Origin of the sequence: Brevibacillus gelatini, from assembly GCF_003710935.1 — a bacterium.
Classification (GTDB): Bacteria; Bacillota; Bacilli; order Brevibacillales; family Brevibacillaceae; genus Brevibacillus; species Brevibacillus gelatini.
In genome coordinates, this window is sequence record NZ_RHHS01000049.1 from 1 (window position 1) to 57,671 (window position 57,671).

53 protein-coding genes, 2 tRNA genes and 1 riboswitch (1 of these 56 running past the window's edge) are annotated in these 57,671 nt (G+C 53.3%); of the genes, 38 read left to right on the forward strand and 17 right to left on the reverse strand.

Annotation, left to right across the window (positions count from 1 at the left end; genetic code table 11):
• Positions 1-187 precede the first annotated feature (187 nt).
• From EDM57_RS19725 to EDM57_RS19785, 13 genes are all read left to right on the forward strand, one after another.
• Positions 188-1,132, forward strand: coding sequence for a DMT family transporter (locus EDM57_RS19725; protein ID WP_122906409.1), 945 nt, complete (start codon positions 188-190; stop codon positions 1,130-1,132).
• A 155-nt stretch (positions 1,133-1,287) separates the two neighbouring features.
• Positions 1,288-2,274 (forward strand): ABC transporter ATP-binding protein, encoded by a 987-nt coding sequence (locus tag EDM57_RS19730; RefSeq protein ID WP_122906410.1) that lies wholly within the window; start codon positions 1,288-1,290, stop codon positions 2,272-2,274.
• A complete protein-coding gene (locus EDM57_RS19735; protein ID WP_122906411.1) occupies positions 2,268-3,122 on the forward strand; it encodes an ABC transporter permease in 855 nt (284 codons plus the stop codon). Before EDM57_RS19730 ends, EDM57_RS19735 begins: the two co-directional genes overlap by 7 nt.
• Positions 3,119-3,916, forward strand: coding sequence for an ABC transporter permease (locus EDM57_RS19740; protein WP_122906412.1), 798 nt, complete (start codon positions 3,119-3,121; stop codon positions 3,914-3,916). Before EDM57_RS19735 ends, EDM57_RS19740 begins: the two co-directional genes overlap by 4 nt.
• Positions 3,917-3,962: 46 nt before the next feature.
• On the forward strand, positions 3,963-5,015 hold the full coding sequence (locus tag EDM57_RS19745; RefSeq protein WP_122906413.1) for an ABC transporter substrate-binding protein: 1,053 nt from the start codon (positions 3,963-3,965) through the stop codon (positions 5,013-5,015).
• Positions 5,016-5,153: 138 nt separating this feature from the next.
• On the forward strand, positions 5,154-5,981 hold the full coding sequence (locus EDM57_RS19750) for an alpha/beta fold hydrolase (RefSeq protein WP_122906414.1): 828 nt from the start codon (positions 5,154-5,156) through the stop codon (positions 5,979-5,981).
• 208 nt (positions 5,982-6,189) lie between these two features.
• Entirely contained in the window at positions 6,190-7,473 is a 1,284-nt protein-coding gene (locus EDM57_RS19755; protein ID WP_246005858.1) for a copper resistance protein CopC, read from the forward strand.
• Positions 7,474-7,485: 12 nt separating this feature from the next.
• On the forward strand, positions 7,486-8,124 hold the full coding sequence (locus EDM57_RS19760; protein ID WP_122906416.1) for a YcnI family copper-binding membrane protein: 639 nt from the start codon (positions 7,486-7,488) through the stop codon (positions 8,122-8,124).
• Between the two features lie 161 nt (positions 8,125-8,285).
• Positions 8,286-8,543, forward strand: a complete 258-nt coding sequence (locus EDM57_RS19765) for a hypothetical protein (protein WP_122906417.1) — start codon at positions 8,286-8,288, stop codon at positions 8,541-8,543.
• A gap of 251 nt (positions 8,544-8,794) precedes the next feature.
• Positions 8,795-9,880, forward strand: coding sequence for a ribosome small subunit-dependent GTPase A (rsgA, locus tag EDM57_RS19770; protein WP_122906418.1), 1,086 nt, complete (start codon positions 8,795-8,797; stop codon positions 9,878-9,880).
• Positions 9,881-10,018: 138 nt separating this feature from the next.
• Positions 10,019-10,120: riboswitch (purine riboswitch) on the forward strand.
• Positions 10,121-10,451: 331 nt separating this feature from the next.
• A complete protein-coding gene (locus tag EDM57_RS19775) occupies positions 10,452-11,042 on the forward strand; it encodes a xanthine phosphoribosyltransferase (RefSeq protein WP_122906419.1) in 591 nt (196 codons plus the stop codon).
• A gap of 31 nt (positions 11,043-11,073) precedes the next feature.
• A complete protein-coding gene (locus tag EDM57_RS19780) occupies positions 11,074-12,381 on the forward strand; it encodes a nucleobase:cation symporter-2 family protein (RefSeq protein WP_122906420.1) in 1,308 nt (435 codons plus the stop codon).
• A gap of 161 nt (positions 12,382-12,542) precedes the next feature.
• Positions 12,543-13,577 (forward strand): chymotrypsin family serine protease, encoded by a 1,035-nt coding sequence (locus tag EDM57_RS19785; protein WP_211338279.1) that lies wholly within the window; start codon positions 12,543-12,545, stop codon positions 13,575-13,577.
• 56 nt (positions 13,578-13,633) lie between these two features.
• On the opposite strand, the gene fosB is transcribed toward EDM57_RS19785, so the two are convergent.
• Together fosB and EDM57_RS19795 are read right to left on the reverse strand one after the other, a co-directional pair.
• On the reverse strand, positions 13,634-14,059 hold the full coding sequence (fosB, locus tag EDM57_RS19790) for a metallothiol transferase FosB (RefSeq protein ID WP_122906421.1): 426 nt from the start codon (positions 14,057-14,059) through the stop codon (positions 13,634-13,636).
• Between the two features lie 154 nt (positions 14,060-14,213).
• Positions 14,214-14,441 carry a hypothetical protein gene (locus EDM57_RS19795; protein ID WP_122906422.1) on the reverse strand — a complete coding sequence of 76 codons (228 nt, stop codon included), beginning with the start codon at positions 14,439-14,441 and terminating at the stop codon, positions 14,214-14,216.
• Between the two features lie 143 nt (positions 14,442-14,584).
• Here EDM57_RS19795 and EDM57_RS19800 point away from each other — a divergent pair, with 143 nt between their 5' ends.
• From EDM57_RS19800 to EDM57_RS19820, 5 genes are all read left to right on the forward strand, one after another.
• On the forward strand, positions 14,585-15,097 hold the full coding sequence (locus EDM57_RS19800; RefSeq protein ID WP_122906423.1) for a hypothetical protein: 513 nt from the start codon (positions 14,585-14,587) through the stop codon (positions 15,095-15,097).
• 83 nt (positions 15,098-15,180) lie between these two features.
• Entirely contained in the window at positions 15,181-15,705 is a 525-nt protein-coding gene (locus tag EDM57_RS19805) for an RNA polymerase sigma factor (RefSeq protein ID WP_122906424.1), read from the forward strand.
• On the forward strand, positions 15,695-16,717 hold the full coding sequence (locus EDM57_RS19810; RefSeq protein WP_122906425.1) for an anti sigma factor C-terminal domain-containing protein: 1,023 nt from the start codon (positions 15,695-15,697) through the stop codon (positions 16,715-16,717). The genes EDM57_RS19805 and EDM57_RS19810 overlap by 11 nt, the downstream gene beginning before the upstream one ends.
• Before the next feature lie 116 nt (positions 16,718-16,833).
• Positions 16,834-16,910 (forward strand) — tRNA-Pro (locus EDM57_RS19815).
• A gap of 15 nt (positions 16,911-16,925) precedes the next feature.
• Positions 16,926-17,008, forward strand: a tRNA-Leu gene (locus EDM57_RS19820).
• A 414-nt stretch (positions 17,009-17,422) separates the two neighbouring features.
• On the opposite strand, the gene EDM57_RS23465 is transcribed toward EDM57_RS19820, so the two are convergent.
• The 4 genes from EDM57_RS23465 to EDM57_RS19835 are packed head-to-tail and all read right to left on the reverse strand — an operon-like array spanning position 17,423 to position 21,477.
• Complete coding sequence (locus tag EDM57_RS23465) at positions 17,423-17,572, reverse strand: hypothetical protein (protein WP_170163482.1); 150 nt, start codon at positions 17,570-17,572, stop codon at positions 17,423-17,425.
• A gap of 5 nt (positions 17,573-17,577) precedes the next feature.
• Complete coding sequence (locus tag EDM57_RS19825; protein ID WP_122906426.1) at positions 17,578-18,807, reverse strand: Ger(x)C family spore germination protein; 1,230 nt, start codon at positions 18,805-18,807, stop codon at positions 17,578-17,580.
• A complete protein-coding gene (locus EDM57_RS19830; protein WP_122906427.1) occupies positions 18,800-19,906 on the reverse strand; it encodes a GerAB/ArcD/ProY family transporter in 1,107 nt (368 codons plus the stop codon). Before EDM57_RS19830 ends, EDM57_RS19825 begins: the two co-directional genes overlap by 8 nt.
• On the reverse strand, positions 19,903-21,477 hold the full coding sequence (locus EDM57_RS19835; protein WP_122906428.1) for a spore germination protein: 1,575 nt from the start codon (positions 21,475-21,477) through the stop codon (positions 19,903-19,905). Before EDM57_RS19835 ends, EDM57_RS19830 begins: the two co-directional genes overlap by 4 nt.
• A gap of 194 nt (positions 21,478-21,671) precedes the next feature.
• Here EDM57_RS19835 and EDM57_RS19840 point away from each other — a divergent pair, with 194 nt between their 5' ends.
• The gene (locus tag EDM57_RS19840; protein ID WP_122906429.1) at positions 21,672-23,312 is read left to right on the forward strand and encodes a dynamin family protein; all 1,641 of its coding nucleotides are present in this window, start codon (positions 21,672-21,674) and stop codon (positions 23,310-23,312) included.
• Positions 23,313-23,317: 5 nt separating this feature from the next.
• On the forward strand, positions 23,318-25,285 hold the full coding sequence (locus EDM57_RS19845) for a dynamin family protein (protein ID WP_122906430.1): 1,968 nt from the start codon (positions 23,318-23,320) through the stop codon (positions 25,283-25,285).
• Positions 25,286-25,363: 78 nt separating this feature from the next.
• Here EDM57_RS19845 and putP read toward each other — a convergent pair whose 3' ends face one another.
• Together putP and EDM57_RS19855 are read right to left on the reverse strand one after the other, a co-directional pair.
• On the reverse strand, positions 25,364-26,827 hold the full coding sequence (gene putP, locus EDM57_RS19850) for a sodium/proline symporter PutP (RefSeq protein WP_170163483.1): 1,464 nt from the start codon (positions 26,825-26,827) through the stop codon (positions 25,364-25,366).
• A 214-nt stretch (positions 26,828-27,041) separates the two neighbouring features.
• Entirely contained in the window at positions 27,042-27,503 is a 462-nt protein-coding gene (locus EDM57_RS19855; RefSeq protein ID WP_246005859.1) for a hypothetical protein, read from the reverse strand.
• A 127-nt stretch (positions 27,504-27,630) separates the two neighbouring features.
• Here EDM57_RS19855 and EDM57_RS19860 point away from each other — a divergent pair, with 127 nt between their 5' ends.
• Positions 27,631-27,837, forward strand: a complete 207-nt coding sequence (locus EDM57_RS19860) for a cold-shock protein (protein ID WP_122906432.1) — start codon at positions 27,631-27,633, stop codon at positions 27,835-27,837.
• A 145-nt stretch (positions 27,838-27,982) separates the two neighbouring features.
• On the opposite strand, the gene EDM57_RS19865 is transcribed toward EDM57_RS19860, so the two are convergent.
• A complete protein-coding gene (locus tag EDM57_RS19865) occupies positions 27,983-28,180 on the reverse strand; it encodes a hypothetical protein (RefSeq protein ID WP_122906433.1) in 198 nt (65 codons plus the stop codon).
• A gap of 138 nt (positions 28,181-28,318) precedes the next feature.
• Entirely contained in the window at positions 28,319-29,752 is a 1,434-nt protein-coding gene (gene pdxR, locus EDM57_RS19870; RefSeq protein ID WP_122906434.1) for a MocR-like pyridoxine biosynthesis transcription factor PdxR, read from the reverse strand.
• A 135-nt stretch (positions 29,753-29,887) separates the two neighbouring features.
• Between pdxR and EDM57_RS19875 the strand changes: the two genes are divergently transcribed.
• From EDM57_RS19875 to EDM57_RS19890, 4 genes are all read left to right on the forward strand, one after another.
• The gene (locus tag EDM57_RS19875; protein ID WP_122906435.1) at positions 29,888-30,682 is read left to right on the forward strand and encodes a thymidylate synthase; all 795 of its coding nucleotides are present in this window, start codon (positions 29,888-29,890) and stop codon (positions 30,680-30,682) included.
• Positions 30,679-31,152, forward strand: coding sequence for a dihydrofolate reductase (locus tag EDM57_RS19880; protein WP_122906436.1), 474 nt, complete (start codon positions 30,679-30,681; stop codon positions 31,150-31,152). The genes EDM57_RS19875 and EDM57_RS19880 overlap by 4 nt, the downstream gene beginning before the upstream one ends.
• Before the next feature lie 423 nt (positions 31,153-31,575).
• Positions 31,576-32,769: a M20 metallopeptidase family protein gene (locus tag EDM57_RS19885; RefSeq protein ID WP_122906437.1), complete on the forward strand. Its 1,194-nt coding sequence runs from the start codon at positions 31,576-31,578 to the stop codon at positions 32,767-32,769.
• A 136-nt stretch (positions 32,770-32,905) separates the two neighbouring features.
• Positions 32,906-34,012 carry a YheC/YheD family endospore coat-associated protein gene (locus EDM57_RS19890; RefSeq protein ID WP_122906438.1) on the forward strand — a complete coding sequence of 369 codons (1,107 nt, stop codon included), beginning with the start codon at positions 32,906-32,908 and terminating at the stop codon, positions 34,010-34,012.
• 111 nt (positions 34,013-34,123) lie between these two features.
• Here the strand turns inward: EDM57_RS19890 and EDM57_RS19895 are convergent, their stop codons facing one another.
• Both EDM57_RS19895 and EDM57_RS19900 read right to left on the reverse strand, forming a co-directional pair.
• Entirely contained in the window at positions 34,124-34,348 is a 225-nt protein-coding gene (locus EDM57_RS19895; RefSeq protein ID WP_246005860.1) for an aspartyl-phosphate phosphatase Spo0E family protein, read from the reverse strand.
• Between the two features lie 439 nt (positions 34,349-34,787).
• Complete coding sequence (locus EDM57_RS19900) at positions 34,788-36,152, reverse strand: helix-turn-helix domain-containing protein (protein ID WP_122906439.1); 1,365 nt, start codon at positions 36,150-36,152, stop codon at positions 34,788-34,790.
• Positions 36,153-36,420: 268 nt separating this feature from the next.
• On the opposite strand from EDM57_RS19900, the gene EDM57_RS19905 reads away from it, so the two are divergent.
• On the forward strand, positions 36,421-37,260 hold the full coding sequence (locus tag EDM57_RS19905; protein WP_122906440.1) for an alpha/beta hydrolase: 840 nt from the start codon (positions 36,421-36,423) through the stop codon (positions 37,258-37,260).
• A 119-nt stretch (positions 37,261-37,379) separates the two neighbouring features.
• Positions 37,380-39,002 (forward strand): citramalate synthase, encoded by a 1,623-nt coding sequence (gene cimA / locus EDM57_RS19910; RefSeq protein WP_122906441.1) that lies wholly within the window; start codon positions 37,380-37,382, stop codon positions 39,000-39,002.
• A gap of 184 nt (positions 39,003-39,186) precedes the next feature.
• On the opposite strand, the gene EDM57_RS19915 is transcribed toward cimA, so the two are convergent.
• Positions 39,187-40,047 (reverse strand): helix-turn-helix transcriptional regulator, encoded by an 861-nt coding sequence (locus tag EDM57_RS19915; RefSeq protein WP_122906442.1) that lies wholly within the window; start codon positions 40,045-40,047, stop codon positions 39,187-39,189.
• A 126-nt stretch (positions 40,048-40,173) separates the two neighbouring features.
• Here EDM57_RS19915 and fabF point away from each other — a divergent pair, with 126 nt between their 5' ends.
• Positions 40,174-41,412, forward strand: a complete 1,239-nt coding sequence (gene fabF, locus EDM57_RS19920; protein ID WP_122906443.1) for a beta-ketoacyl-ACP synthase II — start codon at positions 40,174-40,176, stop codon at positions 41,410-41,412.
• A gap of 468 nt (positions 41,413-41,880) precedes the next feature.
• On the opposite strand, the gene EDM57_RS19930 is transcribed toward fabF, so the two are convergent.
• The 3 genes from EDM57_RS19930 to EDM57_RS19940 all read right to left on the reverse strand — a co-directional run bounded on the left by EDM57_RS19930 (position 41,881) and on the right by EDM57_RS19940 (position 45,339).
• Entirely contained in the window at positions 41,881-42,111 is a 231-nt protein-coding gene (locus EDM57_RS19930; protein WP_122906444.1) for a DUF1128 domain-containing protein, read from the reverse strand.
• A 25-nt stretch (positions 42,112-42,136) separates the two neighbouring features.
• Entirely contained in the window at positions 42,137-44,629 is a 2,493-nt protein-coding gene (locus EDM57_RS19935; protein WP_122906445.1) for a U32 family peptidase, read from the reverse strand.
• A 116-nt stretch (positions 44,630-44,745) separates the two neighbouring features.
• The gene (locus tag EDM57_RS19940) at positions 44,746-45,339 is read right to left on the reverse strand and encodes a TetR/AcrR family transcriptional regulator (protein WP_122906446.1); all 594 of its coding nucleotides are present in this window, start codon (positions 45,337-45,339) and stop codon (positions 44,746-44,748) included.
• A gap of 198 nt (positions 45,340-45,537) precedes the next feature.
• Between EDM57_RS19940 and EDM57_RS19945 the strand changes: the two genes are divergently transcribed.
• From EDM57_RS19945 to EDM57_RS19980, 8 genes are all read left to right on the forward strand, one after another.
• Complete coding sequence (locus tag EDM57_RS19945) at positions 45,538-46,011, forward strand: N-acetyltransferase (protein WP_122906447.1); 474 nt, start codon at positions 45,538-45,540, stop codon at positions 46,009-46,011.
• Between the two features lie 119 nt (positions 46,012-46,130).
• Complete coding sequence (locus EDM57_RS19950) at positions 46,131-48,203, forward strand: methyl-accepting chemotaxis protein (RefSeq protein WP_122906448.1); 2,073 nt, start codon at positions 46,131-46,133, stop codon at positions 48,201-48,203.
• Between the two features lie 136 nt (positions 48,204-48,339).
• Positions 48,340-49,071, forward strand: coding sequence for a GTP pyrophosphokinase (locus tag EDM57_RS19955; protein ID WP_122906449.1), 732 nt, complete (start codon positions 48,340-48,342; stop codon positions 49,069-49,071).
• A complete protein-coding gene (pepV, locus tag EDM57_RS19960; protein ID WP_122906450.1) occupies positions 49,058-50,494 on the forward strand; it encodes a dipeptidase PepV in 1,437 nt (478 codons plus the stop codon). The genes EDM57_RS19955 and pepV overlap by 14 nt, the downstream gene beginning before the upstream one ends.
• Positions 50,495-50,768: 274 nt before the next feature.
• Complete coding sequence (locus EDM57_RS19965) at positions 50,769-52,229, forward strand: DEAD/DEAH box helicase (RefSeq protein ID WP_122906451.1); 1,461 nt, start codon at positions 50,769-50,771, stop codon at positions 52,227-52,229.
• 226 nt (positions 52,230-52,455) lie between these two features.
• On the forward strand, positions 52,456-52,698 hold the full coding sequence (locus EDM57_RS19970) for a winged helix-turn-helix domain-containing protein (protein ID WP_246005861.1): 243 nt from the start codon (positions 52,456-52,458) through the stop codon (positions 52,696-52,698).
• Between the two features lie 278 nt (positions 52,699-52,976).
• A complete protein-coding gene (locus EDM57_RS19975) occupies positions 52,977-54,179 on the forward strand; it encodes an ATP-binding protein (RefSeq protein ID WP_122906453.1) in 1,203 nt (400 codons plus the stop codon).
• Between the two features lie 39 nt (positions 54,180-54,218).
• Positions 54,219-54,998: a PD-(D/E)XK nuclease domain-containing protein gene (locus EDM57_RS19980; RefSeq protein WP_122906454.1), complete on the forward strand. Its 780-nt coding sequence runs from the start codon at positions 54,219-54,221 to the stop codon at positions 54,996-54,998.
• Between the two features lie 189 nt (positions 54,999-55,187).
• Here the strand turns inward: EDM57_RS19980 and EDM57_RS19985 are convergent, their stop codons facing one another.
• A complete protein-coding gene (locus EDM57_RS19985) occupies positions 55,188-56,609 on the reverse strand; it encodes an RsmB/NOP family class I SAM-dependent RNA methyltransferase (RefSeq protein ID WP_122906455.1) in 1,422 nt (473 codons plus the stop codon).
• Positions 56,610-56,695: 86 nt separating this feature from the next.
• On the opposite strand from EDM57_RS19985, the gene EDM57_RS19990 reads away from it, so the two are divergent.
• A complete protein-coding gene (locus EDM57_RS19990; RefSeq protein ID WP_122906456.1) occupies positions 56,696-57,451 on the forward strand; it encodes a hypothetical protein in 756 nt (251 codons plus the stop codon).
• Positions 57,452-57,472: 21 nt separating this feature from the next.
• Positions 57,473-57,671, forward strand: the start of a protein-coding gene (locus EDM57_RS23945) for a methyl-accepting chemotaxis protein (protein ID WP_122906457.1). The gene runs 752 nt beyond the window's last position; only the first 199 of its 951 coding nucleotides appear in the window; its start codon is at positions 57,473-57,475; its stop codon lies beyond the right edge, outside the window.

Below are 57,671 nucleotides of genomic sequence, written 5' to 3' on the forward strand. Positions count from 1 at the left end.
GCGATCATACCTTTTTATCCACAGTCTGGAAACTGGTGATTGCAGGCTCTATTCCCGCCACAGCCCTTACAGAAATATTTGTATCTCCTTCAATCTTCCGACAAGAGCTTTAAGATGTCAAAGTTAAAAAACAGAGAATGAGCGAGAAAACAGGAGAAAACATTACTTTATAGTGGGAGAGATTTGTTTGAAAGATCAACCAAAAGCGATACTGGCAGCTCTGCTGAATGCCCTCATTATCGGCCTGTCTTTTCTTTTTGTCAAAATGGCGCTCACGGCAGCAAGTCCGTTTGATACGGTGGCGCATCGTTTTACCGTGGCGTTTGTCACAGCTTCGATTCCGCTTGTGTTCGGCTGGATTCGCTTGTCGATCAAGCCGCGGGAAATGTTGGCCATTCTGCCGCTTGCCTTGCTCTACCCGGTGCTCTTTTTCGGACTGCAAACGTTCGGGCTGGTCTACACGACATCGTCGGAGGCGGGCATTATTACGGCAACAGTGCCGATCTTTACCATGATAATGGCCGCTTTCTTCCTGAAAGAGACGTCGACCTGGCTGCAAAAGCTGTCCACACTCCTGTCTGTCGCGGGTGTCGTGTTCATTTTCGCGATGAAAGGAGCGGGGGCCTGGACGGGCGACAGCGTCGGGTCGGTTTTGATCCTGCTGTCGGCGCTTTCGATGGCCGGATACGGCGTGCTCGCCAAGAAGATGACAAAAGCCTTCCATTATATAGACGTAACATATATGGTTTCGGTTATCGGTTTTGTATCATTTAATGTGCTGGCTTTGATCCAGCACGGCTCGGAGGGGACGCTGTCCGCCTTTTTCGAGCCATTCACCCAGCCAACGTTCGTCATCGCCATTTTGTACCTGGGAATCCTGTCCTCGCTGGTGACGTCATTCATGACCAATTTTGCCCTCTCGAAAATGGAAGCGTCAAAATTAAGTGTATTCAGCAACCTGTCTACAATCGTGACGATTGCGGCTGGCGCGTTTTTCCTGCAGGAACAGATCGCCTACTACCATTTGCTCGGTGCCCTCATGATTATTCTGGGAGTCATCGGGACCAACTTTTTAGGGAAAAAACAGCGTGCAGCACAGGTTGGGCAACCGCCAAAATCGCTTTCGCGGTAGTAGGCTGCCTGACAGATAACGGAGCAGAGAAGAGTGGTTCTGCTCCGTTTTGTTATTGTCCGGTTTTTTCTGTTGAAACTGTTTACAAAAACCAGCTAACACGATATAGTTACCTAGATTGCTATGAGTTTAATGACATATGGTGAGATGACGGAATGAAAACGATTATTCATCTGGACTCAATTGAAAAAAGCTTTCACGGTTCCATTGTTGTCCCCTCCTTTTCTCTCTCCATTGAAGAAGGGGAGTTTTTGACGTTGCTCGGCCCGAGCGGCTGTGGCAAGACGACGCTTTTGCGAATGATTGCCGGATTTGAGGAGCCGACCTCCGGGGAGATTTTTCTCGACGGAAAGCCACTCACCCATGTGCCGCCTTACCAACGGGACATGAACATGGTGTTCCAGCAGTACGCCTTGTTTCCGCACATGACGGTCGAGCAAAACATTTTATTTGGATTGAAAATGAAAAAGGTCAGTGCAGCCGAGCAGAAGAAGCGGCTGGAGGAAGTGCTGCAGTACGTGCAGTTGACCGAGCTGCGGAAGCGGACGCCAAAGCAGCTTTCTGGCGGACAGCAGCAGCGGGTAGCGATTGCCCGGGCAATTATCAACAATCCGCGCGTCCTGTTGTTGGACGAGCCGCTTGGCGCCTTGGACTACCAGCTGCGCAAAAGCTTGCAGCTTGAACTGAAAAACCTGCAAAAAAATCTCGGGATTACGTTCATCTACGTCACCCATGACCAGGAAGAAGCGATGGCGATGTCCGACCGGATCGCGGTCATGAACAAGGGACTGATCGAGCAGATTGCTTCCCCGGCAGAGATTTACAACCACCCGCAAACGCTGTTTGTCGCAACGTTTATCGGAGAAAACAACATTTTCCGCGAAAACGGCACGAATACGGCGGTCCGTCCGGAAAAGATCAAGCTGTATCAGCCGCAGACGGAGCCTGAGAAGCACAGGAAGCAGGGAACGATTACCGATGCGGTATTCCTTGGCAACCTGCGCAAAGTGTATATTCGCCTGGATGGCCAGGACATGACAGTGATGGCGCATCAGTATGCGGGCGACGGTCTGGACTGGAAGGTGGGAGATCGGGTCGCTCTTGGTTGGGCGCAGACGGACGAGGTGATCCTGACTTGTTGAACAAAAAGCCGGTAAAACTGCTCGCCGTCCCCGCCCTTCTGTGGTTGGGCTTGCTTTTCGTCCTGCCGATGTTGCTGATTGCGCTCTTGTCCTTTTTTAAAAGAGGCACATACGGGCAAGTTGTCTACGAGTTTACGCTGAACAACTACATTCGCATCTGGGACCCGCTGTACGGGCAAATTTTCGGAGACACGCTGGTGGTGGCCATCCTGACGACGCTTTTGTCCATCGTCTGCGGCTATCCGCTCGCGTACTACATCTCCCGCCTGGAAAAGTCTTCGCAGCAAATCTGGCTGCTTCTGGTGATGATTCCGTTCTGGATCAACTTCCTCGTTCGGTCCTACGCCTGGGTTATCATCCTGCGCTCGCAAGGGGTCGTCAATACGATCTTGCAGTCGCTCGGGCTGATTACAGAGCCGTTGCCGCTGCTTTACAATTCCGGCTCGGTGCTGCTCGGCATGGTGTACACGCTGTTGCCGTTCATGGTGCTGCCGATTTACGTGTCGCTGGAGCAGATGGACCGCCGCAAGCTGGAGGCTGCGTACGACCTTGGGGCGACTCCGTGGAAAGCGTTCTGGCACGTGACCTTGCCGATGACCAAAACAGGTGTCGTCACCGGATCGATTCTCGTGTTTGTTTCCTCCATCGGGATGTTCGTCGTCCCGGATGTGATGGGCGGGGCAAAGTCCGCCCTGATCGGAAACGTCATCCAGAACCAGTTCCTTTCGGCGCGTGACTGGCCGTTTGGTTCGGCGCTGTCCATTGTGCTGATGCTTCTGTCGATGCTTCTTATCCTTCTCTACTTCCGCGCGGTCAAAGCGGGCGAAGCGAAGGAGGGAGCAGCATGAAAACATGGCGCAGACATACGCTGACCGGCTACTCCTGGCTGATGCTCGTCTTTTTGTACTTGCCGATCTCGATTCTCATGCTCTACTCGTTCAATGATTCGCGGATCAATGCGACGTGGAGCGGCTTCACCTGGAAGTGGTACGTGTCGCTGTTTGACAACCGACAGGTGATGCAGGCCTTGATGAACAGCCTGTCGATCGGCGTTATCAGCAGCGTGCTGGCGACCGTTCTCGGCACGGCTGCATCGCTTGCCATCAAGCATTATTCCTTGCGCTGGCGCACGATTGTCAACGGGCTGATCTACTTGCCGATCGTCATTCCCGAGATCATGATGGGACTGGCCCTGTTGGTCTTGTTCAGCCAGGCGCACATCGAGCTTGGGAAATGGACCCTGATTATGGCACACGTCACATTTTCCATGCCGTACGTGATGGTCATTATCTCCGGCCGCCTCGCCGATATGGGCAAGGAACTGGAGGAGGCCGCACAGGATTTGGGCGCGACCCCGTGGGGGACGCTGCGCCATGTGACGCTGCCCTTGATTATGCCGGGAATCATCGCCGGATTTTTGATGTCGTTTACGCTATCGCTGGATGATTTCATTATTTCGTTCTTCGTGGCGGGTCCCAATTCGACCACTTTGCCGCTGTACATTTACGGTTTGGTGAAGCGAGGCGTGTCGCCGGAAGTCAATGCGCTTTCGACGCTGTTGATCGTAAGCACAGTGCTTTTGGTCATCATCGCCGAACTGTTCCGCCGCAAGGATTCCAAAAACGGTCAGATTCACTTTTAATCGACCAAAAAACATCAATTACTGATTTGGAGGTTGAGAAGAAAAAATGAAACGTTTCAAGTCCATGATGATCGGCGCCCTGACCGCCGTTCTCGCATTGACAGCAGTCGGCTGTTCATCGTCCGAGCAAGAACAGCAAGTATTGAACATCTACTCCTGGGCCGACAACTTCGACCCCGAGGTCATTAAAGATTTTGAGCAGAAGTACAACGTCAAGGTCAACTACGACATCTACGGCAGCAACGAGGAAATGCTGGCGAAAATCCAGGCGGGCGCATCGGGCTACGACCTGATCCAGCCGTCCGATTACATGGTCGCTACGATGATTCAGCTCGGCCTGTTGGAAGAGCTGAACAAAGAGAACATCCCGAACATGAAAAACATCGTGTCCACGTTCAAGACGCCGCCTTTTGACAAGGAAAACAAATACTCGCTCGTCTACACGTGGGGCATTACCGGGATTGCCTACAACAAGAAATATGTCAAGGAAGCCCCGACAAGCTGGAGCGATCTGTGGAACGAAGAGTACAAAGGCCGCGTCATCCTGCTGAACGACCCGCGTGAAGTCATGGGGATGGCCCTGATTAAAAACGGCTATTCCAACAGCACAACCAACAAGGAAGAGCTGGAAAAATCGTTTGCGGACCTGAAAAAAATGCTGCCGGGCGTCATGGCTTTTGATACGGACAACATCAAGCAAAAAATGATCGCGGAGGAAGCGTGGATCGGTACGGTCTGGTCCGGTGACGCGGCGATCATCAACGGTCAAAACCCGGATGTGGAGTACGTCATTCCAAAAGAGGGCGCGACGATCTGGGCAGACACACTGGCGATTCCAAAAGGAGCCAAGCACAAAGATTTGGCTGAGAAGTTCATCAACTACCTCATGGATCCCGAGGTCAGCGTGAAAAACTACGAATCGATCGGCTACAGCAACCCGAACGAGCAGGCATACTCCCTGCACAGCGAAGAATACCGCTCCAACAAGATGATCTTCCTGGACAAAGCAGACATTGATCGCGCCGAGTGGCTCGTCGATGTCGGCGATACGCTGCAAGAATACGACCGCTACTGGACAGAGATGAAGAGCGGCAGGTAACAAAGAAGACCGAGGCTGGGAGAATCCCGTCTCGGTTTTTTGTTACGAGCGTATGGCTAGCGAATGTTGTGCCTGTGTAAACATTAGCTTTACTAGCAAAATATGGAATAAGATAATGAAGGAAAGGGGGAGTAAAAAATGGGAATTGGACAAGCGGTCGACTCAGGCTTTATCGAAGCGAATGGAACACGGTTTTACTATGAAATGGCAGGCGAAGGTGAGCCGCTTCTGCTGATTCACGGGTTCAATCTGGACTGCAGGATGTGGGACGAGCAAGCAGCGGCTCTCGCGGAATCGTACAAGGTGATTCGTTTTGACCTTCGCGGCTTTGGCAAAACCCCGGCAACAACAGTGCCTTTTACGCTATACGATGATGTCCGTGCCGTATTGGATGGATTGGGCATCGAAAAAGCACATGTGGCAGGTCTTTCCTTTGGGGGAATGGCAGCCCAGGAGTTTGTCCTAGTTTACCCGAAAATGGTGAAGAGTCTGGTTTTGATCTCGTCGGGTTTGGTGGGACATCCAAAGAGTGAGCAGAGGGTGCGGGATGTAGAACAGTTTTCTCAACTACTGGAAGCGAAAAAGATAGAGGAAGCAGTGGAGCAATATACGCGGATGTGGTTTGACGGACCTGGCTGTGCGGCGGATCGCAAGCGGGCAAAAGCGCGTGAGCTGTATAAGACCATGAGTCGCAATGCCTTTTCCTTGCCTGAATACGGAGAAGGACTCGTTGTCCTTACCCCCTCACCACAAGAGCGTCTGGAGGAAATCAAGGCTCCTGCCTTAGTCATTGCAGGAGCGCGAGATTACGTCGACTTTTTGCAAATCGCTGACGAGCTGGCCGAGCGGATCGAGCGTGCGGAGAAGGTCATTTTGCCAGATTCCGCCCATATCCCGCCGATGGACGAGCCAGAGGCGGTAAACGAGCTCATTCTGCGTTTCCTCAAGCAGCATAGCGGCGAGTAACGTAATGAATATCTGTGCCGCAAAAGAAGCGTATCCAAGACACCGCGCGGGAAAAACGACCCGTCGGTGTCTTTTTTGTTCGGATTTTCGGCTGCTTCAAAAATTCGTCACAGCAGATAGCCCGATGTAGCCATACAGATTGACAGACGCATTTGATAGGATTAGTAGCGAAAAGGCGAAGGAAGTAGGTGATTGGCTGATGCACAGCATGAAGCGACTATGGACCGTGCTTTCGCTGGCCTTTTTTCTCGTGCTTGCGATTGGAAATCATTCGGCCTATGCCCATGCAGGCATGATGGGCAGCACTCCGAAAGACGGCGAGGTGCTGCAGGCGAATCCGGGACAAATTTCTGTGCGCTTTACCGAGACGTTGGAGCCGGATCTCGTCATGGTTCGCCTGTTTGACTGGAACGGCAAGGAAATACCGCTGCAGCGTCCGACCTTGCAGCCGGGAGATGCTTCGCAGGTGAATGCGCAGTTGCCGCCAGATTTGGCGGAGGGGACGTATTCCGTGATCGTATCGGTCGTATCGGAGGACGGCCATCCGGTGGAGGAGCGCCTGACTTTTTCCATCGGGCAAAAAAGTGCGTTCGTGGTGCCGCCCGGTGAACAGCAGACGGATACGAAGTATATGATCGTCTATCGTTATCTTGCGCAAGGGATTATTCTTCTCGGCGGCGGGCTGTATCTGATTGCCGCTCGGGGACAGCGCTACGGCTTGCCGACGCTGGAGTCGCTGATCGGGATCGGCAGGCAGATCGGCTGGGCGCTCGCGCTCGTGGGACTTGTTTTTCTCTGGTTTTTGTACGACGAATCGTTGCCGGCTGTATCCTTGACGCAAGCTCTGTGGCAGTTTGACAGCGACTTGCTCTTGCAGTCTCCATTTGCGGTCATGCTGATCGTCTCCTTTTTGCTCCTGCTGTTATTGGCGATTCCGAACATGGTATCGGGCTGGTACGCGGGAGTTTGGGTGCTGCTGATTGGTGCGCAAGCTTTTGGCGGGCATGCCTGGGGGATTGCACCTGTCTGGCTGTCGATCGTGCTGCGGCTGCTGCACGTTCTGACCGTGGCGTTATGGCTCGGTGCGCTCGTCTACCTGCTTTTGGTGGCAAAAGAAACAGAGCGGGGCAATGAGTCGTTCAAAGCGTTCTTTTTGCGTCTGGTTGCTGCGGCGGCCGCGCTTGCCGTCGTGACGGGAGCGCTTATGCTGATCGTGCAGACCGATCTGACGCTTATCTGGCAAAGCTCCTTTGCCTGGAGTTATCTGCTCTACGTCAAAATCGTCAGCGTCTGCATCATGCTCGCGCTCGCCTATCGGCAAACGAAGCGCTGGCGGGCGAACAACAGCCTGCGCATGAACCTGTTGCGCTGGGAAATCATGTTCGGGATCGTCGCTGTGCTGGCAGGGCTATGGATGAGCCAGACCAACTATCCGACTGAGATGAATGACACGACAAACACGCAAGCCGCAACCCAAACGGCGGCTGACTAGGAGGTTTTTTGCATGAAGATGAAAAAATGGCTGAGCAGTGTACTGGTGGCAGGAGCAGTCTTGACGCTCGCAACAGCAGCGCAAGCGCACGTCAATGTCTATCCGAAAGAAACCACTACCGGCTCTTATGAAAAATATACCGTTCGCGTCCCTGTAGAAAAGGACGTCAATACGGTAAAAGTGAAGCTGGAATTTCCGGCGGGCGTGAAAGTGAACACCGTGCAGCCAGTTCCAGGCTGGAGCTACGAGTTTGAAAAAGACAAGGACGGTGTAAACACAGCACTCGTCTGGACCGCGACAGACGGCGGCATCAAGGCGCATGAGTTCATGGAGTTCGCTTTCGTGGGCGCGAACCCGAAAGAGGAAGGCACACTGGCGTGGAAAGCGTACCAGACATACGCGGACGGCGAAGTAGTGGAGTGGACAGGAGACAAGGATTCCAAGACGCCGGCGTCTGTCACCACGGTGAAAGCAGGTGCTGGTGAAGCAGGTCACGATCACGGCCACGATGCTGCTGCGCCAGCGGCAGCACAAGCTCAAGCCCAGGAGCAGGCGGCGGCAAGTGCAGGTGGCAGCAACACGTTGCCACTGGTGCTCTCCGGACTGGCGCTTCTGCTCTCGATTGTAAGCCTGTTCAGAAAAAAAGCGTAAGCACAGCAGAAAAACCGTGCAGCGAATCAGCAAGCTGCACGGTTCTTTATTTTTTCGTCGCAGTCTCTTTATTCAGCCTGTCCCAAAAGGGGAGCCGGATCATGGTATAATGTGAGTGAACACTGTATGGTCTCATACGGACAGAGAGGACGTGGACGCTCATGGATTTTGCTTTTATCTTCATCATTTTACTCGTGATTGCCGTATTTTTCTTTTCGAGCAAGGTCGCAAAAGGCAGAAAATACAGAAAAGTAAGAAAAGACAGACGTTCTCGTTCTCGCTATGCCGCTTCCTCGAATAGCAACTGGTTTTACATGGACAGCAGCGATTATCACGACGACCATCATCACCACCACGACTCGGATGGACATGATTGCAGCCACGACAGTGACAGCGGAGATTGCGGAGGTGATGACTGAAGCTTTTTTCCACGCCCCCTGATATGTTACAATGATGGGGTAAAAAGTTGATTCCCAACCAGGAATGGTGCGGGCTTGAAAAAGGAGAGATGTATTATGGCAAACATCAAATTTGCAGAGATTGTAGGAACGTCCGTCGCAGGAATCCTCCTTTCAAGCGAACAGTAGCACCGTTCAAAAAAATGAGGATTCGACTGCGACTGGTTTTGGCGTAGGGCCAATCAAACAACCATTTGCAGGAGGAATCCGTTTTGAATCACACAACCAATCAAGCAGTTTTGCAATCATTGGGCTGGAATGAGCATTTTGCCAATCTTTTTGTTCCTTATGCCGAGCAAGGCTACAGCGTGGGCAGAATCACGCTGGAACATAAACGCATCTATCGTCTGTTGAGCGAGCACGGCGAGCTTCTGGGCGAAGTCACGGGCAAGCTGCGCTATGAGGCGACAGGCCGCGAGGATTATCCGGCGGTAGGAGACTGGGTCGTCATCACGGCGCGTCCCGAAGAAAGGAAAGCTTCGATCCATGCGGTGTTGCCGCGCAAAAGCAAGTTTTCCCGCAAGGTTGCGGGAGACAGCATCGAAGAGCAGATTGTGGCTGCCAACGTCGATACCGTATTTTTGGTGAATGCTTTAAACAACGATTTTAATATACGCAGGATGGAGCGCTACCTCATCCTCGCCTGGGAAAGCGGAGCCAATCCGGTGATCGTGCTCTCCAAAGCGGACTTGTGCGACAATCTGGAGCAGCGCATCGCGGAGGTGGAAAGCGTCGCGATTGGCGTGCCTGTGCACGTAGTCAGCGCTGAGCGGGGAGAAGGGCTGGAGCAGCTTGCTCCGTACCTGGGGCGCGGCCAGACAGTGGCGCTCATGGGCTCCTCTGGTGTCGGCAAGTCTACCTTAATCAACAAGCTGAGCAAAGAAGAGCGGCAGCGTGTAAGCGGAGTGCGCGAGGGAGACGATCGCGGCCGCCATACGACTACCCACCGCGAGCTGTTTCAGCTTCCGGACGGCGCTCTCATGATTGACACGCCGGGCATGCGCGAACTGCAGCTGTGGGAAGCGGATGAGGGATTCCGCGGAGCTTTTGACGACATCGAGCAGCTGGCAGCAGCATGCCGTTTCAACGATTGCCAGCATGGACGGGAGCCAGGGTGCGCCGTTTTGGCGGCGATTGAAGACGGTTCGCTGGAAAAGGCTCGCTTCGACAGCTATTTGAAGCTTCAGCGCGAACTGGCTCACCTGGCCCGCAAGGAAAATGCGCGGCTGGCAGCAGCAGAGAAGGACAAGTGGAAAAAAATCAACATGCAAATGCGAAGCAAAAAACCGAAGCGATAAAACGCAAGAGCCCTTGGACAACCAAGGGCTCTTTTCATTTGGAGGCAGGCAAGCGTGCACCGCGACTTTCATAAAATTACGCTTGATTCCAGCAAGCCAGTTGTGATAGATTGGGTCAAGACCCGGCAATCGTGCCGGATAAAGTGCATACGGAGTGCTCGTATAATTTTGGGAATAAGGCCCAACAGTTTCTACCAGGTGACCGTAAATCACCTGACTACGAGTGAAATTGCGTTCGATTGACTGCGCTGTCCGCTGTTCCCTGTTTTTCGTGGCAGGAAGCGGATGGTCTGCTCACAAGAACACTGACACGCTTTTTTGGCGTGTGATTCCCAAGGGAGAAAAGCCCCAAGGGACAGTTTCACTTGGCGTTGGTTTTATGACATGAGCCTGCCTGTGATCTGTCCGTTCGGGGCTTTATTTTTTTTCGTCGATGCCATTCATCCCCATGGCTGTCGACAAAAAGAACAACGCAGGCTCGCCAAGCAAATAGACGATGCGAAGTGTTCTCATACGGTTGGACTAGCGTCGTCTTTTGGCAGCGCTAGAGTTGATGGAGGAGGAAGAAACGATGAAAGAATTGCAGGAGCGCATCGTACAGGACGGGAAGGTGCTGTCGGAATCCGTGTTGAAGGTGGATGCGTTTTTGAACCATCAGGTAGACCCGCAATTGACGATGAAGATCGGCGAGCGTTTTGCCCAGCTTTTTGCCGACGAGAAAATTACGAAAGTCTTGACGATCGAGGCGAGCGGCATTCATTTTGCACTGGCGACAGCGGTTGCATTGGGAGTGCCTTTTGTCTACGCGAAAAAGAAAAAGGCAGTGACGCTGTCGGAAGAGGTGTACTCGGCTCCTGTCCACTCTTTTACCCGTCAGGAAACGTATCAGATCAGCGTGTCCAAGCAGTATTTGTCGCCGGATGACCGCGTGCTGATCGTGGACGATTTTCTCGCGACCGGAGCGGCGCTGATCGGATTGACCCAGATTATCAAAGACGCGAATGCGCACCTGGTCGGCATTGGAGCCGTTATTGAGAAAAGCTTCCAGGAAGGCCGTGGACTGCTGGAACAGGCGGGAGTCCGCATTGAGTCGCTGGCCCGCATCGCGTCCATGTCTCCGGAAGGCATTCAGTTTATTCAAGCGGAATCGGTCCGTGTCTAAATACTATGACTAGAGGAGAGTAGAATACTTCATGCTATCCAAACAGAAAATCGTTACGTTAGGTTTGCAGCACGTTCTTGCGATGTATGCGGGTGCTGTCGTCGTGCCGCTTATCATTGGCGGGGCCCTGAACCTGACTCCGGCGCAGATTGCCTACCTGATCGCGGCCGATTTGTTTACGTGCGGGATCGCTACCTTGCTGCAAGTCATCGGGACGCGCTACACAGGGATTCGGCTCCCGGTGGTGCTGGGCTGTACGTTTACGGCTGTAGGTCCGATTATCGCGATTGCTTCTACCAGCAATCTGGCGACGGCCTACGGTGCGATTATCGTCTCCGGTGTGTTTGTCGTATTGGCAGCGCCGTTGTTTGGCAAGCTGCTGCGCTTTTTCCCGACCGTGGTGCAAGGCTCTGTCGTGACCATCATCGGTCTGTCACTCATTCCGGTGGCGATGAACAATGCCGCTGGCGGCCAGGGAATGCCGGACTTCGGTTCGCCGCGCAACCTGCTGCTCGCTCTCGGAACATTGGCGATCATTTTGTTTATCAATCGCTTCTTTAGCGGATTTATTCGCGCGATCTCCGTCTTGCTCGGCCTTGTCGCGGGAACAGTGATCGCCTACATGATGGGGATGGTCAGCTTCGCCAACGTGGCGGAAGCTTCCTGGTTCAGCGTAGTCGAGCCGTTTTACTTCGGCACGCCGCAATTTTCCATCGTGGCCATCGTGACCATGATTTTGGTCAACATCATTAGTATGGCGGAGTCGACTGGCGTTTATTTTGCCCTCGGCAAAGTAACCGAGACAAAAGTAACGGACAAAGATGTGGTCAAAGGCTTGCGCGGCGAAGGCGTTGCGATTGTCCTGGGAGGCATTTTCAATGCGTTCCCGTATACGGCCTTTTCGCAAAACGTAGGGCTGGTTTCCCTGACAGGCATCAAAACCCGCGACGTCATGATCGGCGCTGGCGGTCTGCTGGTTGTCCTTGGCCTTTTGCCCAAGCTGGCGGCGCTGACGACAGTGATTCCCAACGCCGTATTGGGTGGCGCGATGATCGCCATGTTCGGGATGGTTGTCGCATCCGGGATCAACATTTTGTCGCAGGTCGACCTTCGCCAAAATGAAAATCTGTTGATCGCCGCTTGCAGTATCGCCGTTGGCCTTGGCTCTGCGGCTGTGCCCAGCATGTTTGACCAGTTGCCGACCATGGTGAAAATGCTGCTGCAAAACGGCATCGTGACAGGCTCGCTGACAGCGGTCGTTCTGAACATTTTGCTGGTGCATACGAATAAAAAAGTTAACCAGGCTGCCGTTCCAAGCCCGATTTCGGAAGCATCCTGATTGACCTGAAAACCGCCATTCTCTCGCGAAATGCAGAGGGTGGCGGTTTTTTCCTTGCTGATAAAAAAGGCTCGCCCAAGGTTGGCAAGCGTCCAGTGGTCTTGGCCAAGTCGGACATAGGATGCTATGTACGAAATCACTTGGGGAGGACAGATGAGTGTATGGCTACCTTTCAAGAAGCGTTGCGAGCCAAGAATCACCTGGTGAAGCGCTGGAAGCGCATGCCCGGCGTCATGGGAATCGGGGTTGGATATGTAAACGGCAAGAACAACAAAAAAGGGGCCTGTGTCGTATTGTACACGCTGGATGCCAGTGCGGCCGCGAAAAAAGGCTGTCCGAGCTGCGTTGCGTTAAAACGCAAAAAAGGCGGGAAAAATCCCAAAATCACCTCGCGCGTCGCCGTTCCCGTGAGGACGATCACCTCCGGCAGATGCAGCAGCCATCAAAAGCTGCAGTCAGCTGCCAACTATCGCCGGAGAATCCGTCCGGTCGTAGCGGGCGTAAGTGTCGGATACCCCGGGGCTTCGGGGACGGCGGGCCTGATCGTTACAGGAGCGATCCGCCGCGCCCAGCGCTTTTTGTTGAGCAACAACCACGTCCTGAACCGGAACAACTCTGCTGGCTACTCCGAAACGATCCAGCCGGGAGGGGCGGACGGCGGGCGTTCCGGGCGCGATCGGATTGGACAACTATACCGATTCGTCCGGCTGCGAAAAAATGCACTGAATGAGATGGATGCCGCGCTCAGCATTCCTACTTCGAATGATTTGCTCGCTCCGCGCTATGCGAAAATCGGTACCATTCCGGGTTACGTCCGTTCCTACGCGATCGGGAGCAGGATGAAGAAGGTCGGTCGCACGACAGGCTTTGTCACGGGGGTCGTGGAATCGACACACACGGACATCAAGGTAGATTACGGCGACTACGGCGGTCTGGGAACGATCCGCTTCCGCAACCAGACGGTCATCCGCAGCGACACCCCGATTTCGTTGCCGGGCGACTCCGGCTCTGTCTGGCTGACTGCAAACAATTACGCTGCCGCCGTCAATTTTGCAGGCTCCGCCGACGGCAAGCTGTCGATTGCGTTTCCGATCCACCGGGCGATGCGCGCCTTTGGGGTGCGTGTAGCACAGCCGACCGCGTCCCTGTCCAAAAAACGGGGCAAGCGCCGTAGACGGCGAAACGCCAGGAAGTGATCGGCAGCTCGGAAGCGAGGGCGTCCAGACAGGCGAGCACTACCTCCGCTGCGTTCTCAATCGAAAAACGTCATATGTGTTTTCTCTTCCCGGTAGTAAGCCAGGCGATCCTCCAGTGTTCCCGTGTGCAGCTCGAACTTGTGCCCGTCAGGGTCTGTAAAATAGATTGAGCGTTTGTCCCGCTCGTCGCGCTCGCGGCCGGGGAGGATGTGAACGCCGTGCTGCTCCAGATGGCGCTTCCAGTCGTCAAAGTCCTCTTCGGCAACGGAGAAGGCGAGGTGCGTGTAGGACAAGGCGATTTCGTTGCGGGGGATGTCGCGCTCTTCGTTCAAGGCCAGCCAATAGCCGTTCCAGTCGAAGTAGGCCAGCTTTCTGCCGCGAACCAGCGGCTTTGCGCCGAGTACATCCCGGTAAAAACAAAAAGAACGCTCCAGATCGGAAACAGAAAACAGCATGTGATTCAGCCCTTTCAGCGGCTGCATGGCCATTGCCCCTTTCGCTTTTTTCTGGCGTGACGAGATTATTGTACGTCATCGATGCGACCGGTTGCCATGGCAAAACAGACGCAAAAAAAACAGGCATCCCGCAGGAAACGGTTTGCCTGTTTTTTTATGTTCGCCGATCCGTTTCGTATCGTTACGACTGGCCTTGCTGCTGCGATTGCGCCTGTGTTTGCAGTGTGGACTGAACCTGCGACACCATCGTTTGCGCTTGGGCAATTTCCTGCGAAGCCTGCTTCAGCGCTTCTTCGGCGAGCTGCGGGTTGGCAGCCGACTGCTCGATGGCTTGCGTAATCATATTTTTCGCGAGTGTGGTTGCCACTTCGGCTTTTTTCAGCGTATCGGTGTTGATCTGAGTTGGCATATCGTTTTCCTCCTTGCGAAAAAAATTGGTTTGACACACACCGTCATAATTTCTCCCGTTTGACCGCGATTATGCATGCAATGTCATCGGCCCAACCGTTTGTGGCGAGGGCTGCATACTTTTGTAGAGGGGAGGAATGCGTGATGAAGAAAAAGTGGGTAGGGGTCGTCAGGCAGGTAGAGCAGGCGTTCTGGACCATTGTTTTTTCGGCGCGGCGGCGTGTGGGGGAACGGGGAAAAATTTTACCCAGGCGGTTCAATTCAAAAGCGAAAATTCGCCGCTTTTTGACCAGGTTCATGACGCCCTGCCTCGCGAGTCGTGTCATCGGCAACCTCGATCTGAGACGGGTCAACGGGAGGCTGGCTGTTCCGGTAGGAGACGGAATCGGTGCGCCGCCAATCGTCAAGGCGCAAATCCTGAAAAAAAGCGGGAAATGCGTGACGCTCGCTGTCTGGTTTCAATTTGACCGGAGCGATCGCTTTTTTAACGTCTACCAGTTAAAAAAGCTGCCGGATGGACGCTGGATCGTGGCGGGACGGCATCCGTTGGACTATCCGTTCAGTCGGCCTGGACACCTCTTTCGGACCGTGCCCGGCTGTTGCTCGCCCTGTGTGCGGGGCTGCAAGCGGGTGAGCAGGAGAGTCCGGCGCAGGTGAACGTGGGAGCAGGAAAAGAAATTTTGGGAGAGAACTGGTAACATTTTGCGCCTGACTTCGTTTGAATGAAAGGGAGGTGGGGGATGAAGGCACAAGTATGGAGCGAATGGTTCGCCGAATATCAGCAGCCGTTGTACCGCTATTTGTACCGGATGTGCGGTTCGCGCGAAGTGGCCGAGGAGCTGTTGCAGGAGACGTTTTACCGTGCCATGCTCTCCCTCTCGATTCGTGATGCCCGGCAGGCGCGGGCGTGGCTTTACAAAGTGGCGCGGCATTTGTACATCGACTGGCTGCGCAAAAAAACGTCGGAAAAAAGTATGCTGGAAAACATCCGCCGTCTGTTCAGCCCGTCCTCGCGCAGGTATGAACCGGAAACGATTTATCGCCAAAAAGAGGACAAGGAGCGGGCGGAGTGGATTTTGCAGCAACTGCCGGAGCGGATGCGAACGATCCTCTACTTGCGCGAGGTCGAGGAATTTTCCTATCTGGAGCTGGCGGAGACGCTGTCCTTGAGCATCGAACAGGTAAAAGTCACATTGCACCGGGCACGGAAAAAGTTTCGCGAGTGGGAGAAGCGAACGGAAGGAGGAATGGACGATGGAAGATGACAAGTTGCTGGACAGGCTTGACGTGTCCGAGAGTGTCTTGGACGAAAAAAAGGCACGGCGCCTGATCTGGCGGTCGCGGTTTGCTCTGTGGAGAAATATCGCACAAACTTTGCTTGCGATCTGGTTTTTTTACACGCTCTACATGATCGCTATTCAAATCGGCTATGCGAAGCTGAACAAAGAGGACGACCTGGTTCGCTACGCTTCGACCTTGATCGAAACGCATTACGCGGGCTTGAAGGTGGACAAGTTAGGGCATACTCCGGTGTCGCTGTCTCCCTGGCTGACCCAAGAGACGACACTGACGCTGTACAAGCAGCTTGGCAAGTGGGAGGAAATTGTCGGCACGGTAACGGTCAAAAAACCGCTTTGGGGCAAGCTGGAGTACGAAATTCACTACCAGCAAAAGCAGCTCGATGAGCGGAACGGGACTTTTCGCTTTGCCTTGCCTTTGTCGCTGCTCGGCCAAAAGCCGCTTGACGAGCGCAGGGAGCAGGACGAGCTGTGGGAGCAGCTTGCCCATATGGAGGACGGCTACGTAGCGGAGATGGCTTTTTCTACGCTTCAGCCGTATGAGCCGATGCAACTCTACAAACTGTTGGAAAAATACGATCTGTACCTGCTGCAGATGGCGGTGTACGGAGGCGAGCTGAAAACGTTCAAGCCGACGCTGACGCGCAGTGAAAGCACGGTTTACGTCCCGAACCTGGTGCTGAGGCCGGCAGTTCACTATAGCGAAGGCGGAAGCATGAGCTTGGAAAAGGCGATGAGTTTGCCCGAATCGGTAGAGGATGCCAAAAACCAGCTCATCCCTGATTTGGAGTGGATGCAGTCTTACGCGCCTGATGTTTTTGACGCCTATGATGAAAAACGGCTCACCTATTTGCGCGAAAAAGGAATCGTCGTCTATGGCGCCGTAGTCACAGGCCCGGTTCGCGAGCTGGAGAAATTGCGTGCCGAGACTGGGCTTCACGAGTTTCAACTGGGCAGAATCGCAGTGTGGAACTGGTAGCTGATTTTTTGCTAATCCGGTCTTGATTTTGAAGCGACTTGTCTGTATAATATTTAAGTATTGCGGCACCTTGCAGATTTTGTCGAACAAAGTGAAGCAACAGTGTGTGAGCAAATCGGGAAGTAGCTCAGCTTGGTAGAGTACTTGGCTTGGGACCAAGGGGTCGCAGGTTCGAATCCTGTCTTCCCGACCATTTGCACACAAACGGGCCGGTATGGCGGAATTGGCAGACGCGCGCGACTCAAAATCGTGAGGGAAACCGTGGGGGTTCAAGTCCCTCTACCGGCACCAGCAATCCATACATATGGTTTTTGTTTCAAGGTGGGAAACAGCGAGTAAATCCTGTTTCTCACTTTTTTCATTTTCGGGTGCGTCTTGGAGATGCAATTTACTGAAAGTGGAAAAAGGAAAAGTCAACCATGAGAGTTGACTTTAGGAACCAACTATCTTCTATTGAAGCGTCATAACGATCAAAGCGATTGTAATCAGCAGAAAGAGGACAAACAAAACTCCAAACACGATTGAGGTGTTTGCAGCCTTATTAAATCGAGCAAGATCATCCCTCCCTTTTTGATTATAGCAATAGCAAAGCTTTCGGACTAAATTTACCGGAATTTTCTTCCATACCTTCTTCAGAAAAGCGTCGACGCGCAAACAAAAACGGCACGCTCACGGCAAAAAACGGCCAGGCGTGCCTTCCTTGTTTTATGAACTTGGCTTTTTGTTTTTCCAGGGCGGGTCGCCCCACTCGTGGATTTTGTTGCTGACCTTGTAAAACAAAAGCGGGATCAAAAAAGCAAGCAGCGCCCCGATAAAAGTGAGAAACGGCGGCAACGTACCGAAATATCTCATCATGGTGCTCACCTTCCTTCATCCAATTCCGAGCGGTTGATGGAACCGATATTTCGCAAGTACACTTTGGCTTTTACCCGGATCTCGCTCTTTTCGTACAGGCGTTGTCCGTCTTCCCAGTCGTGCTGGATCTTCTTCCAGAGCGGGTAATTTTTCTGGCGGATATTGCTGCCCAATTTGATGACATCGACTTTCATTTCCTTGTGTACTTTCTGGAGCGTATCCTGGCACATTCGCTCGATTTCTTTCGCGAACGCTCGCTCCAGTTTTTTCGTTTCTTCCTTGCTGAGAAAATCCATAAGCGAGTAGGCTTCTGCCAAAATGCCCTCGCACTCGATATGGATCGTGAAAACAAAGCGCTGCTTGTCGCGCAAATCTTGTTTGATGGTATGTTTCGTTCCCTGGATGTTCATGACGACCAAATCGTTTTTGACCTTGGCTTTTAGCAGTCCCCCGCTAATATTCCCCGTCAAAAAATTCAAGCCCTCGGTTTCTTCTTCGCCGAGAAAGCCAACTAATTGGTTGTTATTGGAAAAAACGGCGCTGCCCGCCATTTTGATTTCGTTTTTTTCGGCGCGCACCCTTGGAATGACGAAGCCGAAGGGGCTGAGCAGCTCCTCGTGAACGTCACCCACCCTGACCTGGTGAAGCATGCGCGCGTTTCGATCAATGTGTTCGCCAATCTGATTGATGTAGAGCGCAGGCAGCTTTTCCGTTTTCGGCGTGACCTCGATAATGCTTTTGGCGGGGCCTTTGGAGATCAAGACTTTGCTGCCGCGTCTGGAATCGGGATCGCGCAACAGAAAATCCATGGCGTTGGCAAAGCCGTTCTCGGAACGGGCGACATCTTCCGAGATGACGATAATCTTGAGATGCTGGTAAAACGGAGCGCGACTGGTTCGCGTAGCCAACTCGCGGGAAACTTCAAAAAGCGAATCGCCCTCCGAAGTGAGGTTGAGAAACGCCTCGTTTGCCGTGTTTTGTCCATCGCCTGCCTGGCTGCCTGCGATCAGTCCGCCGGGGATGACAAGTTGGTGGGTGACGAGAAAGCGTTCCTTGACCTTCGGTTTTCCCGGCGACTCCTTTGTTGCCCGCTTTTCCGCCTCGTTGGTGCGGGGGACATCGATGGCGACACCAAGGACAAAGCCGCGTTCTTCAATCTGTACCTGATCCCAGCAGCCTGTGACCAGCGCAGACAGGAGAGCGATCAGGCAGGGCAGAACAAATCGTCTATTCATGGCCTTTCACCCCGCGGATTACAGCGATCACCAACAACAGGATGGGACACAGGTAAACGATAATCATCCCGTAGTACGTCACATAGTCGGCAAAAGTAAAGAAGTCAACCAGATTTTGCGGGAGCATGGCGATGAAGTAAATAATCGGCGACAGAAGCAGGATCCAGACCATTTTTTTTACGTTGCGGAACATCGACGTCAAATTGATGATCGCAATATCGAACCACACCATGCACGTATCGAAAATCGTCATGATCCAGATGGCAAAAAAGATGGATTCGACTCGTTCAAAAAATCCGCCGGGAATTTCCACTTCCTTCGCGAGATCAATTGTCGGGTACGTCAAGTTTTTCACAACCTCCGCAGAAAATACGCCGATGACGAAAATGTAGATGGTCAGGTAGAGGACCACCGGGATGAACAGCCCGAGTGCCATCGCCTTTGTTCCCTCTTTCGGCCTTTTCATCAGCATGGTATAGAAAAGGATGATTTCGAACCCGGAGTAAGAAAGCCCCACCGCTTGCGAGCCGTTCAGCAAGGATTGCCAGTCGGACGAGAAAAAGGGGCGGACGTTTTCGAATTCGATCAATTGCGAGGTGAACAGCAAGACGAGAAACAGCACGACAAGGACGACTGGCGAAAACAGCAAATTAAGCCGCAGCATGGAGATGCGCGATCCTGCCATGGCGTATTGGACAACAAAGAGAAAGCTCAGGGTAATCATTTCGACCGGGGTATTGTAAAACAAATACTGCTTGGCAATGTTGCCGATCGCGCGAATCTCAAAAGAGACGAACAGCATCGAGTACACACAGACAAGAAAGGTAAGGACGTAACCGACCGGCTTGCTGGCGATCTGCGAGGTGTACTCAAAAAAAGTTTGCCGGGGGAAGCGGGCGGCGAGCTTGGCGAGCAGCCAGCCGATCAGAAAGGCGACCAGGCCGCTGAGGACGATGGAAATCCAGCCGTCGATTCCGCCGGTCTCTTTGGCGAGTGCGCGCGGGAAGGTCAGGATACCTACACCGATCATGACAGAGGTGATGTTGATGCCCATATGGTTTGTGCTGAGCATTTTATCCGACAAGGTTCGTGCACTCATTTGGAGTCCCCTGTTCTCATTCGAATTTCATCTTCCGCATGTAACATTTCGGGGCGGTCTTTCAGAAAAGTGACAGGCGCGCGCAAAATCAGATCCTTCCAGTCTTTGGACATGTGCGGGGCAAACGGAGCCAGATACGGATGACCGATGCTGGTCAGATTGGACAGGTGTATCAGGATCGCGATCAGGCTTAACACGACGCCGTACACCCCGAAGATCGCGGCGGCAAACATGGCGAAAAACCGGATCATGCGAAAGGCGATCGCCAGGTGGTACGCTGGAATGGCAAACGACGAAATGGCTGTCAACGCTACCACAATAACCATGACCGGGCTGACGAGTCCGGCTGATACAGCGGCGTCGCCGATCACAAGACCGCCGACGATGCCGACTGTCTGGCCGATCGGTTTGGGGAGCCGCAGTCCCGCTTCCTGCAGCAGCTCCATCGTCGTAATCATCATGATCGATTCCACGAAAGCCGGAAAAGGAACGCCGTCCCGTGTGGCAGCGATGGAGAAAGCGAGATCGGACGGAATCAGGCCAGGGTGAAACGTAACCAGGGCGATGTAGAGCGAAGGTGAAAAGACAGCGAAAAAAGCGGCCAAATAGCGCAAAAGACGTGTCAGGGTGCCGACGATCCAACGCTCGTAGTAGTCCTCGGGAGAATGCATGAGCAGACCGAGCGTGACGGGGAGGATCAACACCATCGGGGTACCGTCCAGCAAGATCGCGACACGTCCCTGAAAGAGGGCGGCACTGACCTTGTCCGGACGCTCGGTATTGTTCGACTGGGGAAAAGGCGAGAGAAAATCGTCCTCGATCCACTGCTCGATAAACCCTGACTCTTCGACCTCGTCAACGTCGATGGTGGCGATTCTGCGCTGGACTTCCTTGACCAGATCGGGATCTGCGATATTCTCGATATAGGCGACGAGCAGCTCGGTTTTGCTGCGCTTTCCTACCACCATGCTCTCAAAGCGCAGGTTCGGGTCTTTGACCCTTCTGCGAATGAGCACAGTGTTGTCCCGAAGGTTCTCGGTAAAGCCGTCGCGGGGACCGCGCACCAGCCCTTCGGAGACAGGTTCCTCGATGGCCCGGGACTTCCAGCCTTTGCTGTCAATGAGAATGATCTGGCTTGTGCCGTCGACAATCAGGGCGGTATCGCCGGACAAAATACAGTCGACGGCAGCTGCAAGCGACGTCTCTTTTTTTATTTCGACAACGGACAAGACCTCGTCAAAAAGCAGGCTGAGGATCTCATCCGGTTCAACAGGAACTGTCTTTTCTGCTATGGAGAGCATAAGCTGGATACGGCCCAGCACTTGTGTATGGAGCATAGCCGAATCGACCAGACCATCAATGGCGATGACGGCGCACAGATGGTTGCTGTTGCCGATGAGAAAGCTGCGAATCAACAAATCGTTCGGATTGCCAAGCAAGGTGCGAAACAGCTCCAGGTTTTCCTTAACACTGCTTGACAGTTCCTGGTCAGGTATTTGTGACTGTTGCATGCGTTGCATGAGGGGAGAGGTTTTCTTTTTGTTTCGGTGGGCGAAAAATTTTCGCATCATGGCATTCCCTCCCATTCCAATGGCAAAAAGCATGTTAGTGCGATTTTTTCCAGAACAAAGGGAATTTATGCGGATGAAAGTTCCACGACAAACTTTCACACAAAGAATTGAACAACCCTATGAGGTATGATACATTCGGCATGGTAGAATAGAGAGTTGAGAGAGTAGGAAAGACGGAGAAGGGTGGAATCGTAGTGCTTGACAGTCAAGTTTTGGTTCGGGAAACAGACTTTTCGAAACTCGCGCATACATGGGAAGAGCTGGCGCAAGCAATGGCAGAGCAGGGAGATACAACAACGCCAGCCAAACTGAAGCAACTGGCTGAAAAAACGCGGAGAGCAGAGCTGAACATCGCTTTCTGCGGACACTTTTCCGCAGGGAAATCCACGATGATAAATACGCTTTTGGGGGTCAGCCTGCTACCCTCCAATCCGATTCCGACCAGTGCCAACGTCGTGAAGATTCGCGGGGGCGAAAAAGCCGCTCGCGTCTATACAATGAATGGCGACGTCGTGACGTTTGATCCGGATACAGAGATGGAGAAGCTCAAGCAGTTTGCCGTTGACGGAGATACCGTGGAGTCGGTTGAGGTGACGTATCCGGGGACGCTTCTTGATGAGCATTCCAGCCTGCTCGACACGCCGGGGATCGACTCGACGGACGCCGCGCACAAAATTGCGACGGAATCGGCGCTGCACCTGGCTGATGTCGTCATTTACATGATGGATTACAACCACGTCCAGGCAGAAGAGAACTTCAACTTTACGAAAACGCTGAAGGATCGCGGCAAGCCGGTCTATCTGGTTGTGAACATGATTGACAAGCACATTGACTTTGAGCTTGATTTTGAGAGCTACAAGGAAAGTGTCGAAGAAGCATTTGCGAACTGGAACATTCATCCGGACGGCATTTTTTACACCTCGCTCGCGGAGCCGGACCATCCGGAAAACCAGTACGCGGAGTTTCGGCAAAAGCTGCTTGAACTGATCGCCGGACGCGAACAGCTGGTAGGCAAAAGCGTGCGCAGCGCAGCGGAGCATTTGATCGAGGAGCACGTCCAGTCGCTCAAGCGAAGCCACGCAGGCAAGCGTCAAGAGCTGGAGAGCAAGCTGGACAGCCTGGAGCTGGCAGAACTGGACAGCCGCGATGCCCAAGCGGTATCCGCAGCGCTTGCACAGGCAGAGGCGCAGATGGAAGCGCTGAAAAGCAGCACAGCACAAGCGCGCGCCCAGATGGAAAAAGATTTGGGCTCTTTGCTCGACAATGCCCGGTTGACCTACTACAGCACGAACGAAGCAGCAGCGAGCTATCTGGAGAGCCGCAAGCCCGGCTTCAAGATGGGCTTTTTGTTCGCGGGGAAAAAGACAGAGGAAGAGCGCAAGCGCCGCGAGGAAGCACTGCTGGCCGAGTTCCGCGAAAAAGTGGCGGGCAATCTCGACTTTCATTTCAAGGAACTGATGAGCAAGCAATTGCAAGCGCATGACATCCGTGACGAGGAGTACCACGCGCGCGTGCATGCGACGCAGATCGAGATTACGGGCGAGTTTCTGGCGAAGCACATCAAGGACGGGGCGGCTTCCCGCGAGTATGTGATGAACTACTGTACAGACGTCGCAAACGCGATCAAGCTGGAGTACAGACGCGCGGGCCTCGCGTTCATCGAGGAGGTCGTCGGACGCCTGGCGAGCCGGATGGAACAGGAGAGCGCAGCGCAGCTTGAACGCATCGGCATCCTGCGCGAGATGGCCTCGCTGCATGAACAGCTCGCAAGCCTCACTGCCAGCGAAGAAAACACGAGAGAACGACTGCAGGCAATTATGCGTGAAGGAGAATAGGGATCATGAATCAGCTTCGAGACAAACTTGTCGCGGCGGCAGAGCGTCTGCGCCGCACAAGCCACGAAATCGTTACCGTACCAGGGATGCAAGCACAGGCGCAGGCGATGCTGGAGCGGGCAGATCGCCTGACCGCCAATCGCTTCACAGTCGCTTTGTTCGGCGCATTCAGTGCGGGGAAATCATCTTTTGCCAATGCGTTGATGGGCGATCTCGTCCTGCCTGTGTCGCCTAACCCGACGACAGCGGCGATCAACAAAATCATGCCGCCAAGCGCAGAACACCCGCACGGTACGGTGCGCGTGGTGCTGAAGGAAAGAGACGCAGTCGAGCAGGATGTGCTGCGCTCGCTGGCTGTATTTGGACTGCATGCCTCCAGTCTGGAAGGCGGGCTGTCCGAACTGAACAAAATTGACGTGGCGCAAATTCCGCCGACTGCCAAGCCGCACTACACATTTTTGAAAGCCGTCACAAAAGGTCTTCCCGAGATGGACACTCACCTGGGCGGAGAACTGATCGTGGACATGCAAGCGTTCAAAAGCTTCGTCGCCAAGGAAGAAAAGGCGTGCTTTGCGGAATACATCGAGCTGTTCTACTCGTGCCCGCTCACCGATCAGGGCATCGTGCTGGTCGACACGCCAGGAGCGGATTCCATCAATGCCCGCCATACGGGTGTGGCATTTGAATACATGAAAAATGCGGACGCTGTCCTGTTCGTCACGTACTACAATCACGCGTTTTCCCAGGCTGACCGCGAGTTTTTGCTGCAGATGGGCCGGGTCAAGGACACGTTCGAGATGGACAAGATGTTTTTCATCGTCAATGCGGCTGACCTCGCTGCTTCGGAGGAGGAACTGCAGGGCGTCATCGCGCATGTGGAGAAAAACCTGCTCTCCTGCGGCATTCGCCTGCCGCGCATTTATCCGGTATCGAGCCAGACAGCGCTTTTGGCACGCATGCACGAAAAAGGCAAGCTGGCTGCTTCCGCAGAAAAAGTATACCGCCAACGCACCCAAACGGCAGAGGGCGCTCCGCTCATGCCGGCAGAGGAAGCGTTCAAGCTGTCGGGTATGGCCGCTTTTGAAACAGCGTTTCTCCGCTTCACCATCGACGAACTGACACAGATTGCAGTGAACGCAGCGATGAGCGAAATTCGCCGTGCGCACGACACGCTGACCGAATTCATGCGTATGGCCCAGTCCGGCGAAGACGAGCGCCTTGCCCGCAAGGAAGCGGCAAGCAAGGCCCAGTCGGACGCGTTGGCTGCGGTGGCGGCACTGTCTACCGCTTCATACGAGCGCGACCTGGCCAAAGAGCGCGAGGAGCTGCTCTACTACGTCAAGCAGCGGCTGTTTTTCCGCTTTGGCGAGTTGTTCAACTTCGCCTTTAACCCGGCGGTTCTCAAGGAAGACGGACGCAGCATGAAGCAGGCGCTCCAGGGCTGCCTGACCGATCTTTTGCGCTCGGTCAGCTACGATCTGGCACAGGAGCTGCGCGCTACCACATTGCGCCTGGAAAAGTTCCTGGGCAAGCAGGGAGCGGCGCTCGTCTCGGCGTGGCAAAAAGATGTGCACGCCTACGCAGCAGGCTTGACGCTGGCTCCGTTCCAGCAGCGTCAGGTGGAGACGCTCGCCTTTGCCGAAGAGCTGCCTGTGTCTGCTGAGGCATTCTACCCGGCGCTTGGACTGTTTAAAAACACGAAGGACTTTTTTGAACAGGACGGCAAGACGAAGCTGCGCGAAGAGCTGGAAAAGCGCATGCAGGAGCCGGTGGCGGCATACGTTGCGGCCGGAAGCGAGCAGCTTGGCGAGCAGTTCAGCACGCTGTTCCACGAACTGGTAGAGACAGAGCGGAACCGGGTCGTCGAGCAGATTAACGAATACTTCACAGGGCTGTTTGCTGCACTCGACATGACGGTGGATCTGGAAGAGCTGGGAGCGAAGGTAAGCCGTGTGGCAGCGGAGCTGGAGTAACAGCTGGTGAAGCGATAGAAAAAACGCCCAGGCATTTGCACGAGAGGCAAAGCCTGGGCGTTCATGTTTTTTCCAGCGTTATTCGGTTACTTTTTTGTACTTGTCAAACTGGTCGGCAACTTCCTTGGAAGGTCCGTTTGTCAATTTGCTGACGATCACAATCGCGAGCAAGCTTGCGGCGAAGCCTGGAACCATTTCGTACAGGAAATCTTTCAGCACATCGAAGCTTGTCCAGATGATAACGGTGGCGGCTCCGGCGATCATACCAGCGAGTGCGCCCCATTTGTTCATCTGCTTCCAGTAGAGGGACAGCAGAATCACTGGACCGAACGAAGCACCAAATCCGGCCCATGCGTATCCGACGAGATCGAGGATCGTATCGTTTTTGTTCAACGCCAGCAAAAAGGCGATGACGGCGACGATCAGAACAGAGAGACGGCCAACGGCGACAAGCTCTTTGTCCGTCGCAGAGCGCTTGAGGAACGTTTTGAAAATGTCTTCTGTCAGTGAGCTGGAGGTCACGAGCAGTTGGGAAGAAATCGTACTCATGATCGCAGCCAGAATCGCGGCGAGCAAGAAGCCAGTGATGATCGGATGGAACAGCACCGTGCCGAGCTGGATAAAGATTGTTTCCGGGTCGGCAATCGTCCAGCCTTGTTTTGCGTACAGCGCAATACCGACCAGTCCGGTAAACATGGCGCCTACTACAGAGAAAATCATCCAGCCCATACCAATTGTACGCGCTTTCTTAATTTCCTTTGTGGAAGTAATCGCCATAAAGCGGACGATAATGTGCGGTTGTCCGAAGTAACCGAGCCCCCAGGCAAACAGGGAGATAATGCCCAACACGCTTGTCCCTTTGAAAATATCGAGCAGGGTTGGATCAACCGAGTGAATGGTCGTAAACGATTCGCCTACACCGCCAACAGTCAGGATGGTGACGAGCGGCACCATAATGAGTGCGATAACCATAATCAAACCTTGTACGGCATCCGTCCAGCTTACGGCGAGGAAGCCGCCAAACAGCGTGTACGCAATCGTAACGAGGCCAACTACCCACAAGCCGGTCTGGTAGTCCAGGTTAAACGTGTTTTCAAACAGGACACCTCCGGATACGAGACCGGACGAGACGTAAAACGTGAAGAAAATCATAATGACGAGTGCAGAGACGAGACGCAGCATCCGGGAGACATCACCGAAGCGGTTTTCCAGATAGGCCGGAATCGTAATGGAGTTGTTCGCTACCTCCGTATACGTGCGCAGACGCGGAGCCACATACAGCCAGTTTGCATACGCACCGAGCGTCAAGCCGATCGCGATCCAGGATGCGCTAAGACCTGTGGCATACATCGCACCTGGCAATCCCATCATCAGCCAGCCGCTCATGTCGGACGCGCCTGCACTCAAGGCCGTTACGGTTGGGCCGAGTGACCTGCCGCCGAGCATGTAGTCAGTCAGATTGGAGGTACGTTTGTAGGCATAATAACCGATGAGCAGCATGCCTACCATGTACACAACAATGGATGCAAGCAGCATGTTCATGAAAAGCACCCCTTCTTTTGTTTCATATTCATAAAATTATTAGTGACGTCTTACACAATATCATGCCCCGAAATGAAAATCTATAATAAAACACAGAAAATTTTGTAGAGAAGCAATAAAAAGTTTTTAATTCGTATGAAAAAACCTGCAATTTTACCTATTGCAGGCCTGTTTTCTAGGTATTGTCTGCGCTTTCTTGTAAAATAATTCCTTTTTACTGTACTTGGATCTGTCCGCTGCTGTCGAGTGTCACCTTGAACTCCTTCACCACGGCAGGTTCTGCCCCCGGGTTGTTCAAATCGTGCTTCAGCACTTGAAAAGTACCGTCGCCCATGAGTTTGCCCGTGTATTCTACTCCGAACAGGTCGGACTTGTAAAAGCTGAAGTTGGCCAGCTCGGTCTTTTGCAACTGGTCGACGAGCAACTGGCCGTCACCGCTGAACATGGCGTTGCGCAGAGGCTCGGAGGATTCATATTTTTGCTGGAGATACGTCTTCAATTGCTGGGCAATCTCGGATTCCGCGAGCTGCTTGCCCGCTTCTACCGCCTGTTTGCCTACCTCGATTGCCTGTTTGCCCGTTTCCACAGCCTGTTGTGCTGTCTGTACGCCTTCGGAAATTTCCGAGCAGGCTGTCAAGAGCAGCGCGCAGCCGAGAATCCATGCTTTTTTCATCATCTGTGTTCCACTCCTTTCTTGCACGCTTGAAATATGCTTTATTTATTTTACTGTATATCCACTTTCGGCGCATCCGCATATGATGAGGTAAGCGTAAGAGCTGCACTGATTACAGGGAGGAAGCGCAATGATTCAAGGGAAAGTAAAATGGTTCAGCAAGGAAAAAGGGTATGGATTTATCGAGCGGGATGGAGGCCCTGACGTGTTCGTGCACTATTCGGCGATCACAGGCACAGGGTACCGGAATTTGGAGGAAGGCGAGTACGTTGAGTTTGAGATTGTGAATGGACAGCGGGGATTGCAAGCGGCAAATGTCGCGCGCAAAATCGTCTAGTTTGGCCTGTAAAAAAAAAAAAAGCAGATGACCGATCCAGTCATCTTTTTGATTCCAGACGCCGTCACACCCAAAAGGGCTGGCGGCGTCTTGTTGTTGGCAGAAATCTCTCCCAGAGGGGGTCTCCCCGTATGGAGTGCAAGTCCTACAGGTTGTAGAGATAGACGCACAGGGCGATGGCGAGCATCAACGTAATACAAGCGTATATGAGCAGCAGGTTGCGCGAACGTTGCTTGAAGCTGCGCTGCTTGGCTTCCACAGGCTTCAGGCCGATGAGAAACGTCCCGATGAACGCACAGACAACGAGAATGATGACGGCCACAATAAAGGGAAAAATAGGCATGACAAACCAATCGTCCTTTCTGTATCACACAGTCATCCTGTGAGGCACACACAAGGATGCAGAGGGTTGGCAGGGCAACTGATTCGATCATATACCGTCCTTTGCAAAAAGTGGCCATCCACTTTGCGGTTTTTTTGCTCATCCACTTGCGAAAAATGCTTCGGCAAAACGTTCGACTGCGGCAGGAATTTGGCTGAGGGCAGCTCTTCCGAACGTAAAGCGCACGTGCCCCGGCGTTGCTCCGAACAAATGGCCAGGCACGAAGACGACACCCCGCTTGACGGATTCGGTCAGGAGCTGCTGCTCGCTCCATGTTCCGGCAAAGCGGCACCAGAGATGGATGCCTCCTTGTGCTCCCGCCATGTCCACCTGCTCGCCGAATGTTTCTTGCAGCGAAAAAAATAGCTGGTCGTGCCGGAGGGCAAGCTTCGTGCGCAGCCGATCAACGTGCCGGGCAAACTCGGCGGAAGCCAAGAAGCGGTCGGCCAGCCATTGCGGGAAAATGCTGTGTCCGAAGTCAAACTGCTGCTTCGCGTCTGCCAGCCGCTCGATGACGGTCTGCGGACCGACAATCCAGCCGATGCGCAGGCCGGACGCGACGATTTTGGTCAGCGAGCTGATGTACAGGACAGTACCGTGCTCGTCCAATGATTTGAGCGTAGGGATCGGTTCTTTGGAAAAAGCGGTCAGGCTGTAAGGATCGTCTTCGATAATCGGAATGCCGTTTTCAGCAGAAAAAGCGAGCAGCTGCTTCCGGCGCTCAAGCGACAGGAGCGTCCCGGTCGGATTTTGAAAGTTCGGGTTGAGAAACACCATCTTGATCCGGTGCTTGCGGTGCAAGTCGGCGAGCTTGTCCGGGTCAATCCCATGCCGCTCGACCGGAAGCGAAAAGATGCGCAAGCCAGCCGAGTGAAACAGCGGCAGGGAATGGCAGTACGAAGGCGTTTCAAGCGCTACGGCGTCGCCCGGTTTGAGCAGGCATTGCACGACGAGGTGCAACGCTTGCTGCGCCCCGGAAGTAATCATGATCGAAGTGGCGGGCGCTTTGATGCCGCGCCATTCTTGCATATGGCGGCCGAGCGTTTCGCGCAGTGACCAGTTGCCTTGCGGATGCTCGTAGCCAAGGTGAGCGGGGAAGTCATCCGGGCTTGTCAACTGTCGCAGCGTGTCATGGGGAACGAGATCAGGGGAAAGCTCGCCGCTCGCCAGGTCGATCAGTTCGTTTTCCTGTGTTTCCCTGCGAATTTTCCGGATGAGCGGCAGATTGGGGCGAAACGATCCGGTTTCGGTTAAATGCCGCCAGTTTGGGACACGCGTGCGTGCCAGGCCCCAAATATCCTGGCTGACGAGCGTTCCGCTTCCTTGCTTGCGCTCCACGATCCCGGCAGCCTGCAACTCGTCGTAGGCAGCGACAATCGTCGAACGGTTGACGCCCAGCTCTTTTGCCAGCGAGCGCTCCGAGGGCAGACTGCTGCCAGGTCCGAATTCGCCGCTGCTGATGCGCTGCTCGATCTGCTCGGCAATCCGCTTGTATAAAGGCTTTGGTTTTGTCCCTGTCGTCTTGTCGTCCATGTCCATCCTGCTTTCTGTACGTGCTCATTTTCCGTGACAAAAGTAAATATCATCCAGTCCATTATACCACGCAAATGCTTTCTTTCCTTTTGGACAAGCTTTGTTTAGTATAGAGGACGGAAGGGAGAGATGGGGATGAAACAATACCTGGAGCTGTGCCGACGCATTTTGGCAGAAGGCGTCACGAAGGAAGACCGGACAGGCACAGGAACGATGAGCGTTTTCGGGCATCAGATGCGTTTTGACTTGAGCGAAGGCTTCCCTCTGCTCACGACGAAAAAGCTGCATATGAAATCGATTATCCACGAGCTTTTGTGGTTTTTGTCTGGGGATACAAACATTCGCTACCTGCAGGAAAACGGGGTGCGAATCTGGAACGAGTGGGCCGATGAGAACGGGGATTTGGGCCCGGTGTACGGCAAGCAGTGGCGTTCTTTCACCGGGCGCGACGGCAAGACCGTAGACCAGATCCAATGGGTAGTAGAGGAAATCAAAAAAAATCCGGACTCCCGCCGGCTGGTTGTGAGCGCGTGGAATCCGGCCGACCTGGACGAGATGGCACTGCCGCCCTGCCATTTGCTGTTCCAGTTTTACGTGGCGGACGGCAAGCTGTCGTGCCAGCTGTACCAGCGCAGTGCCGACACGTTTTTGGGCGTACCGTTCAACATTGCTTCCTACGCACTGTTGACCCATATGGTTGCGCATGTCACGGGGCTTAAGGTCGGCGATTTCGTCCACACACTGGGCGATGCGCACCTGTATCTGAATCACATCGAGCAGGTGAAGCTCCAAATTACCCGCGAGCCAAAGCCGTTGCCCAAGCTGAAGCTCAATCCGGCGGTCACGTCCATTTTTGACTTTACGTATGACGACATTGAAATTGTCGATTACGAGGCGCATCCGCACATCAAGGGCGAGGTGTCCGTATGATTAGTCTGATCGTGGCCTACGCGAAAAATCAGGTGATCGGCAAAGAGGGCAACATGCCGTGGAGCCTGCCTGCCGACTTGAAACACGTCAAGGAAGTGACGACGGGCAAAACGATTGTCATGGGCAGAAAGACGTTCGAGTCAATCGGCAAGCCGCTTCCGAACAGGCGAAACGTCGTGCTGACGCGCAGTCGGGACTTTCACCCGGAGGGCGTCGACGTCGTGCATTCAAAAGAAGAAGTGCTCGCGCTGGGCGACGTCATCATTTTTGGCGGTGCCGAGATTTACCGCCAGTTTCTGGATGTCGTGGATCGGCTGTACATTACGGAAATCGATCTGGAGACGGAAGGCGACACGTTTTTCCCGGTATGGGACCGCGACGCGTTTGTGCTGGTGGACAAGCGCGAAGGCGTAGTGGACGAGAAAAATGTGCATCCGCATACGTTTTACGTGTATGAGCGCAAAAAATAGGTGAAGTACGATCCAGAGAAAAATGCTTCCTGTCAGTCGGGAGGCATTTTTTTCTTGCAGTGCCCAGAGCGTACGGGCACTCATACCGCTCTTTGGGAACGGTTTTTTCCACTAGCTAAAGGAGATGGGATACGTTGATAAAAAAGGAGTTCCTTTTTGATGTTTTAAATGTATGTGCCATCGTAGTCTTGATCGTCTGCTTGTTTGCCAAAAGTGCATCACAGTACAGCTTTGCCGGCTGGCAATAAGAAAAAGCGTTTCTACAGTGCAAAATTATTTGCGACTGGGAAACGCATTATTTGCGCGCTAAACCATGCAATCTGTTCCATCTACCTCAAAAAAGGAACCTCTCCGCTGCAAGCGCATTTTTGCTATGATAAAGACAGACAGAAAAAAGCGCACCCAGTGGGAGGAGAGAAACAGATGTCCTTGCAGGAACAATTGAAATCGCTGCTCAAAGAGATGGAGCCGCAAATCATTTCGTGGCGACGCCATCTTCACCAATATCCGGAGCTTTCCTTTCAGGAGGAAAAGACGCCGGCGATGATTGCGGAAATCTTGCGCAGTCTGAATTTTGACGAAGTGCGGACGGGAGTAGGCGGCCGCGGGGTGATCGGGGTGCTCAAGGGCAGCCGTCCGGGCAAGGTCGTGGCGTTGCGCGCCGATTTTGACGCGTTGCCGATTCAGGATCAAAAAGATGTGCCGTACAAATCAACCGTTCCTGGGGTCATGCACGCCTGCGGTCACGACGCCCATACCTCCCAGTTGCTGGGGCTGGCAAGCGTACTCGCTGCACACCGCGATCAGTTTGCCGGAGAAATTCGCTTTTTGTTCCAGCATGCGGAGGAAGAATCTCCGGGCGGCGCGATTCAAATGACGGAGGACGGGGCAGTTGACGGCGTCGATGCGGTGTTTGGCGTCCATCTCTGGTCCATGCTGCCAGTGGGCAAAGTGTTCATCAGCAGCGGCCCGATCATGGCCAACACGGACGACTTTGTGATCGAGATCAAAGGGCGGGGCGGCCACGGCGCAGTTCCCGAGGAAACGGTCGACTCCATCGTGATCGGTTCGCAAATCGTCGGCCATTTGCAGACAATCGCCAGCCGCAACGTCAGCCCGCTGGAAAGCGTCGTCGTGACGGTCGGCACTTTCCATGGCGGCGACAACAACAACATTATCGCGGACAGTTGCCGCCTGACGGGAACCGTGCGGACGTTTTTGCCTGACGTAAGGGATCGCGCGGAGCAGCGACTCGTCGAAATTGCCGTCGGGACGGCGAAGATGATGGGCGGCGAGGCGAAAGTATCGTACGAGCGCGGCTACCCGGCTGTCATCAATCATGAGCGGGAAACGCAGATCGCCCGCGAGGCGGCAGTGGCGGCGTTTGGTCCCGAGCGCGTAGAGCCGATGAAGCCGCTGATGGGCGGCGAGGACTTTTCTTACTATTTGGAAAAGGTCCCTGGCGCGTACCTGTTTGTCGGGGCGGGCAATCCGGACAAGCTGGCGAAATATCCGCACCACCATCCGCGCTTTGACATCGACGAAGATGCGATGCTCATTGCCGGAGAGCTGTTGGGACGAACAGCCCTGCTCTATCTGGAAAAACATCAGGGATAAACAGGAAGACTTGCAAAGATGCGCTTTTGCCTAGCGGTGGCAAAGGCGCTTTTTAGTGGATGCGGCCATAAACTGATGAAATGAGGCGTCGTACACCACACACGGCATGCGGGTGAACAAAGGAGGGACGGCCTCAGTGAGAAAACGGATCGGCATACTGACCTATCGGGGAGAAACCGGATTTGTCGAACCAGGCTTTTTGCGCCTCCTGGTCAAGGAAGGCAGCAGCATGGGGGCGAATGTCTTCGTATTCGGGCCGCAGGATGTAAAGTTTTCCGAACGCAGGATCAAAGGCTTCGTCCCTGCCGAAAAAGGCTGGAAGAGTGAGTGGTTCGATTGGCCGGACATCGTTATCGACCGCTATCGCTATTATCCGCTGGCGAAGCATAGCCTCTATCTGCCGTTCCGAAAGCAAAACTGGTTTCGCTATGCCAATAACCGTTTCACCAATAAGTTCAATCTGCATCAAATTTTGCAGGCAGATCCGCGTTTGAAAAGGTGGCTGCCGGAAACGTTCGCCTACTCCCGAAACACCCTCGTTTCCATGCTGGGTCGTCATCGGCTGGTCTATCTCAAGCCGACAAACGGCTCAGGCGGGAGGAGCATCCTGCGCGTGGAAAAAACAAAACAGGGCTACTTGCTGCACGGCCGCACCAAGCAACAGGCGAAAAGCAGCGAGAAGCTCTCGTCCATCACCAAAGTATGCGAGCGGCTGGAGGTGTGGATGGATCGCGAGAAAAACGGAAAGGAAGACTTTTTTCTGCAACAAGGACTGCAACTGTCGCTGGTGCCGGGACGAACTGTCGATGCCAGGGTGCTGGTGCAAAAGGACGGGGAAGGCATCTGGCGGCTGACGGGCATGGGCATACGCATCGGTTCGACGCGATCCTCGACCTCGAACCTGCACGGGGGAGGCACGGCGATGGCTGCCATTCCGTTTTTGGCAGGTCGCTTTGGGCAGGAAGAAGCAAGGCGCATCGTGCTGGAATGCAAGGAGCTCGTCCTGCAAACGGTGGCGCGTATCGAGCAGCACTTCGGGCAGATGATGGAGTTTGGCTTCGATCTCGGCATTGATGTGCACGGACGGGTGTGGATTATCGAAATCAATCCGAAGCCGGGCCGGGAAATTTTCAAGCAGTTGGGAGAGCATCGCCGCTACCTTCAGGCGGTGCGCCGCCCGCTGGAATACGCTTTGTACCTGATCGAACAGGATGCGCAGCGAAAAGACCAGTTATTCGGTTGAAAAGACCCTTCCGCCGCTTGAAGGGTCATTTTCATTTCCAGGCACATATGCCCAAAAGAAAAAAAGACCTGGACGCATGCAAGCGTGCCAGTTCTTCCGGATGTTGTGATCTCATTTTCCAGATTTTTTGTTCGCGGTGATTTGATACTGCACAATATATTCGTCCAGACGTTGGCTTAACGCTAAAACTTCACTGTGGGAAATCCCCTTTTCCTGAACCAGTATCACTAATTGGTTTCGCATTTCCTCGATGATTTCTGATATGTTCTCTTTTTTTCGATGATCTTCTGTCATATCAGGAGATGGAATGCCTGTTTTTTTCCCCGTGTCTACCATTATCAGCTCCCTGTTTTTACAATATAAGGGTATCTATAACGATACGGCATTCTGCAAAAAAAAAGCAGTTGGGGAAAATTGCAGAGCGTATGCAGGTAACCGCGAAGCAGGCATCCTGCGCCATTCGGCCCAAGCAGCAACAGGCGAAAAAAGAAAGAGCCCAGGGAAAAGACGCGTACAATGCGCTCTTTGTGGGCTTGCGTTTTTCTGCCGAACCATAAGACAAAAACAGGGAGGTCACTCAAGCCTCCCAGTTTTGCAACTTGCAAAGGAAAAGCTGCGGATTTGCGATTTTATCAGCCGCCTACACCGTGATCGTACTGAATGATGGAAGGTTTTATCGTGATGACTTTCCCAGTTGTGTCATGGATGTTGATCCCGAATCCCAAGCCCATTACCAAGAAGCATAATGAGAATACAAGTCCTTTCATACTTTTCTTCATCGTTCCTCGCTCCTTTCGTCTACTACACGCTGAAAGATCGTTTTCTGTACATCCGATGCGTGTCGAAGATGGGACCAAAACAAGCCAATACAGCTTTTGAAATAATCAAAGTCCTTGGAGGCATTCGTTAAAGCAAGGCAGCGCAAGATTTCATCCAAGCCCTCTGAATATTTCCCTTTTTTAAACAAGTATACCGCTAAATGGTATCGAAAGTGAAGATGATGAGTTTTTTCAATAACCCCCTCATCGTTTCCGAATCCTTCTATATCTTCTGAAAACCGCTCTAATACGGATTCAATTGGAAAATCAAACTCATTTGCAGCTTTGATGATCGTGACCAGACCGGGAAGTATCTCTTTTGGATTTTGGGAAAGGAACGCCAGGTAATTTGGCAGAACCTCTATGTTTCCCATCGCCATGGACAAAGTGTATGAGTTCGCCAAAGCCCATAATCGATATTTCTCCACTTCTGCTTCGCTTTCCGGATCGCGGATTTCAAACCAGCTTAAATCGGCATAGCCATTCGTGTACAATTTTGCTTCTTCATACTTGCCCATGTTTTTCAGGGCTACCGCTTTTAAAAGATACCCCTGTCCATAGTACAGAATCAAAGGGCGCTCCGTTTTTGGCAATTCACTTGGCTTGTTGATTCTTCTTCTGCGAAGCTCATCTTCATAGACAATGGTTGCCAATTCCCTTAACTCATCTGCGTATTTCCCGACATCTTCCCATCTGCGCAGGGTGTAACAAATCTTTGCCAGGTGCAATAGCGCATCGAGCTGATGGTTTTCCGGCAACCGCCTTCTGTATGGTTCAAAGCGGATAACAGCTTTAAATTTTTCTTCAGCGTTCATCCCTTCGGCAGCTCGGAACAGTCGGTACTGGCTCATCACAAAGTGATTGGCATAGCTATCCTTTTCGTTATCGATGACGAGCAGGTAAAAAGGGAGGGATTCTTTCCATTTCCCTTTCTCAAAAAGCTGTTCCGCTACTGAAAACAGGATTTTGATATTTTTCGGATTTTCCAGCAGCCTTGAGGCAGTCTCGCGAATACAATCCTGGCGGTCGAGCTCAGCACAGCGAGTCAGATAGGGGATAACACGCGGACGGGAAAATTTGTCCTCGGTTATACATTCTTCCGGATACAGTTCGTATAACCAGCCTGGCTCGTGCCCAAAGGCAATGGCCAGTTGATCCAGTTGCCGTATCGTCATGGGACGAGGAGGCTTCCCGTTGAAAATCGTGCTGAGCGTCCCTGAATTAATGCCGGTTAATTCGCTGAGCTTACTAATTGTAAACCCTTTCAATTTCATGTTTTTTTCGATCTCTGATCGCAATGACCGCCGGATCATTCCCCCCATAAGTAACACTCCTCAAATACACGAATGGCTGCTTTATTTTGCCAAATTCTTTGCTCGATAGAAAACTTTCTGGCACTTAAACTATTATTATATTAACGCGACAGTCAATGAAAGTAAATGAAAGGTCGTTTTTGGAAAAATTTGCACGCAAAACAAGTCACACCGCTCTCCTGCAAAAAATCCCCCATTTGCCCAACGGATGCGGCATAATAAAAGTGTCTGTCGCCGCAAGCGGCGATCATCACGTAACCGAGGAAGGAGAGCGAGCATGGGACAGGAAGCGTTTGCCATTGATCTGGGAGAAGGTTTGACACTGCGAGGAAACATACATACGGAGGAAGCAGCCGGGTCTTCACAGCCGCTGCTTTTGTTTTGCCACGGCTTCAAAGGCTTCAAGGACTGGGGCAGCTTCCCGTATGTCGCAGATGAGCTGGCGAAGCGAGGGATTGCGACGATTCGCTTCAATTTCAGCTGCAACGGCGTAGGGGAGAGCCTGACCGAGTTTGATGAGCTGGAAAAGTTCGGGATAAACACGTATGCCCGCGAGCTTGCCGATCTGCATGCACTTGTCGAGCGGATCGTGTCTGGTGAGCTTTCTTTGCCCGCCTGCGTGGACAAAACCAAGCTGTACGTGCTCGGACACAGCAAAGGCGGCGGAGATGCCATCCTGTTCGGGGCGAAAAACCCGCATGTGACAGGCATCGTGACGTGGAACGGCATCGGCGACGTCAACCTGTTCGACGCAGCGCTGCGCAAGCAGATCGAGGAAAATGGCGTCGGATACATTGCGAATGCGCGCACTGGACAACATATGCCGATCACGCGGGTCGTCATTGACGATGTGGACCAGAACCGGGACGAATATGACATTTTGGCAAAAGTAGCGGCCATGGAAAAGCCGTTGTGCATCATCAGTGGAACAAACGATTTTGTCCGTCTGGTAGAGGCTGCCAAACGTATCCATCAGACTGCGAAAAACAGTGAGCTGCACTGGATAGAAGGCGGCGATCATACATTTAACACGCGTCATCCGTTTGCGGGCACTTCGGCTCCGCTGGAAGAAGCGATCGAGCGGACAGCCGCTTTTGTCCTCACCCCGCGGACATAGAAAAAGCCGCGATTTTCCTGCGTTTTCAATCCATTTGGGCTATGGTATACTGGGGAACATCTAAAGATTTAAATGATGTGATTATTCAGAAAAATATCAGGAACAGGTGGAGAAGAAACATGAAAAGCAAGGTGTATCTGTACGATACCACCCTGCGAGATGGGACGCAGGGAGAAGGGATCAGCCTGTCGGTGGAAGACAAGATAAAAATTGCACTGCGGCTGGATCAGTTCGGCATTGATTTTATCGAAGGCGGCTGGCCTGGGAGCAATCCGAAGGACATGGCGTTTTTTGAACGCATTCGCGAGATTCCGCTCCAGCATGCCAAGGTGACTGCGTTTGGCAGCACCTGTCGTCCAAATGTGGCGGCTGCCGAGGACGACAACCTGCAGGCTCTCATCGCAAGCGGCGTGCAGGCTGCGGCAATTTTCGGCAAGTCGTGGGACTTGCATGTCACAGACGCGTTGAAAACGACACTGGAAGAAAATGTGCGCATGGTCGCCGATTCGGTGGCTTTTCTGAAACAAAAAGGCTTGACGACGCTCTTTTTGGCGGAGCATTTTTTCGATGGCTACAAGGCAAATGCAAGCTATGCGCTAGAGGTGCTAAAAGCAGCGGAAGAAGCCGGAGCCGACTGGATCGTCCTCTGCGATACGAATGGCGGAAGCTTGCCGCACGAGGTGTACGAGATCGTCAGGGCAACTGTGGGACAACTGCGTACGCCGCTTGGGATTCACCCGCACAACGACAGCGGTGTGGCCGTAGCGAACGCACTCGCGGCAGTACAGGCCGGGGCCAAGCAGGTGCAAGGGACCATCAACGGGATCGGGGAGCGCTGTGGAAACGTCAACCTCGTTTCTGTCGTGCCCAACCTGCAGCTTAAGCTCGGATACGACTGCGTGAGCGGCGAGCAGCTGCAAGGACTGACGCAGCTGTCGCGCTACGTGGCGGAAATCGCCAACATGACACTGCCCAACAACCAGCCGTTTGTCGGGCACAGCGCCTTCGCGCACAAGGGCGGCATCCACGTCAGCGCTGTCCTGCGCGATCCGAAGACGTATGAGCACATCGAGCCGGAAAACATCGGCAACAAGCGCCGCGTACTCGTCTCCGAGCTGGCAGGCCAGAGCAATCTGCTCGCCAAAATGGAGGAGCTGGAAATCGATCTGTCGCTGGATCGGGAAAAGACCCGCGAGATCATCACGCGCATCAAAGAGCGCGAGTTCCAGGGCTATCAGTACGAGGGCGCGGAGGCTTCGCTTACGCTCATGCTGCTTGAGGCGTCCGGCAAGCTGAAAAATTGGTTCACGCTTGATTCCTTCAAAATTTTGATGGAAAAGGCAGCCATTCAGTCGATCACGTCCGAGGCGATGGTCAAGCTGCGCGTAAACAGCGAGAGCGTCCACACGGCAGCAGACGGAAACGGCCCTGTCAACGCGCTGGACAACGCCATGCGCAAAGCGCTGGAGAGCTACTACCCCTGTATCGCCAACATGCACCTCGCCGATTACAAGGTGCGTGTGCTGGATGAAAACGGAGCGACAGCGGCCAAGGTCCGCGTCCTGATCGAATCAGCGAGCAATGGCGAAAAGTGGAGCACAGTCGGCGTTTCTACCAACGTGATCGAAGCGAGCTGGGAGGCACTTGCGGACAGTATTCGCTACTTCTTGTGGAAGGAAGGCTGCGAGGAAGCAGGCCACCTGGCGTCTGCGGAAGCGCGGGTCGGGATCGTCAATCATTGAAGCGGCAAGCGGCAGGCTTGTTGACTGGCGCGTGAGCAGCAGTAGCATGATGCAAGCACATTACCTTATTTCCTCGTAAAAAAAGACCAGCAAAGCTCCTGGGAGCTGCCCTCTTTCTGCATCGGACAGGAGAGGGCGGCTCGGGTGAGAGCGAGCTGGTCTTTTTGTTTGGCTTTTTTCCTGCTCAGTCGTCCTCCGAAGCAGGTCGATCAATCAACTGGCGCAGCTTTGTTTCCGTCGAGGACTGGGGATCCGGCGTGTAGATGCTGCATCGCAGGTCAGCGCTGCCCTGCACTTGCAGGGAGGTCAGATGAAACTGCATTTTCCCGGCCTTGGCATGGCGAAATTCAAGCAGCACTTCGGGGGCGGAGCTGACGTGACTTTGCTCCCAGAGCCGCTGGAAATCGGGGTGCACTTTTTTCATTTCGGTTAAAAAATGCGCGTACCATTCATCCTCGACGTACTGCCCGTAGTACGCCCGGAAAATCGCGAGAAAACCGCTGACGAAATGTTCCCAGTTGACCGCCAGCCGCCGCAGTTCTTTTCGCGTGAACAAGAGCCGGATCAGGTTGCGTTCCTCGAACGGAATTTGCTCGAAGTCGAGAAAGACGTGCGCAGCGGCGTTGTTCCAGCCGACGATGTGCAGCCGTCTGTCGGAGACGATCGTCGGACAGGAGCGCAGCTCGTGCAATATTCTTTCCAGGGCGGGGCTGATCTGGGGCGGTTCTTCTTTTTGCAGGCTCGTGTCCACTCCCGTCCCGCTTTCCAGAGCCAGCGCGTACAAATATTTGCGCTCGTCGACGGTCAGTTGCAGCGCTTTGGAAACGGCGTCCAGCACAGAGGGCGAGACTTTGATGTCTCTGCCTTGCTCCAGCCACGTGTACCAGGTGGGGCTGACTCCTGCCAGTTGCGCGACTTCCTCGCGGCGCAATCCGGGTGTCCGGCGGCGGGTGCCAGGGGCAAGGCCGACGGATTGGGGAAGAATTTTGGCGCGCTGCGCTTTTAAAAACGACGACAGGGCCTGCAATCGTGTCTGGTTGTTCATAGCCGACTCCTTTTCTGGTCTTTTAGCCAAAACTGTTACTTGTTATACTAGGATAAATAATAACTTGTAATAGGATAACACGTGTGACAATATGGTTTCCATAAGGACTTGCAAAGGAGGATAACCATGGAAAAAGTAGTAGTTACAGGTATGGGTGTCATTTCGCCTGTAGGCAGCAACGTACAGCAGTTTTGGAGCAGCTTGACACAAGGAAAATCAGGCATATCGCAAATTGATAGATTCGATACATCCCGCTATAAAACCAAAATTGCCGGACTCGTCCGCGACTTTGATCCGGAGGCTCGCTTCGGACGCAAAGAGGCGCGGCGCATGGACCGCTTTTGCCAGTTTGCCATGGCGGCAGCGGATGAAGCGCTGGAAGATGCGGGACTGCGGCTGGAGGAATGCGACCGCGAGAGAGTAGGCGTCTACGTCGGTTCGGGGATTGGCGGCGTGCAGACGCTTCTGGAGCAGCATGACTTGCTGCGCGCGAGAGGACCGGAGCGGATCAGCCCGACGCTCGTGCCGATGCTGATCGCAAACATCGCGCCAGCCATGATTAGCATCAAGTACGGCATCTACGGCCCGACCCTGTCGCCTGTCACCGCCTGCTCGATCGGCAATACGGCAATCGGCGAAGCGTATCGGCTGATCCGTTCCGGCCGGGCAGACGTCGTCATTGCCGGGGGAACCGAGGCCGCAGTCAACGAGGTGTCGCTGGCGAGCTTCAGCAACGCGATGGCTCTGTCCACGCGAAACGACGATCCGACAGCCGCAAGCCGGCCGTTCGATGCGAAGCGGGATGGATTTGTCATGGCAGAAGGCGCAGGCATCCTGATTCTGGAGTCGCACTCACATGCGCTGAAACGCAACGCCCGCATCTACGCAGAGGTCATCGGCTACGGCGCCAGCTCGGACGCCTACCACATGGTCGCGACCCATCCGGAAGGAATCGGGCCGTACCGGGCGATGAAATGGGCGCTGGAGGAAGCAGGCATCCAGCCGGATGAGGTAGACGTCATCAGCGCCCACGCCACCAGCACCGAAATCGGGGACCGCTCGGAGACGCTGGCGATCAAGCGATTGTTCGGCGAACACGCCAAGCGTATCCCGATCACCGCAAACAAGTCGATGACAGGCCATATGCTCGGAGCGTCAGGCGGTGCAGAAGCCATTGCCCTGGTTAAAAGTCTCCAGGAGGGAATCGTCCCGCCGACGATCAACCAGGAGGAACGCGACCCTGTCTGCGACCTCGACTACGTACCGAATACGGCCCGCCAGCTGCCGCTGAACATCGGGATGTCCAACTCCTTTGGCTTTGGCGGACATAATGCGGTGATTGTTTTGCGGAAGTACGAGGGGTAAGATTTAGTGTTTTGGAACCTTTCCGAATGGTTTGGGAAGGTTCTTTTTTGCATCATCGAACCATTGCCTTGTTTTATGATGAAGGAGTGATTCGTATCGACTTGCGAATAGGCCTCGTGATTGGCATGCGTTGGACAATCACATGTACATCTTTTTACGAGAAATTAGCGGAGGCATTGAGGAAGTAGAGCTTCTTACCAAACTTCAATATGCGCCAAAAGAATTACAGTGGCTGAAAATCGCGAAAGAAGACGGAAAGACCCCGCCCGCCCCATTTATTCTGGAGCAGATGCGGAACTGGATCGCGGCGTTGAAAGCATACAGTAGAGAATAACACCCGTGAAAAATACCAGATGCTGCGATGGATTCTCCCGCAAAAAAAGCTGCGAAACAGACACGCCCAACACAAAAAGCGTCACTTCCCAAACGGGAGGCGACGCTTTTTGCCTTTTTCAACCAATCTCTCTGCTAGGACTGCTTGCGCATTGCACCCAATTCTTCGACGATCGCCGTCATCTCATTGATGCCGAACGACGCTTTTTTCTGCACCATGTTGTACAGGTACAGCAGGTCCTCGTAATGAGCGAGGTCAAAATCTTCCGCACGCATGACGGCGGTGTTTGCCATGTTCAGCTTCGCTTTGATGCCCTCGATCAGCACCGCCAGATTTTCCTTTGTCGCCTCTTTCAAGTCTGCCATCGTTGTTCTCCCCTCCAAAAAGCAGTTATTTGGTCAACTGTCCCCGCGTGACACCAAGCTGATTGGTTGCTTTCAGCGTGCGCCATACGTGTGTGCCGCTCACTTCTCCGCGCAAAGCCTGACGGTACAGGCTGATGACTTCGCGCACGCGCTCCGGTTCTTCCTCCAAAAACTCGATGCGGTAGCTGCCGACGTGAAGGGAGCGGAACTCGTTCAAATACTCCGCGCCCGACTGGTCGATGGCGTTGTACACCGTATTGCGGCAGCCGGTGTCTACCCGCACCGGGTGCGAGAAGCCGACGCGGTCCTTGAGCGAGATGCGAGAGGTTTCGCACGGGGTTCCGCAGTTGGTATGGTCGGTCCCCTCACTCAGGAACGTGCAGTACACGCAATGCTCGGTATGGAACATCGGCAAATGCTGATGGATGACCAGCTCCATTTTGGCGGCGTTGGAGCGGCTGAGCAAGTCGACCATTTGCTGGATGTTCAAGTCGTACGAAGGCGTGACCCGTGTCAGGCCCGCTTCGAGAAACAGCTCGACAGCCTTATGGTTGGCCACATTCAGGGAGAAATCGCCGATCAGCGGAATGTCGATTTCATCCTTGCGGGACAGGTAGTAGTAGAGTGCCCCGGTGTTGCGCACGAGAATCGCGTCCGGCTTGCTTTTGGCGATCAGGGCCAGCACGCCGTTTTCGTCCGGCATGTGAATGCGCATCGTCGCGATCCCGATTTTTTTGCCGTACTTGTGCGCCAGCTTGACGCCTTCCGGGTACTGCTTGACGAATTCGAAGTCCGCGTAAAGGAAATCGACGTCCGTCTGCGCCGCCGCCTCCAGTTGCTCAAGCGAGCGGCACAGCGCGGTCAGCATCGGCTTTTCCACCGGCTCTTTGCGCGGCACGTCCGCGTACACGTTTACGTCGCGATGCTGGTAGACAGGGGGCTTGGAGCGCAAATAGACGAGCTGCTCCACGGCTTCCCGGCGCATCCGGTTCAGCTCGCTGACAGGCACGATCAAGTCTCCGTCCAGCTCGACGCTCAAATCGTGCGTGTCCAGATAATAAATGGTTCCACCCAGACGACTTAACTGGTCGTGCAGCAGCTCATGTGTCAAGGGGCGCTTCAGGGCAGCCTCAAGCGGCCTTTCCGACTGTACGGTCACAGCGTGGTTCGCCTGTTTGTCCACCCAGGTGATGCTGAGCTTATCGCCCGCTTTGCCGCTGACGTGTACGGCGAGCGGGAAGGTGCGGTACGGCTTTTCCGTTTCAAACGTTTTGCGCAGGCGGCGATCCAGCACGGGGTCGCTCGTTTTCCATACGCGGTCGCCCACGTTAATGCGCTTCAGGTTGATGTCGTTGCGGCCCATGACAAGCTCGTACAAGCCTTTTTCGACCTCGCCCTCCACTTTTTTGCCGCGGGAGAGAATATCGTAGACGCGTCCGCCTTCTTCTTTTTGCGTCGGATCGCCCGCGTCGAACACGATGCCGTCACCGCGTTTGACGGGAGCCGTAATCTCGACGAGCACGCTTGTTCCGAGCAGCTTTTTCACTGTGCCCAAAAAGACGCCGCGACTTTTCGGGAACGAACCGTCCACAAGCTTCTTGTTGTTCGTTCCTTCCAAAAATCCATGGGTAAAGCCGCGGGAAAAGCTTTGCTGCAGCTCGCGAATCTCGACTTCGCTCGGCTCCGTGTTCTCTCCGGCAAAGTAGCGCTCGATGGCAGCGTTGTACTTGCTGACTACGTTGGCGACGTACTCCGGCGATTTCAGGCGGCCTTCGATTTTGAACGAAGTCACGCCCGCCTCGATCAGCTCCGGAACGAGGTCGATGGCAGCCAGGTCCTTTGGCGAGAGGAGATACGCGATATTGCCCATCTCCTTTTGCACGCCGTCCACCATCAGATCGTACGGCAGACGGCAAGCCTGTGCGCATTCGCCGCGGTTGGCCGAGCGTCCGCCCCACATTTCCGAAGTCAGGCATTGACCGGAGTAGGAGACACACAGTGCGCCGTGGACGAACACCTCCATCGGCAGCTTCGCTTTTTCCCCGATCTTCTTGATTTCCTTGAGCGAGTTTTCCCGTCCCAGTACGACACGCTCGATGTTGAATGGCTTCGTAAATTCGACCGCTTCCGGCGAAGTGATCGTCATCTGCGTGGAGCCGTGGATCGGGAAGTCCGGAGAAATTTCGCGAATCAGCTTCACCAGACCAAGGTCCTGAACGATAACCGCGTCCACCCCGGCGTGAATACAGGCGTCGATCAGCTCGCGCGCTTCCTCCAGCTCGTTTTCAAAAACAAGAATATTAAAGGTAAGAAACCCTTTTACCCCGTACATATGCAAATAAGCCATAATCTCAGGCAGTTCAGCCATGTGGAAATTCTCCGCCCGCGCGCGTGCGTTGAACTTTTCCACCCCGAAAAAAACGGCGTTGGCCCCATTCGCGACAGCGGCCTTCAAACAGTCCCAGTTGCCGGCAGGAGCCAACAGCTCAATATCTTCACGCTTGATTCCATTTCGCATGTGAATGTCATTACCTCCAAGGTCGTTAAGACAAGCTCTCCTTCATCATAGGGAAATGTCCCTGCTCCCGCAACAAAAACCTCCACTTCTCCAAATTCGAAGGGCTGATCGCATGGTTAATCCGCGACCAGCCCTTCGAATACAATCGAAACCTTCTCTTCCATAATCTCTTCCAAAGCCCATGCTCCTTCGCTGCGCACCCAGTCGTACAGAGCGTTGTAATAAATATTTTCCAGCATGTTTGCTGCCACGAGCGGATTGAACTTCGCCTTCAGTTGCTGCTTTTCCTGTGCTTCCTCAATCAGGTCGGCAAACAGCTGCCGCAGCTCGAAGTACACGTTCTTCTCGTTCTCCAGCACTTTGCGATGCTTCATGGACGATTCCACCACGACTTTGATGAAGTCAAAATTCGTGATCGTTACCTCGTTCATGATCTTGTAAATCCGCAAAACCTTGGCCTTGCAATCGTCCCCGTAATCCCATTCATCGCGGCGCTCTTCAATTTCATGCAGCCGCTCGTATCCCCAGTTGGCGAGGATTGCTTCCTTTGACGTGAAATGCAGAAAAATGGTGCCGCGTGCGACATCTGCTTCTTCCGAGATCATGTCGATGGTCGTGGCTTCAAAGCCGTGCTGCTTGAACAACTTGATCGCGGCATTGAATATTTTTTCGCGGGTTTCCCGCTTTTTTCGCTCCCGTCTCGTCGTCAAAAAGGTGGTACCTCCTCTGCTTCGTTTGCTTGATTATAACATAACCGTTACCTACAAAAGAATTTTCCGTGGATTTCCCGTAAAAAAGCGCAAAAAAAGAGATAGACTTCTTGGAAAGTCGGATGTATATTTATATACTATAATGAATAAATATTTAATCATACCGAGCCGTAAGAGCATAGGGTGGAGGAGTGTAAAATGAGCGTTGCGAAAGCGCTGACAGTACGTCAGGCAACGATGAGAGACGTTGATGCCATGTTGGAGATCATTAATGAATATGCACGACAAGGATTGATGCTGCCGCGTACGAAACTTTCGGTCTGTGAAAATTTGCAGTCATTTATCGTCGCGCATGATGGAGATACAGTAGTGGGAGTTGCCGGATTGCATATTTTGTGGGAGGATTTGGCCGAAATTCGCTCGCTGGCCATTGCGGAAAAAGCAAAGGGGATGGGCGTGGGCAAGCATCTCGTCCTCCATCTGGTAGAGCAGTGTCGCAATCTGGGCATTAAGCGGGTGCTTGCGTTGACCTATCAAAAAGCTTTCTTTGAAAAGTGCGGGTTCTGGATCGTCGCGAAGGAAACGTTGCCGCAGAAGGTGTGGAAAGACTGCATCAACTGTTCCAAACTGCCGATGTGTGACGAAATCGCGATGATTTTTGAAACAGTCTGATACTTTTGATACATTTTGTGTAGCCTACCTTTTTTCGTTTCTGGTACTATATTCTTAATAATATAAAAATATAGAGAATATGGAATCGGAACTAAAGTGTTTAAATTGGGGGGCTTACCATGAAGCTGGGCGCGCGCGTACTGATCGTACTTTTGGTCGCGAGTATCATACCGCTGACGGCGGCAGGAGTGTTTGCTTATCAGGAGACCAAACAGGAATTGCTGGTCGGCAGTGCGGCTAAGCTGGAGGCATTGCGGTTAAGCAAAAAGGAGCAGGTGGAGAACTATTTTCGGGAACGCACGAAAAATGTTGATACACTGGCAGCTTCAGGAACCGTAATCTCTGCTCTTACTGTCTTTCAGCAGATATGGCAGGAAGGCAGGGAATCCGCTGCCTACAAGGATGCAGAGTTTTCCTTTGCCAATGAGTTGAAGATGGAGGTCGCACGCTATGGCTTTTCCAACGCCTATCTGCTCAACAGCGATGGCGTGATCGTGTACGAGACGAATCCGCAGTCCGACTTCGGCACCAACCTGCTGACAGGGCAGTACGCCAACTCCGTGCTGGGCCAAACCGTCCAGCAGGTTTTGAAGGTTCAGAGCGCAGAAGTGTCTGATGTGGGCAGGTATGAACCGTCAGGAAATGAACCGGGCGTCTACATTGCGGCCCCGATTTATGAAAAAGGCTACATGATGGGGCAACTCGCCGTAGAAGTGCCGCTCGATTATGTCTCCCGCCTGCTGAGTCAGCGCGAGGGGCTGGGCGAGACGGGGAAAATTTACCTCGTCGGGTCGGACAAGCTGATGCGCTCGCAACTGGGCAACGGTCAGGAGACGATTTTGCAGCAGACAGTCGACACGCCGGTCATCGAGCGAGTTTTCCAGGCGGAAGGGTTTACGGGGACAGAGCAAAGCGTCGATTTTCGCGGGCAGCCCGTCCTCGTTTCGTTTGACCAGGTAAAAGTCGCGAAGCATACGTGGGCGATCCTGGCAGAGATCGACATGCCGGAGATTCTGGCGGGGCCAAATCGCATTCAAACCGCGATGATCGTCTTTAACGGCGTCGTCCTGATTGTGATCGTGGGAATCTCGCTCTACACGGCGGGGTGGCTGCGCCGCTCCTTCAGCGGGATGCTGCACGTGGCCGAGCGGATTGGCCAGGGCGACTTGACCACGACCGTTCCCGGCAAGCTGCTCAGGCGCAAGGACGAGCTGGGAGAGATGGCTCGTTCGCTGTCCACGATGCAAAAGCAATTGCACGGCATTCTCGTGCAGGTAGAACAGGCTGCGGATTCCGTTGCGCATACGGTGCAGGAAATTCACGGCAATACGAATGAAATCGCTTCGTCCAGCCAGCAAATTGTCCAGGTCGTCGATCAGGTAGCGGCGTCGAGTGAGAGCCAGGTGGAAAAAATGGGCCAGACGGTCAATCTGGCTGTTGATCTGACAAACGATGTCGATGGCGTTACCGAGAATGTGCGGCAGGTCAACCTGTCCTCAGCCGAGATGAAGCAGCATGCGGAGGAAGGCAGGGAGGCAGTGACGGCGGTCATTCGCAGCATGGAGGAAATCAATCGCTCCGTAGCGGCGGCCACTGAGGTGATTCGCGTGCTGGAGCAGCGGTCGCAAGATATTTCCCGGATTATTTCCGTCATCACGGAGATTGCCAGACAGACGAATTTGCTCGCGTTGAATGCCGCGATCGAGGCAGCCCGCGCCGGGGAGCACGGAAAAGGCTTCGCGGTCGTGGCCGGAGAGGTGCGCAAGCTGTCGGAAGGCACGGATGAAGCGGCGCAGCAGATTGTGCGGATGATTAACGACGTGCAAAACGACACGATGATTGTGGTGGCCAAAATGGCAGAGGGAGCCGAGACTACCGCTCACGGGATGAAAACAGCCCGTCAATCGGGGGAAATGTTCCAGCGGATCGAGCAAAATATTTTGCGCGTCTCGGCCGAGATCAACCGGGTCAGCGAAGCTTTTGCCCGAATGGCGCCAGATGCCCAGCAGGTCGTCGTAGTAGCCAAGGAAGTTTCGGCAGCGTCTGTTCAGGCGGCGGCTGGCGTGCAGAGCATCTCCTCTGCGGTGGAAGAGCAGAGTTCAGCCATGGAGCAGATCGTCCAGTCCACCGATCATCTTGCGCAATTGGCGGAAGAACTGCGCGGGTCGTTGGCTGCATTTGTGCTCAAGTAAGCGGATCAGACATATTGTGCGGAACGCGCCGGGAAATGTTCGTTTTCCCGGCTCTTTTTGCATTTTGGCAGGATATCTCACACAAAATGTTGAATGATAACAATGATGGAGAGTTTCGGGCCGGAGGGACGTAAGCGTGCACAAAATGGATTGGGAACTTTATTTACTGCCGTTCGAGCAAGCTGTAGAAGAAATCAAAGTCAAAATTAAAAATATCCGCAACGAGTTCCGCAAGCGCAAGGAACATTCTCCGATTGAGTTTGCCGTCGGGCGGGTGAAATCCATACCGAGCATCTACAACAAGGCGAATCGCCTGCAATTTCCGATTGATGAAAATATATGCTGGGAGATCAGGGACATCGCGGGTATTCGCGTCATCTGCCAGTTTATCGACGATATTCCCGCCGTGGTGGAGATGATCCGCAAGCGCGGCGACATGCGCGTCTATTTGGAAAAAGACTATGTTTCCAAGCCTAAGGAGAGCGGTTATCGCGGCTATCATCTGGCGGTCGAATACCCGATCATGATGGCGGACGGACAGGTGACGATTCCTGTGGAAATCCAGATTCGTACACTCGGGATGAACTTTTGGGCGACAATTGAACACTCGCTGAATTACAAATACGAAGGAATCATCCCGTCGAACATTCGCCAGCGCCTGTTTGAAGCTGCCAAGGCATCGTACAAGCTGGACAGCGAAATGAACAACATTCGCGACGAGATCAAGGAAGCACAGGCCGAGTTTACGAAAAAGGAAGTGCCGATGGAATCGCTGCTCTCCCTGGTAGAGCTGGATCTGGACGTCGATGCCGAACTCATGGACGGCGGCCAAAATGAAAGGAACGAAACCAAACATGACGACCATTAATTGGCTAGAGGAGACATACAAGCTCAAGGATGAGCTGATTGCCACCACCCAGGAGTTTTTGCGGATCAAAAGCGTGCTTGATCCCGCTACCGCTCGCGAGGGAGCGCCGTTTGGCGAAGGCATCCGCGCCGCGCTGGACTTTGCCCTGGACGTATGTAAAAGAGCCGGGATGACGACTAAGGATGTGCGCGGATACGCCGCCCATGCCGAGTTCGGGCAAGGCGAAGAGCTGATCGGCATCTTGAGCCACGTCGATGTCGTGCCGGAGGGAGATGGCTGGAGCACGCCGCCGTTTGCGGCCGAGATCGTGGACGGCAAACTGGTGGCGCGCGGAGCCATTGACGACAAAGGGCCGACCATGGCGGCGATTTTTGCAGCCAAAGTGGTCCTGGGCCTGGGACTGCCGCTCTCCAAGCGCGTGCGCTTTATTTTCGGCACGGACGAAGAGTCGAACTGGCAGTGCGTCAAGACGTACTTTGAAACCGAGGAAATGCCGACGATGGGCTTCACGCCTGACGCTGATTTTCCATTGATTTACGCGGAAAAGGGCCTCACGGATTTGACCTTGCGCCAGACGTATGCCGCGTTCCAACAGCTCGGCAAGCCTGCAGCGGAGCAGGCGGAAGCCAGGCTTGTTTCATTGCAGGCAGGCTTGCGCATGAACATGGTACCGGACAAAGCGGTGGCGACTCTTGCGCCGCTGTCCGCTGACAGCCAGACGATTATCGACCGCTACCGCACACACCTGGAGCAGACAGGCTTGAAGGGGCAGGCGGAAGCGAAGGACGGTTTGGTCGTCTTGCACATGGAGGGTGTCTCCGTACACGGAATGGACCCGAAAAAAGGCGTCAATGCAGGCACGGAGCTGATTTACTTCCTGCGGACACTCGTGCTCGATGCGCGCGCAGCCGTGTACACAGAGGTTGCAGACCGCTACTTGCACAGGCAGCACGGCGGGGAAGCGCTCGGAATCGCCCATGACGACGAGGAAATGGGTGCGCTCACGCTGAACACGGGCGTGCTGGAATACGAAGCGGAAGGGGACGCGCTGTTCCGCCTGAACATTCGCTACCCGCACTCGATCTCGTTTGAAAAATGGTCGGAGATTCTCGTGGAACGCTTTGGCGAGGCCGCGTTCGAGCTGGAAGTCGTGGAGCATCTGCCGCCGCATCGCGTAGACCCCAGCCATCCGCTGGTAACAACGCTGCAACGGGTGTACACCGAGCAGACAGGCGAAGAGGCGGGCATCATCGCTATCGGCGGTGCCACCTACGGCCGTTCGCTGGATGTCGGCGTAGCGTTCGGACCGCTGTTTCCGGGGCGTCCGGACAGTGCCCATCAGCGGGACGAGTACATTTTGGTCGACGATCTCGTCAAGGCGACTGCGATTTATGCGCAAGCCATTTACGAGTTGGCAAAATAAGCAGCACAGGTAAAGAGAGGATGCAGCGTAAGGCTTGCATCCTCTGCTTTTTTTGTGCGGCTAAACAGTTGGCGGATTCCGGGAAAGATCGAAACGGGATCAAACGGTTTGGTTGTATTTTTGATTCGACTCCTTTAGTATAGGTAGGATAGGATTTCGCAAGGACTGTTACCGAAAACGGGTTCATACCGCAAGCCCGATTTCTTCCCACCCGCTGTCCATGCAGGTCAGGGTGCGTGAAACGGAAGACCGCGTGTGAAAGGAAGTGGATTTGATGGCAAAATCGTTTGCGTCTTTTGGCTTTCGACCGGAGCTGATGCAAGGGATTCAAGACCTGTACTATAAAGAACCGACCCCGATCCAGGAGGAAGCGATTCCGCTGATTCTGGAAGGAAAAGACGTGATTGGACAAGCGCAGACCGGAACAGGGAAAACAGCGGCGTTCATGCTTCCGATCCTGAACCGTCTGGATGCGGGCAAGCGCGACATTCAGGCGCTGATTCTCACCCCGACGCGCGAGCTGTCCATTCAGATCGCCAAAGAAGTGGAAAAGCTGGGCAAGCATCTACATGTAAATGTGCTGTCGCTGCACGGCGGAACCGACATTGACAGACAGTTGAGCAAGCTGAAATCGACTGTACACATCGTCGTCGGAACGCCAGGGCGCGTGCTGGATCACATGCAGCGCGGCTCGCTGCACTTCGGGCGGATTTCCACGCTCGTGCTGGATGAGGCCGACAAGATGATGGAGATGGGCTTTCTGGAGGATGTAGAGCAAGTCATCGTCCATACGCCTTCCCAGCGTCAAGTGCTGCTGTTCTCCGCAACCATGCCGGATATGGTGAAGCGGCTGGCCCATCGCTTCATGAAGCAACCGCCGCACATCAAAATCGAAGGCAAGCAAAAGACCGTGGAAAAAATCGAGCAGTTTTACTACGTCGTCAACCAAAGCGACAAGACGGATGCGCTCGTGGACGTTCTGGAGCAGGAGCAGCCGTTTTTGACCATCGTTTTTGCCAATACGCAAGTGCGCGTGCAGCAGCTCACTGCCCGTCTGCAGGAAAACGGATTTCAGGCGCAAGCGTTGTACGGGGACCTGTCGCAAAGCAAGCGCGAGCAGCTAATGCGGCATTTCCGCGAGATGCGCTTCCAGTATCTGGTGGCGACGGATATTGCCGCGCGCGGGCTGGATGTCGAGGGCGTCTCGCACGTCATCAACTACGATTTGCCAAATGACGTGGAGAGCTACATTCACCGCGTAGGCCGGACAGGGCGCGCCGGACAGAGCGGAAAAGCGATCTCGCTCATTTCGCCGCGCCAGAAAAATTTGATGAGCCGCTTCGCCAAAGCGACGAAGGCGTCGATTGAAGAGCGCATTCTGGAGCCTGGCCGCCATCTGGATGCAGGCCGGCGCCAGCGGGCACTGGAGCGGGAAGCCCACTTCATCGAGCTGCGCGCCAAACAGGCAAAAGAGCAGCAAAAAGAAAAAGAGAAGGAGTTTGCTCCTGTTCGCGAAGCTTTGAAGAAAAAAGCCAAAGTGAAGCCGGGCTACAAAAAGAAGCTGGCGCGCGAACTGGAAGAACTCCAGATGCGCTATGAGAAAAACCGCAGAAAGGCTGAGGCGATTGCCGCGCGCAAAGCAGGCAAGACCGTGAAGCCTGCTGACGCCAAAAAAGCGGGAAGAGGCAAAGCAGGCCGCGGAGCCAAAGGGGCAAGACCGTTCCGCCAGAATTAGGGCAAGGGACAGCGGGACAAGCGCATGAGCTGCGCCTGACATGTGCCAGTCAAAAAGAGAAGGAGCCTTCTGATGCTGCCGGAGGCTCCTTGGCTGTTACGGGGCAGTTTTTGCGGCGAAAAATGAAGATGTTGTGAAATAGTGTTTTCCTCCTGGAAGAATGAAGGTAAAATATTGGTAGAGAGAACCCTTTGCGACAAAGTACAGGTTGTGAGGAGAACGAATGATGATTGATACGTGCTTCAAATGCGGGAGCAAAATGAATCCGAACGAATACAGTTGCCATGTGTGCGGCCAAAACGAACTGGAAGACTATCGGATGATTCGCAACTACCTCCGCAGCAATCCGAATTCGAATGCGATGCAAATTGCCAACGCGACAGGTATCTCTGTATCAAAAATAATGCGCTACATTAAAAACGGCTCCTTGACAGTGGTCGACGACAAGTCTCGCGATGGAAGACGTTAGAATGACCAGGAAACAAGCGAAAAGCCCGCAAGCTGCAACATGTGTCAGGCATGGTGAGCGTGCGGGCTTTGTTGTCATTTGATTGGTATTTTCGAAGTGGAAAAGGATATATTCCGTATGAATTTATGTGGTTTTTAGATGATTTTTGCTGAAATAAGGTGTATTTACTTGAAAAGGCTGTTATCTGTGTTTAATTAGCTGAATTTAAGGATTATAATGAAGAGAGAATAGACTACACTTTTATCATGACATATTCCAAATAGTTTAGGGGTGATGACATGAATTTAAAATCAAATGAAGTCTTTATTCCTGGCGCTTTCCCTAAATATACGTATATTTCACGGCAGTCGTCCGAATTTGATATTTCCTATGAGGTTCGGCTCACCCAATCTTTACACACAGTCGGTTTTCTTACCTCCATTATTGGTCCTTCCAAAACGGGTAAAACTGTATTGTGCGAAAAAGTAATAGGTACTGAAAAAATGAAGTCTTTTTCCGGAAGTGATTTTAAGGAAACGGAGGACTTTTGGGTAACTATTGCCAGAAGAGTTGGTTTGCCGCTTGAAAGTGAGCAAACTGAGCAAAAAACGATGCAAGGGCAGGGATTATCTGGTACAAGGGAAGGCAGAGCATCCGCCGTAACCGAAAAATATCATTCCAATAAAGACAAAGTCATTCAATATTTTATTGAAAATGATTGGGTACTCGTGTTGGATGATTTTCATTACGCTTCCCCAAACATGCAAATGGAAATAGCCTATCAGCTAAAAGACGCCATACGCAAATATTTTAAGACAGTGGTCATCTCCTTACCTCATCGATCTGATGATGCAATCAGGAAAAATTCAGATTTGAGCGGTAGATTGAATTTGATTAATATTGAACCTTGGAATACGAAGGAATTGCGAGAAATTGCCGTAACCGGATTTGATAAACTCGGTTTGCATATCGATTCTTCGATAGCGAATGACATGGCTCAGGAGAGTTTATCTTCACCGCAGCTCATGCAATCCATTTGCCTGAATCTCTGCTTTTTACTTGATATAGATAACATAGACAAACCGAAACTTGATTCATCCATGCTAAAAAAAGCATATGAAATGACTTCTCTGAACCTCCTTTCTTACAAAGAAGTTGCCAGAAAGCTCAAAAGTGGCCCCAACCCGAGAGGCCAAAAGCGAAAAACCTACACGATTAACAGTGGAAATCAAGTTGATATGTACGAATTGCTTTTAAAGGCAATAAGTGTTGACCCACCGAAAGTTAGTCTTTCTATCGATGAAATAAAAAGAAGAATGGACGCAATGGTCAGTGATGCAGATAAACCTGATCGAAAAAAAATAAAAACGACAATTGACCAAGTACAGTCAATCATGCAAACCAGTGAACCCATGTATCAGGTGTTCGAATATAAAGACGATAAGGTCTATATATTAGAACCTCTTTTCCTGTTTTATTTACGCTGGGGAAGGCTTGACTGAAAATAGTAGGCGCGGGATTATTCCGGAGGGGAGATCGTCTTGACTAAGTTAGTCCAAAGTAAAGCGGATGCAGTTAGAGTAATTCAAGAGCAGATAGACGAAGGCCGGAAAGTCGTCCTGGAGGAACAATTTTCTTCCTGGAAAATGACCACTTCCAGAGTTCTGGATAACCTGTTTTCTGACCAGACAATCGGACAGTCTTTTGCCATGCAAACCTTTGGCTCGATCAAGAATGGTTCCCATTTTCTTGGAATCACTTATCTCGAAAACTTGATTCATGACATAAATAGAGGATTATTCAAAGGTAGTGGAAGCCATGGTCAGATTGATGTGGAGCACTTCCATGTCATTGTTCGAAGAGTCCTTTCCAATTTTCACAAACATATTCAGGAAATGTACCAAAAACCTGTACATGGCGGAGGGACGCTAAAAGGAAAGGATTTACAAAAAATTGTTCTCGGGAATGAGTATGATGTGCAGCGCATGCTTTACTCATTGATCCGTCCTATTTTCCCGGAGGCAAGGGCTGAAATTTACCAGGACGGGGGATATAAAAGCTATCGCTATGATATTTTTATTGATGCCTATGAAACGGTTATCGAAGTAAAATGCTCTCGTCCATCCATGCAGGAACGTGAGCTCACCGAGCAAATCGGCTCTGATGCTTTTCATTATCAAGAAAAGTACATTTACTTCTTCGTCTACGACAAGCATAGAGTAATCGCAAACGTCGATGCATTCTGCCAAGCATATAGGAAATCGCTGGAAACACACGAAAAGCAAATCGAAACAGTCGTGATCCAGCCTATTTCCATTTAGAAAACGAGCCAATAGAAAAATCCATAGAATAAGGGGCTGCCTCAAAAGTCGCTTTTCGACTTGAGACGCCCCTTTTGTTTGGCAGAAACGCTGATATAGCCATGTTTCTAACTATGAAAAGCTAGCGGAATTGCCTCTTTTGGACAACCATTTGACCAGAGGTCTGTGAGTGAGCTTTTCTTTTGATCTCTACACCCAACGCAGTCCTTTCGGATAATGATTTTTCAACTGCCCCTCCGACTGCTTGCCCCAGCCGATGGAAAAGCCGTCGACAGCGACCAGTGTCCAGCCGTTCGCCCCGTCCCGGGCGAGTGCTTCGCCTTTTAAATAGCGCAACAGGTCAGGATCGTCAGCACTGTAGTCGGCTACGCGAGCAGCTTCGGCCGGCGTGATGGAGAGCGCGAGCGCGTGCGCAGGCTCCAGCCGATTTTTTTTCACCGTACCGAGATGCAAGCCGACGCGGGCGACCTTGAGCTTGTCCCAGTCCATCCCGGGAATGGGCGAGTAGTATAGCTGCTCGCCAAACAGGACAAAGGCGGATTCGTCGGCAAACTCGTCTGCGAGCTGCGGAATCGCTTCCTTGACAAAAGTGCGCCAGGCAGCCAGCGCTTCCTTGCGTCCGGCGGGAGCAGCGGCTTTGGCGGTTCGTTTTTCCTTGCGCTTGCCAGCCGCTGAGATTGGCTCGCTGTCCGCGTCGGCGCTCTTTTGCAGCTTGGCGAGGTAGTGGCCTTCGCCTTGCAGTCGATGCGGCCACAGGCGCGCTGTATCGCGGAGCTGTTCGCAGGCAGGGGTTGCCCAGTTTGGTTGACCGGGAGCGAACCATTCCGGCTGCGGCAGCGGGACAATCGTAAACTCCGGATGCCGGGCCAGGAAATCGACGAGAGTCTGTTCGTTTTCCAGCGGAGCGAACGTGCAGGTAGAGTAGACGAGCGTTCCACCCGGCTTTAGCATGGCGCTGGCGGCGTCGAGAATATCTTGCTGCATCAGGTGGCATTCCGTCACTTTGTTCGGCGACCAGTCTTCCACGGCTTCCGGCAGCTTGCGGAACATTCCTTCGCCGGAGCACGGAGCATCGACGAGAATTTTGTCGAAAAACTGTGGAAAACGCTCCTGCAGCCGCTCGGGCGTCTCGTTTGTCACGACCGCGTTTTTCACGCCGCAGCGTTCCAGGTTTTCCGCCAACGCCTTCACGCGAACCGGGTGAATCTCGTTGGCAACGAGCAAGCCTTCGCCGTTCAGGGCCGCAGCGAGCTGTGTGGACTTGCCGCCGGGAGCCGCACACAGGTCGAGGATGCGCTCGCCTGGCTTGGCGTCGAGCGCTTCGGCAGCAGACATGGCGCTTGGCTCTTGCAAGTAGTACAAGCCCGCGGCGTGAAACGGGTGCTTGCCGGGACGGTCTTGCTCTTTGTAGCGAAAACCGTTTGCGCACCAGGCAACCGGTTCCAGCGCAAACGGAGAGAGGGAAAGAAACTGCTCACGCGCGACCTTGAGCGGATTGACCCGCAAGCCGTGCGTGACGGGCTGGTCGTAGGAAGCGATGAACGCTTCGTATTCCTGCTCCAGCAAGCGTTTCATACGTTCCGTGAAAAGTTCTGGTAGATTTTGTGTCATAAACGCCTCCGTTGTCAAATTTGGCCGCATATAAAAGGAAAAGCCAGAATGATGGCGAATCATAGAAGATGAGGTGAGAGCTTGTTATGAAGGGGACCCGTGCAGAACGATACCGCTCCCGGCGGAGGAACGACTCGGAAGTCAGCCGGTTTTGGATCATGGGGTTGCTTTTCTCACTGCTGGTGCTCGCTTTTGAATTCTTCATCGAAATTCCCGCCGATGCAGACTGGCTTGTCGATATGGAGATGGCCTTGTTCTCAGCCAGCTTTACGTTGCTCGCCTTTTACCTGCTCGGGCTAACCTTTGCCTTTTCCCGCCACCAAAAGGCAGGGAAGATCAATCACCAGATCATCATCTATGTATGGTTGGGAGCGATCTTGTTTCACCTTTTCCTGCTCATCAGCAATTTATCCAATCAGCATGTGTACAAAGCAGGAATCATTTTATTTTTAGGGCCTTTGTTTTTAACTGTCTACCATTTTATCACGTACTTGTCCGCTTTGCGCGAGGAGCGTAAGGAGCAGGAGGCGGCCACAGCTGCTTCACTGGAACGGACGGCCTACCAGATGATTCTGGAGGGCGGCAGGGTGTACAGCGAAATCACCCGGTTAAAAACAGAGTATCCGGAAGTGGATCAGATGCTTCGCGCCAACGACTTTTACGATAGATTGGAGCGTTACGCCCTGGAGATGCAGCAGTATTTGCAGGTGAAAAGCTTTGAGCGCAAAGACGTGGAGTTGTTGGAGGGGCACTACTATTTCTTGGAAAATTTGCTGAGTCTCGCGAAGCAGCACCCGGGGATTGTCGAATCCCGCGTGTATTCGCGTCGGGGAGACAAGTAGAGAAAAAGGAGAGGGAAACGGATGTTTTGGAAAAAGGACAAAGGACTTGCGGCAAAAGAGACAGCGGCGACAGCAGTGACACCCTTGGCAACAGAGAACACAGCACAACAGCAAGACGCGTGGAAAACCGAGTTGCTCGGACTGTATGAACAGATGGGAGCGATCATTTCCCAGCACAACGAGGTAAATGCCCAGCATGACGGTCTTGCCCGTCTGGCTA

Coding starts and splice junctions, on each gene's coding strand:
- EDM57_RS19730 (WP_122906410.1), top strand. CDS start 1,288: ATGAAAACGATTATTCATCTGGACTCAATTGAAAAAAGCTTTCACGGT.
- EDM57_RS19740 (WP_122906412.1), top strand. CDS start 3,119: ATGAAAACATGGCGCAGACATACGCTGACCGGCTACTCCTGGCTGATG.
- EDM57_RS19745 (WP_122906413.1), top strand. CDS start 3,963: ATGAAACGTTTCAAGTCCATGATGATCGGCGCCCTGACCGCCGTTCTC.
- EDM57_RS19750 (WP_122906414.1), top strand. CDS start 5,154: ATGGGAATTGGACAAGCGGTCGACTCAGGCTTTATCGAAGCGAATGGA.
- EDM57_RS19755 (WP_246005858.1), top strand. CDS start 6,190: ATGAAGCGACTATGGACCGTGCTTTCGCTGGCCTTTTTTCTCGTGCTT.
- EDM57_RS19760 (WP_122906416.1), top strand. CDS start 7,486: ATGAAGATGAAAAAATGGCTGAGCAGTGTACTGGTGGCAGGAGCAGTC.
- EDM57_RS19765 (WP_122906417.1), top strand. CDS start 8,286: ATGGATTTTGCTTTTATCTTCATCATTTTACTCGTGATTGCCGTATTT.
- EDM57_RS19775 (WP_122906419.1), top strand. CDS start 10,452: ATGAAAGAATTGCAGGAGCGCATCGTACAGGACGGGAAGGTGCTGTCG.
- EDM57_RS19780 (WP_122906420.1), top strand. CDS start 11,074: ATGCTATCCAAACAGAAAATCGTTACGTTAGGTTTGCAGCACGTTCTT.
- EDM57_RS19785 (WP_211338279.1), top strand. CDS start 12,543: ATGGCTACCTTTCAAGAAGCGTTGCGAGCCAAGAATCACCTGGTGAAG.
- fosB (WP_122906421.1), bottom strand. CDS start 14,059: ATGCAGCCGCTGAAAGGGCTGAATCACATGCTGTTTTCTGTTTCCGAT.
- EDM57_RS19795 (WP_122906422.1), bottom strand. CDS start 14,441: ATGCCAACTCAGATCAACACCGATACGCTGAAAAAAGCCGAAGTGGCA.
- EDM57_RS19800 (WP_122906423.1), top strand. CDS start 14,585: ATGAAGAAAAAGTGGGTAGGGGTCGTCAGGCAGGTAGAGCAGGCGTTC.
- EDM57_RS19805 (WP_122906424.1), top strand. CDS start 15,181: ATGAAGGCACAAGTATGGAGCGAATGGTTCGCCGAATATCAGCAGCCG.
- EDM57_RS19810 (WP_122906425.1), top strand. CDS start 15,695: ATGGAAGATGACAAGTTGCTGGACAGGCTTGACGTGTCCGAGAGTGTC.
- EDM57_RS23465 (WP_170163482.1), bottom strand. CDS start 17,572: ATGATGAGATATTTCGGTACGTTGCCGCCGTTTCTCACTTTTATCGGG.
- EDM57_RS19825 (WP_122906426.1), bottom strand. CDS start 18,807: ATGAATAGACGATTTGTTCTGCCCTGCCTGATCGCTCTCCTGTCTGCG.
- EDM57_RS19830 (WP_122906427.1), bottom strand. CDS start 19,906: ATGAGTGCACGAACCTTGTCGGATAAAATGCTCAGCACAAACCATATG.
- EDM57_RS19835 (WP_122906428.1), bottom strand. CDS start 21,477: ATGATGCGAAAATTTTTCGCCCACCGAAACAAAAAGAAAACCTCTCCC.
- EDM57_RS19845 (WP_122906430.1), top strand. CDS start 23,318: ATGAATCAGCTTCGAGACAAACTTGTCGCGGCGGCAGAGCGTCTGCGC.
- putP (WP_170163483.1), bottom strand. CDS start 26,827: ATGAACATGCTGCTTGCATCCATTGTTGTGTACATGGTAGGCATGCTG.
- EDM57_RS19855 (WP_246005859.1), bottom strand. CDS start 27,503: ATGATGAAAAAAGCATGGATTCTCGGCTGCGCGCTGCTCTTGACAGCC.
- EDM57_RS19860 (WP_122906432.1), top strand. CDS start 27,631: ATGATTCAAGGGAAAGTAAAATGGTTCAGCAAGGAAAAAGGGTATGGA.
- EDM57_RS19865 (WP_122906433.1), bottom strand. CDS start 28,180: ATGCCTATTTTTCCCTTTATTGTGGCCGTCATCATTCTCGTTGTCTGT.
- pdxR (WP_122906434.1), bottom strand. CDS start 29,752: ATGGACGACAAGACGACAGGGACAAAACCAAAGCCTTTATACAAGCGG.
- EDM57_RS19875 (WP_122906435.1), top strand. CDS start 29,888: ATGAAACAATACCTGGAGCTGTGCCGACGCATTTTGGCAGAAGGCGTC.
- EDM57_RS19880 (WP_122906436.1), top strand. CDS start 30,679: ATGATTAGTCTGATCGTGGCCTACGCGAAAAATCAGGTGATCGGCAAA.
- EDM57_RS19885 (WP_122906437.1), top strand. CDS start 31,576: ATGTCCTTGCAGGAACAATTGAAATCGCTGCTCAAAGAGATGGAGCCG.
- EDM57_RS19895 (WP_246005860.1), bottom strand. CDS start 34,348: ATGGTAGACACGGGGAAAAAAACAGGCATTCCATCTCCTGATATGACA.
- EDM57_RS19900 (WP_122906439.1), bottom strand. CDS start 36,152: ATGGGGGGAATGATCCGGCGGTCATTGCGATCAGAGATCGAAAAAAAC.
- EDM57_RS19905 (WP_122906440.1), top strand. CDS start 36,421: ATGGGACAGGAAGCGTTTGCCATTGATCTGGGAGAAGGTTTGACACTG.
- cimA (WP_122906441.1), top strand. CDS start 37,380: ATGAAAAGCAAGGTGTATCTGTACGATACCACCCTGCGAGATGGGACG.
- EDM57_RS19915 (WP_122906442.1), bottom strand. CDS start 40,047: ATGAACAACCAGACACGATTGCAGGCCCTGTCGTCGTTTTTAAAAGCG.
- fabF (WP_122906443.1), top strand. CDS start 40,174: ATGGAAAAAGTAGTAGTTACAGGTATGGGTGTCATTTCGCCTGTAGGC.
- EDM57_RS19930 (WP_122906444.1), bottom strand. CDS start 42,111: ATGGCAGACTTGAAAGAGGCGACAAAGGAAAATCTGGCGGTGCTGATC.
- EDM57_RS19935 (WP_122906445.1), bottom strand. CDS start 44,629: ATGCGAAATGGAATCAAGCGTGAAGATATTGAGCTGTTGGCTCCTGCC.
- EDM57_RS19945 (WP_122906447.1), top strand. CDS start 45,538: ATGAGCGTTGCGAAAGCGCTGACAGTACGTCAGGCAACGATGAGAGAC.
- EDM57_RS19950 (WP_122906448.1), top strand. CDS start 46,131: ATGAAGCTGGGCGCGCGCGTACTGATCGTACTTTTGGTCGCGAGTATC.
- pepV (WP_122906450.1), top strand. CDS start 49,058: ATGACGACCATTAATTGGCTAGAGGAGACATACAAGCTCAAGGATGAG.
- EDM57_RS19965 (WP_122906451.1), top strand. CDS start 50,769: ATGGCAAAATCGTTTGCGTCTTTTGGCTTTCGACCGGAGCTGATGCAA.
- EDM57_RS19970 (WP_246005861.1), top strand. CDS start 52,456: ATGATTGATACGTGCTTCAAATGCGGGAGCAAAATGAATCCGAACGAA.
- EDM57_RS19975 (WP_122906453.1), top strand. CDS start 52,977: ATGAATTTAAAATCAAATGAAGTCTTTATTCCTGGCGCTTTCCCTAAA.
- EDM57_RS19985 (WP_122906455.1), bottom strand. CDS start 56,609: ATGACACAAAATCTACCAGAACTTTTCACGGAACGTATGAAACGCTTG.
- EDM57_RS19990 (WP_122906456.1), top strand. CDS start 56,696: ATGAAGGGGACCCGTGCAGAACGATACCGCTCCCGGCGGAGGAACGAC.